At 54.7% G+C, this 57,276-nt stretch carries 55 protein-coding genes and 1 pseudogene (1 of these 56 only partly in view); 23 read left to right on the top strand and 33 right to left on the bottom strand.

From position 1 onward, the window contains the following. The 12 genes in view from FHS72_RS15735 to FHS72_RS15680 are tightly spaced (at most 55 nt apart) and all read left to right on the top strand, a layout consistent with a single transcriptional unit that may run on beyond the window. On the top strand, positions 1–847 hold the final stretch of the coding sequence (locus FHS72_RS15735) for a VirB4 family type IV secretion/conjugal transfer ATPase (RefSeq protein ID WP_183530591.1). Its footprint begins 1,529 nt before the window's first position; the window shows 847 of its 2,376 coding nt (coding positions 1,530–2,376); its start codon lies beyond the left edge, outside the window; its stop codon occupies positions 845–847. Then, positions 844–1,011: a hypothetical protein gene (locus FHS72_RS15730; protein WP_183530590.1), complete on the top strand. Its 168-nt coding sequence runs from the start codon at positions 844–846 to the stop codon at positions 1,009–1,011. Before FHS72_RS15735 ends, FHS72_RS15730 begins: the two co-directional genes overlap by 4 nt. 55 nt (positions 1,012–1,066) lie before the next feature. Continuing rightward, on the top strand, positions 1,067–2,155 hold the full coding sequence (locus tag FHS72_RS15725; RefSeq protein WP_425511122.1) for a lytic transglycosylase domain-containing protein: 1,089 nt from the start codon (positions 1,067–1,069) through the stop codon (positions 2,153–2,155). A 50-nt stretch (positions 2,156–2,205) separates the two neighbouring features. Beyond that, positions 2,206–2,970: a type IV secretion system protein gene (locus FHS72_RS15720; RefSeq protein WP_183530647.1), complete on the top strand. Its 765-nt coding sequence runs from the start codon at positions 2,206–2,208 to the stop codon at positions 2,968–2,970. A gap of 10 nt (positions 2,971–2,980) precedes the next feature. After that, on the top strand, positions 2,981–3,634 hold the full coding sequence (locus tag FHS72_RS15715) for a VirB8 family type IV secretion system protein (protein ID WP_090270707.1): 654 nt from the start codon (positions 2,981–2,983) through the stop codon (positions 3,632–3,634). A 28-nt stretch (positions 3,635–3,662) separates the two neighbouring features. Then, a complete protein-coding gene (locus tag FHS72_RS15710) occupies positions 3,663–4,331 on the top strand; it encodes a TrbG/VirB9 family P-type conjugative transfer protein (RefSeq protein WP_183530645.1) in 669 nt (222 codons plus the stop codon). Further along, entirely contained in the window at positions 4,328–5,722 is a 1,395-nt protein-coding gene (locus FHS72_RS15705; protein WP_183530588.1) for a TraB/TrbI/VirB10 family type IV secretion system protein, read from the top strand. The genes FHS72_RS15710 and FHS72_RS15705 overlap by 4 nt, the downstream gene beginning before the upstream one ends. A 4-nt stretch (positions 5,723–5,726) precedes the next feature. After that, a complete protein-coding gene (locus FHS72_RS15700) occupies positions 5,727–6,713 on the top strand; it encodes an ATPase, T2SS/T4P/T4SS family (RefSeq protein ID WP_183530587.1) in 987 nt (328 codons plus the stop codon). Beyond that, positions 6,710–6,913, top strand: coding sequence for a hypothetical protein (locus FHS72_RS15695; RefSeq protein WP_183530586.1), 204 nt, complete (start codon positions 6,710–6,712; stop codon positions 6,911–6,913). The genes FHS72_RS15700 and FHS72_RS15695 overlap by 4 nt, the downstream gene beginning before the upstream one ends. Next, positions 6,910–7,323 (top strand): hypothetical protein, encoded by a 414-nt coding sequence (locus FHS72_RS15690; RefSeq protein ID WP_343042705.1) that lies wholly within the window; start codon positions 6,910–6,912, stop codon positions 7,321–7,323. Before FHS72_RS15695 ends, FHS72_RS15690 begins: the two co-directional genes overlap by 4 nt. 12 nt (positions 7,324–7,335) lie before the next feature. Further along, complete coding sequence (locus tag FHS72_RS15685) at positions 7,336–8,412, top strand: TrbL/VirB6 family protein (protein ID WP_183530584.1); 1,077 nt, start codon at positions 7,336–7,338, stop codon at positions 8,410–8,412. 2 nt (positions 8,413–8,414) lie between these two features. Continuing rightward, entirely contained in the window at positions 8,415–8,579 is a 165-nt protein-coding gene (locus FHS72_RS15680) for a hypothetical protein (protein ID WP_183530583.1), read from the top strand. A gap of 924 nt (positions 8,580–9,503) precedes the next feature. On the opposite strand, the gene FHS72_RS15675 is transcribed toward FHS72_RS15680, so the two are convergent. The 5 genes from FHS72_RS15675 to FHS72_RS15655 all read right to left on the bottom strand — a co-directional run bounded on the left by FHS72_RS15675 (position 9,504) and on the right by FHS72_RS15655 (position 16,516). Continuing rightward, entirely contained in the window at positions 9,504–11,495 is a 1,992-nt protein-coding gene (locus FHS72_RS15675) for a type IV secretory system conjugative DNA transfer family protein (protein WP_183530582.1), read from the bottom strand. Positions 11,496–11,503: 8 nt separating this feature from the next. Next, positions 11,504–13,735 carry a relaxase/mobilization nuclease domain-containing protein gene (locus FHS72_RS15670; protein WP_183530581.1) on the bottom strand — a complete coding sequence of 744 codons (2,232 nt, stop codon included), beginning with the start codon at positions 13,733–13,735 and terminating at the stop codon, positions 11,504–11,506. Then, complete coding sequence (locus tag FHS72_RS15665; protein ID WP_183530580.1) at positions 13,722–14,303, bottom strand: helix-turn-helix domain-containing protein; 582 nt, start codon at positions 14,301–14,303, stop codon at positions 13,722–13,724. The genes FHS72_RS15670 and FHS72_RS15665 overlap by 14 nt, the downstream gene beginning before the upstream one ends. A 572-nt stretch (positions 14,304–14,875) precedes the next feature. Beyond that, positions 14,876–15,082 (bottom strand): hypothetical protein, encoded by a 207-nt coding sequence (locus FHS72_RS15660; RefSeq protein WP_089423413.1) that lies wholly within the window; start codon positions 15,080–15,082, stop codon positions 14,876–14,878. A gap of 504 nt (positions 15,083–15,586) precedes the next feature. Beyond that, positions 15,587–16,516, bottom strand: a complete 930-nt coding sequence (locus FHS72_RS15655) for a DUF2493 domain-containing protein (protein ID WP_183530579.1) — start codon at positions 16,514–16,516, stop codon at positions 15,587–15,589. A gap of 651 nt (positions 16,517–17,167) precedes the next feature. Here FHS72_RS15655 and FHS72_RS15650 point away from each other — a divergent pair. Further along, positions 17,168–18,070: an Abi family protein gene (locus tag FHS72_RS15650; protein ID WP_183530578.1), complete on the top strand. Its 903-nt coding sequence runs from the start codon at positions 17,168–17,170 to the stop codon at positions 18,068–18,070. A gap of 294 nt (positions 18,071–18,364) precedes the next feature. Here FHS72_RS15650 and FHS72_RS15645 read toward each other — a convergent pair whose 3' ends face one another. The 17 genes from FHS72_RS15645 to FHS72_RS15565 all read right to left on the bottom strand — a co-directional run bounded on the left by FHS72_RS15645 (position 18,365) and on the right by FHS72_RS15565 (position 36,606). Continuing rightward, entirely contained in the window at positions 18,365–19,093 is a 729-nt protein-coding gene (locus tag FHS72_RS15645; protein WP_183530577.1) for a DUF736 family protein, read from the bottom strand. A gap of 214 nt (positions 19,094–19,307) precedes the next feature. After that, complete coding sequence (locus tag FHS72_RS15640; RefSeq protein WP_183530576.1) at positions 19,308–19,520, bottom strand: hypothetical protein; 213 nt, start codon at positions 19,518–19,520, stop codon at positions 19,308–19,310. Positions 19,521–19,630: 110 nt separating this feature from the next. Then, positions 19,631–23,896, bottom strand: a complete 4,266-nt coding sequence (locus tag FHS72_RS15635) for a strawberry notch family protein (RefSeq protein ID WP_183530575.1) — start codon at positions 23,894–23,896, stop codon at positions 19,631–19,633. Positions 23,897–23,982: 86 nt separating this feature from the next. Further along, complete coding sequence (locus FHS72_RS15630) at positions 23,983–24,402, bottom strand: hypothetical protein (protein ID WP_183530574.1); 420 nt, start codon at positions 24,400–24,402, stop codon at positions 23,983–23,985. Further along, entirely contained in the window at positions 24,392–24,634 is a 243-nt protein-coding gene (locus FHS72_RS15625) for a type II toxin-antitoxin system Phd/YefM family antitoxin (RefSeq protein ID WP_183530573.1), read from the bottom strand. The genes FHS72_RS15630 and FHS72_RS15625 overlap by 11 nt, the downstream gene beginning before the upstream one ends. A 79-nt stretch (positions 24,635–24,713) precedes the next feature. Then, on the bottom strand, positions 24,714–25,007 hold the full coding sequence (locus FHS72_RS15620; protein WP_183530572.1) for a type II toxin-antitoxin system RelB/DinJ family antitoxin: 294 nt from the start codon (positions 25,005–25,007) through the stop codon (positions 24,714–24,716). A 68-nt stretch (positions 25,008–25,075) separates the two neighbouring features. After that, on the bottom strand, positions 25,076–25,732 hold the full coding sequence (locus tag FHS72_RS15615) for a DUF6927 domain-containing protein (RefSeq protein ID WP_183530571.1): 657 nt from the start codon (positions 25,730–25,732) through the stop codon (positions 25,076–25,078). After that, entirely contained in the window at positions 25,732–26,325 is a 594-nt protein-coding gene (locus FHS72_RS15610; protein WP_183530570.1) for a regulator, read from the bottom strand. The genes FHS72_RS15615 and FHS72_RS15610 overlap by 1 nt, the downstream gene beginning before the upstream one ends. 107 nt (positions 26,326–26,432) lie before the next feature. Continuing rightward, positions 26,433–28,412 (bottom strand): ParB/RepB/Spo0J family partition protein, encoded by a 1,980-nt coding sequence (locus tag FHS72_RS15605; RefSeq protein WP_183530569.1) that lies wholly within the window; start codon positions 28,410–28,412, stop codon positions 26,433–26,435. Positions 28,413–28,560: 148 nt separating this feature from the next. Continuing rightward, entirely contained in the window at positions 28,561–28,950 is a 390-nt protein-coding gene (locus FHS72_RS15600; protein ID WP_183530568.1) for a DUF3768 domain-containing protein, read from the bottom strand. Between the two features lie 90 nt (positions 28,951–29,040). Then, positions 29,041–29,973 (bottom strand): ArdC family protein, encoded by a 933-nt coding sequence (locus tag FHS72_RS15595; RefSeq protein ID WP_183530567.1) that lies wholly within the window; start codon positions 29,971–29,973, stop codon positions 29,041–29,043. A 43-nt stretch (positions 29,974–30,016) separates the two neighbouring features. Beyond that, entirely contained in the window at positions 30,017–30,487 is a 471-nt protein-coding gene (locus FHS72_RS15590; RefSeq protein WP_183530566.1) for a hypothetical protein, read from the bottom strand. A 761-nt stretch (positions 30,488–31,248) separates the two neighbouring features. Continuing rightward, positions 31,249–31,401, bottom strand: a complete 153-nt coding sequence (locus FHS72_RS15585) for a hypothetical protein (RefSeq protein WP_183530565.1) — start codon at positions 31,399–31,401, stop codon at positions 31,249–31,251. Between the two features lie 37 nt (positions 31,402–31,438). Next, positions 31,439–32,494, bottom strand: a complete 1,056-nt coding sequence (gene repC / locus FHS72_RS15580; protein ID WP_138925260.1) for a plasmid replication protein RepC — start codon at positions 32,492–32,494, stop codon at positions 31,439–31,441. A 238-nt stretch (positions 32,495–32,732) separates the two neighbouring features. Further along, entirely contained in the window at positions 32,733–33,701 is a 969-nt protein-coding gene (gene repB, locus FHS72_RS15575; RefSeq protein ID WP_246414803.1) for a plasmid partitioning protein RepB, read from the bottom strand. After that, on the bottom strand, positions 33,701–34,900 hold the full coding sequence (repA, locus tag FHS72_RS15570; RefSeq protein WP_183530563.1) for a plasmid partitioning protein RepA: 1,200 nt from the start codon (positions 34,898–34,900) through the stop codon (positions 33,701–33,703). Before repA ends, repB begins: the two co-directional genes overlap by 1 nt. Positions 34,901–35,496: 596 nt before the next feature. Next, positions 35,497–36,606: a tyrosine-type recombinase/integrase gene (locus tag FHS72_RS15565; protein ID WP_183530562.1), complete on the bottom strand. Its 1,110-nt coding sequence runs from the start codon at positions 36,604–36,606 to the stop codon at positions 35,497–35,499. A gap of 113 nt (positions 36,607–36,719) precedes the next feature. On the opposite strand from FHS72_RS15565, the gene FHS72_RS15560 reads away from it, so the two are divergent. Both FHS72_RS15560 and scpB read left to right on the top strand, forming a co-directional pair. Next, positions 36,720–37,658 (top strand): DUF1403 family protein, encoded by a 939-nt coding sequence (locus tag FHS72_RS15560; RefSeq protein ID WP_183530561.1) that lies wholly within the window; start codon positions 36,720–36,722, stop codon positions 37,656–37,658. 2 nt (positions 37,659–37,660) lie between these two features. Continuing rightward, the gene (scpB, locus tag FHS72_RS15555) at positions 37,661–38,248 is read left to right on the top strand and encodes an SMC-Scp complex subunit ScpB (protein WP_183530560.1); all 588 of its coding nucleotides are present in this window, start codon (positions 37,661–37,663) and stop codon (positions 38,246–38,248) included. A gap of 7 nt (positions 38,249–38,255) precedes the next feature. On the opposite strand, the gene FHS72_RS15550 is transcribed toward scpB, so the two are convergent. After that, on the bottom strand, positions 38,256–39,875 hold the full coding sequence (locus FHS72_RS15550) for a hypothetical protein (RefSeq protein ID WP_183530559.1): 1,620 nt from the start codon (positions 39,873–39,875) through the stop codon (positions 38,256–38,258). A gap of 274 nt (positions 39,876–40,149) precedes the next feature. On the opposite strand from FHS72_RS15550, the gene FHS72_RS15545 reads away from it, so the two are divergent. The 5 genes from FHS72_RS15545 to FHS72_RS18625 all read left to right on the top strand — a co-directional run bounded on the left by FHS72_RS15545 (position 40,150) and on the right by FHS72_RS18625 (position 44,512). Then, entirely contained in the window at positions 40,150–41,436 is a 1,287-nt protein-coding gene (locus FHS72_RS15545) for a Fic family protein (RefSeq protein WP_183530558.1), read from the top strand. A gap of 130 nt (positions 41,437–41,566) precedes the next feature. Then, positions 41,567–42,112, top strand: a complete 546-nt coding sequence (locus FHS72_RS15540) for a recombinase family protein (RefSeq protein ID WP_183530557.1) — start codon at positions 41,567–41,569, stop codon at positions 42,110–42,112. Between the two features lie 76 nt (positions 42,113–42,188). Continuing rightward, positions 42,189–42,929, top strand: coding sequence for an HNH endonuclease (locus tag FHS72_RS15535; RefSeq protein WP_183530556.1), 741 nt, complete (start codon positions 42,189–42,191; stop codon positions 42,927–42,929). Next, positions 42,926–43,435, top strand: a complete 510-nt coding sequence (locus tag FHS72_RS15530) for a hypothetical protein (RefSeq protein WP_183530555.1) — start codon at positions 42,926–42,928, stop codon at positions 43,433–43,435. The genes FHS72_RS15535 and FHS72_RS15530 overlap by 4 nt, the downstream gene beginning before the upstream one ends. Positions 43,436–43,546: 111 nt before the next feature. Continuing rightward, positions 43,547–44,512, top strand: coding sequence for a type VI secretion system-associated protein TagO (locus FHS72_RS18625; protein WP_183530554.1), 966 nt, complete (start codon positions 43,547–43,549; stop codon positions 44,510–44,512). Here the strand turns inward: FHS72_RS18625 and FHS72_RS15520 are convergent. The 5 genes from FHS72_RS15520 to FHS72_RS15500 all read right to left on the bottom strand — a co-directional run bounded on the left by FHS72_RS15520 (position 44,509) and on the right by FHS72_RS15500 (position 48,007). Continuing rightward, positions 44,509–45,180 carry a hypothetical protein gene (locus tag FHS72_RS15520; RefSeq protein WP_183530553.1) on the bottom strand — a complete coding sequence of 224 codons (672 nt, stop codon included), beginning with the start codon at positions 45,178–45,180 and terminating at the stop codon, positions 44,509–44,511. The genes FHS72_RS18625 and FHS72_RS15520 overlap by 4 nt on opposite strands. Positions 45,181–45,330: 150 nt before the next feature. Beyond that, positions 45,331–46,158 carry a hypothetical protein gene (locus FHS72_RS15515; RefSeq protein WP_183530552.1) on the bottom strand — a complete coding sequence of 276 codons (828 nt, stop codon included), beginning with the start codon at positions 46,156–46,158 and terminating at the stop codon, positions 45,331–45,333. Then, positions 46,134–46,877 (bottom strand): hypothetical protein, encoded by a 744-nt coding sequence (locus FHS72_RS15510; protein ID WP_183530551.1) that lies wholly within the window; start codon positions 46,875–46,877, stop codon positions 46,134–46,136. The genes FHS72_RS15515 and FHS72_RS15510 overlap by 25 nt, the downstream gene beginning before the upstream one ends. A gap of 229 nt (positions 46,878–47,106) precedes the next feature. Continuing rightward, entirely contained in the window at positions 47,107–47,634 is a 528-nt protein-coding gene (locus tag FHS72_RS15505) for an ImmA/IrrE family metallo-endopeptidase (protein WP_183530550.1), read from the bottom strand. A 37-nt stretch (positions 47,635–47,671) separates the two neighbouring features. After that, entirely contained in the window at positions 47,672–48,007 is a 336-nt protein-coding gene (locus FHS72_RS15500) for a helix-turn-helix domain-containing protein (RefSeq protein WP_183530549.1), read from the bottom strand. Between the two features lie 758 nt (positions 48,008–48,765). Between FHS72_RS15500 and FHS72_RS15495 the strand changes: the two genes are divergently transcribed. The 3 genes and pseudogenes from FHS72_RS15495 to FHS72_RS15485 all read left to right on the top strand — a co-directional run. Then, positions 48,766–49,245 carry a toll/interleukin-1 receptor domain-containing protein gene (locus FHS72_RS15495; RefSeq protein ID WP_343042704.1) on the top strand — a complete coding sequence of 160 codons (480 nt, stop codon included), beginning with the start codon at positions 48,766–48,768 and terminating at the stop codon, positions 49,243–49,245. 188 nt (positions 49,246–49,433) lie between these two features. Continuing rightward, the gene (locus tag FHS72_RS15490) at positions 49,434–52,724 is read left to right on the top strand and encodes a DEAD/DEAH box helicase (protein WP_183530547.1); all 3,291 of its coding nucleotides are present in this window, start codon (positions 49,434–49,436) and stop codon (positions 52,722–52,724) included. A gap of 435 nt (positions 52,725–53,159) precedes the next feature. Continuing rightward, positions 53,160–53,327 (top strand): annotated as a pseudogene (locus FHS72_RS15485) (transposase); the annotation flags it as partial. An 8-nt stretch (positions 53,328–53,335) separates the two neighbouring features. On the opposite strand, the gene FHS72_RS15480 reads toward FHS72_RS15485, so the two are convergent. From FHS72_RS15480 to FHS72_RS18670, 5 genes are all read right to left on the bottom strand, one after another. Further along, positions 53,336–54,268 carry a pirin family protein gene (locus FHS72_RS15480; RefSeq protein WP_183530545.1) on the bottom strand — a complete coding sequence of 311 codons (933 nt, stop codon included), beginning with the start codon at positions 54,266–54,268 and terminating at the stop codon, positions 53,336–53,338. Between the two features lie 35 nt (positions 54,269–54,303). Further along, a complete protein-coding gene (locus FHS72_RS15475) occupies positions 54,304–54,888 on the bottom strand; it encodes an NADPH-dependent FMN reductase (protein ID WP_183530544.1) in 585 nt (194 codons plus the stop codon). Positions 54,889–55,309: 421 nt separating this feature from the next. Next, entirely contained in the window at positions 55,310–55,891 is a 582-nt protein-coding gene (locus FHS72_RS15470) for a Fic/DOC family protein (RefSeq protein WP_183530543.1), read from the bottom strand. After that, entirely contained in the window at positions 55,888–56,106 is a 219-nt protein-coding gene (locus FHS72_RS15465; RefSeq protein WP_183530542.1) for a hypothetical protein, read from the bottom strand. Before FHS72_RS15465 ends, FHS72_RS15470 begins: the two co-directional genes overlap by 4 nt. A 249-nt stretch (positions 56,107–56,355) precedes the next feature. Beyond that, entirely contained in the window at positions 56,356–57,075 is a 720-nt protein-coding gene (locus FHS72_RS18670; protein ID WP_246414811.1) for a hypothetical protein, read from the bottom strand. Between the last annotated feature and the right edge of the window lie 201 nt (positions 57,076–57,276).

Below are 57,276 nucleotides of genomic sequence, written 5' to 3'. Positions count from 1 at the left end.
AGAAGTTGACGATCGCGGCACGGCTTGGCTCTCGGACTGGCTGGCCACCCTGCTCTATCGCTCGGACAAACCCCTCACGCCGAACCAAACCAATCGCATTCAGGAGGTTGTGCGTCAGAACGCGAACGCCACCGACCCTGCCCTACGCAATTGGAAAGACTTTGCCTCGCTCTTTGTCTCCACCGATGATGGCGGCGATCTGCAACAACGACTGCTCGAGTGGACCAGCGATGGTCGCTATGGCTGGATATTTGGCCAATCCTTGAAAGACACGTTTTCTCTGGAAGGCGATGTGGTCGGGTTTGATCTTACTGGCATTCTAGATTCAGAGTCCGAGAAAGAACGCATGGCCGTGCTCAGCTATCTGTTTCGCCGCGTTGAGCGCGAAATCGAAGACCGCCGCCCCACAATCATCGTCATTGATGAGGCCTGGAAGGCCCTCGATAACGCGTATTTCGCAGAGCGGCTTTCGAACTGGCTGGTGACGGCGCGCAAGCAAAACACCGTAGCTGTGATGATGACGCAATATGCCAGCCAGCTGGAACGCACGCGCACCGGCAAGACCATCGTCGAAGCGGTCCCTACCCAAATCCTGCTCCCTAACATCCGCGCCCATGCGTCTGACTACGCCATGCTGAACCTTTTCGAGAAAGAACTCGACGTGTTGCTGAACACGGGCAGCAATTCGCGGCTGGCGCTTATTTGCGACGACCAAGGATCGATAGTGGTTGATGCCGATCTCAGCGCACTTGGCCACAACCTCACCATCCTCGGTGGCATGGAAAAAGGCGAGGCGCTTGTCGGGGCCGATTACCGCGACCGATCTGATTTCTGGAGATTATCATGACACGACCACTGATCCTTCTCGCCATTTTCGGCGTCCTCGCTTCCTGCGCACAATACCAAGAGCCACATGCCAATTGCTTCACGTTCCTTGCAGCAGTTGCACCGGTTGATCCCAATTGCACCTTCACGCCTCTTGGCCCTTTGGAGGGTGACATTGCTGTCTAAGCTCGCTCATATCCTCTGCGTGTCTTTGCTGCCCGGTCTCGCCTTCGCTCAAGGCGTGCCAACGGTCGATAACGGGCTGACCGTACGCGACATCGTGGAAACCGGTGATCGTGACGTCGATCTTGCGACCCAAGCCGACAAGCTAAACGTGCGCGAACTCATTGCCGAGATCGAGCGCGAGCAATTGGAAACGCTGGCGCGCATTCTCGACGCCCAATCAAGCTTTGGCGGCCAAGGCCTGCCCGCGATGGTGTCCGGTTTGGACTCTGGCAGTGGTGATCCTTCCCGGTCGGTAGAGGCCGTCTATGGCTCAGGCGCGATTGATCCCAATCCCGCGGGGACGCAGATGTTTGGCGATGCGGCCCAGAATATCGAACAACTCATTATCCGCGTCGCTCAAGAGACCAGCGGCTTTGCGGGTGTCGGGCGCGCCGGACTTTCTTCCGTCCAATGGCGCGCCCTTCTGCAGGCCCTAATCTGGCAGGAAAGTCGTTTTACCATCGGTGCGCGTTCTCCCGTTGGCGCGTTTGGTCTCACCCAAATTATGCCGGGCACCGCGAGCGACCTCGGCATCAATCCTGCCTACTATGACAGCCCCTATCTGCAAGTGCATGGCGGCGCGCGGTATTTGGCCACGCAACTCAACACCTTTGACGGCAATATCATCAACGCGCTTGCCGCCTACAATGCTGGTCCTGGAAGGGTCTTTGAGTACAGCGGCGTGCCCCCGTTTCGAGAAACACAGCACTACGTCACTGTCATCCCCGAACGCTACAATCTCTATCTCAGCAGGATTGGCGGTATCGAAGCCTTGGGCACTATCGATCCAGCGCTACTGGCCAATGCCAATCTCTCGATCACCGGGCATGGCGCTGCTTTCTACGGAAACAATTCCCCTGCTGCGATCAGACAGGCGGCCCTGCGTGTCCATGACATTGTCGAGCGTATTTCCGAGACGGAGGATGTGCAGGAAAGCATGGCGCTTAACACCTACGCCCGCGCGGAACTTGTGCGGCTGGTCGCAGCCCGCGTTCGATTGCAGGCAGCAAGAACGCGCGTCTTGAGTGCAGAAGAACTGGCCCAAGCCTCCGCCCGCAAGGCCGAGGGCAACTTTATGAATTTTACAATCGAGGAGTTGGACTGATGCATCAATCCAAATGGTTCTTAAAGACTGCTTTAGTTGGTACGCTTGCTATGGGGTTCCACGCGGCGTCGCCTACCTCGGTCTTCGCGCAAGGTGTTCCTGTGGTCGACACCCAGAATATTGCTCAAAATATCCAGCAGCTTCGGCAGATGATCGAAGATGAGATCCTGCAAAACGAACAACTGACCCAGTTGCGCGAACAGCTCGCCACACTCACCGACCAACTCGCGGAGTTGCAACGCACCTATGAAGCCCTGACCCGCCTTGCTGAACTTCCGGAAATTATCCGGACGCAGATGGAAGAAGAGTTGAACGGCCTTTTGGATCAGGAATTCGGAGACATCCTCGCGACCATCGAGGCGATCAAGACGGGGGATTTCTCCGGCCTCTCCGGCTCCGGCGCGGGCGAGATCGAAACTCAGATGGACCGTGTTCTGGCCGATCTCGGCTTTGATGACGATACGCTCTCGGAAATGGCCGCGAGCGGCAATCCAGGTGCCAATCGCATCGCGACCCAAGCCACGACTGGCGCGCTTGTCTCAGCCGCAGCGCAAAACAGCTATGGCGATGCGGGACAATCTCTCGAACGCGTGGACCGGCTCGTTGGCCTTATCGATGACATGGATGAGTTGAAGGAAAGCGTCGATCTCAACACGCGCGTGACGGCGGAACTTGCGATTGCACTAGTCGCCATGTGGCAGCTTGAAGCCATTCAAACCGTAGGTGACGGCACCGGTGGCGTGATCGATGCCGCGACCATCGCCGAAGAGCAGCGGTTCATGGATTTCACCTTGCCTGACCTCAATGCAGATTGAGGTGTGATGCGTGGCGAGTGAACAAGAAATCATTGAAGAAGAGCTGGTGTACGGCGCGCTGCGCCGCGAACGGCTCTGGCAGCGGCTTGGCTTGATTGGCCTCATCTTTGGTATTCTGGGGTGTCTGAGTGCTGCGGCTGTCTCGATCCTCGATATTGATCCGCCGCCCGTCGTTGTCCCTTACGATCCATCGACTGGCTTTGCACTGCCAGAAGCCTCAGTCGGAGCAACGACCGTCACAGAGAACCAAGCCATCATTGAGGCGGAAGTGTTCCGCTACATCAGTGATCGCGAGGTCTACAACCAACTCGACAACGATGTCCGGGTCCGTAGTGTGCTGCGTCGCTCGGACGGCGCAGCGGAAGCTTCACTGCGCCAAATCTGGAACAGTGCCAATGCGGACTATCCGCCCACGCTTTATGGCACGAGCGGCCGGTTGGATGTCGAAGTTCTCAGCATCAACCGGATCGGCATCAATCGCGCCACGGTCCGTCTGCGCAAGCGCCTCAACTCCATCAATGGCGTCCAGACCGGCCTGTTCACCGCCACGCTGCTCTTTGAGTTCCGCCCCGAGGCCAGCCGCTCCATCGATCAGGTTTGGTCCAACCCCTTTGGCTTCACCGTGTTGGAATATTCCATCCGCTCCGACAGATTGGAGAATTAGTTTGCTTACAAAGTTGCTCAGTATTCTCATGCTTGCCGTGGTGCCGAGTTTGGCCATTGCTGAAGCCATTCCGCGTGGCGGACCCAATGACAGTCGCGTTCGATTGGCCACATATCAAGAGGCACAGATCTATCGCCTCAACGTGTCCCTCACCCATGTGACCACTGTAGAATTTGGAGAAGGTGAAAGCATCCGCTCGATCATTGCAGGCGACACAGAAGGCTTTGAGATCGATGGTGTGCCTGGCGGTCAAGCTTTCGCGATCAAGCCCGTCGCACGCGGCGTTCATACCAATGTGACCGTCTATACCAATCGGCGCAGCTATTACTTCAACGTCCAAGAGGTCCAAAGCCCCACCTTCTATGTGGTTCAGTTTCGCTATCCTGATGATGATGCGAGGCCTACTCGCGCCATTGCTAGCCAAGCCCCCAACTATAATTATGGGGCCAGCACGCAATCCGAGTTCACCCCGACGCGCGTTTGGGATGATGGGACGTTTACGTATTTCGCGTTTGCCCGAAATGCGCCTGTGCCAGCCATCTTCCGATCCTCCAGTGGCCGCGAGCGGACGGTAAACACACAAGCCATCGAGGACGGGGTGATCCGCGTCTCAGGCGTAAACTCGCAGTGGGTGCTGCGGCTCGGTGATGATGTGGTTTGTATTCAGGCGACACCGCCCGCGGGGGCGCCATCATGAGCGGGACAAAGGACGCAGAGCTCGAAAAGCGCCTCGCCGCACTAGAAAAGGGCGGAAATCGCGGGGGTTCACCTAGGCCACGACGATCACCCCTTCTGGCCCTCATCGTCGTCGCACTCGTTGGTGCAGGTGGCGCCGTTCTCTTTATGGTCTCCGGACCAGATGAAGAAACGGCTTTGCCAACAGCCACGCCTGATGTGTTTCAAAACGAGGGTGATGGCTTTGGAGCGATCGAAGCCATACCTCCGCCCCCTGCCCCGGAAACCCAAATTGTCGAAGCCCCGACGGCGTCTTCTGAGCCCAACGCGGAGCTTCTTGCGCAACTGGCTGCCCTCCAGGCCCAGATTGAGGAATTGCGCAATGCGCCGGGACCGGTGGTAGAAGAAGACACGGCAGCTGCAGATGCCATTGATGGGCTAACAGCTCAGATCGCTGCCTTGCAAACTGCGTCCCAAGCAGCCCAACAGCTGTTTCAGGACGAATTGGCGGCACGAGACCGCGAGCTGGAACAAATCCGTATGGACTTGGAGTTGGCCCAACTTGAGGCCAATCGGCCAGTGCCTGCGCCGGGTCCTATCGGACCGTCCGAGGAAGACCTCCTTGCGCGGGAGGCAGAACGGTCGCGCCGTGAAGAGGAAGCACGCCGCATGGCTGATCTTGAGCGTCGCGCAGCAGAAGAACGCGCGTTTCAGGATCGCCGCGTTACCTCCCCTACAATTGCATTTGGCGGAACATCAGGCGCGAATGAGACACCGCTTACCGAGCGCACATTTGGCGAAGTGACTGACTTTGTTCTTAACGGCGCGTTACCGACCTCCGTTACGCAAGCACAGGTGATTGCCAACCCTTCAAACACCATCATTCAAGGCACGATGATTCAGGCTGTCATGGAAACCGCACTCGACAGCTCCCTGCCCGGCCAGGTCCGCGCGGTCGTCTCAGAGGATGTCTTCAGCTTTGACGGATCGCGCCTTCTTATCCCACGCGGGTCGCGGCTGATCGGGCGCTATCGCTCGGGGCTAGATATTGCACAGCAGCGCGTCACCATCGCTTGGGATCGAATAATTCTTCCAGACAATCAAACCATTCAGATCAGTTCCTTTGGTGGAGATGAATTGGGACGCTCCGGCGTCACTGGTTTTGTCGACACCCGCTTTGCGGAACGCTTTGGCTCAGCAGCTCTGATTTCGCTCATCTCGGCGGCCCCGAGTGCGGCGGCAGCCTCTGTAGATGACGAAGCCACAGCAGGTGTTCTTGAGGATGTTGGCGATGATCTGGCCGATGCTACTGACAGCGTGATCAGCGACTATCTCTCCATCGGTCCCGTTATCTACGTCGACCAAGGTGCCCGCGTCACCGTCATGGTCGACCGCGATCTAGAGATATTTTGATCCTATGTCGCTGAGCTATCTTCAAACCTCACTTGATAAGCTAGACGCCGCGTCCCGCGACGATGTCATCGAGATTTGTATCAATCCGGACGGCACCTGCTGGGGTGAATTCCAAGGCGATCACTTCATGCGTTTGCTGGATCAGCGGCTATCGGAGACTGCCATTAAAGATCTGGGCAATCAGATTGCCTCCAGCGCAAACACCACCTTGAGCAAGGACAGGCCAATTGTGTCGGTCTCGATTGCCTACAAAGACCGCCCGATCCGCGCGCAGGTTATCACGCCGCCTGCTGTCATGTCGGCCATGTCGATCAGCTTGCGGTTCTTCTCAAGCCTTTCTCTCGATAAAATTGAGCTGTCGTTTCTGTTTGGCAAGGAGCGCAAACTCGAAGAACTGCGGCAGGAGAAAACCCAACAATTGCGCGCAGTCGTGGCATCCGGCGTGATCGACGATGCGCTGGCCTTTTGCGTTGAGAATAGGCTCAACATGATCGTCTCGGGTGGTACGTCGACAGGCAAAACCGTGGCAGCCCGCAAAATTCTCTCCCATGTCAGCGCGCAAGAGCGGATCATTACGATCGAGGAGGCCGCCGAGCTTCTGCCCGCTCAACCAAACGTGGTGACGCTTATCGCCAATCGCGATGCAGCGTTCCAAACCGCAGACGTGCTTCTCACGGCGACGCTCCGCATGCGGCCGGATCGGATTATTCTCGGCGAGGTGCGCGGCAAAGAGGCCATGACCTTCCTGGAGGCCATCAACACGGGTCACGGCGGATCAATGACCACGCTACATGCCGAAACCCCGCAACTGGCGGTGCAGAGATTAGCGATCGCGGCCCTCAAAACAGAAATCCCGATGACCTATGCGGACATGGTTCGATACATCGAAAATTCCATCGACGTAATTATCCAAACCGGGCGTCACAATGGCGCGCGCGGCATCACAGAATTCTACCTCCCCGGCCAAGAACAGATTGGAGCATTGGCATGACAACCTATGAATACGAGATCCTGTCGTTCCCGATGGATCGTAAAAACAGCCTGATCGAAATGCAGGCAGCATTGAATGCGAAGGGCCAGATCGGGTGGGAGGTCGTCTCAATCAGTTCGTCCGAATTTGCCAATATCGGGCACACGGCTTTCCTGAAACGTGAGTCTTCCGAATGCGCAGATGTTGGAGGCCAAGGGTGAAGCATCGTATTGTCCGTCTAACTTGGCTCACGATTGTTCTGGGCCTGATTGCGCCACCCTTGCTGGCGGAACGCAATCTGATCCCCAGTCTCGAGGGCATTCCGGATGTCTGCTCTGAGCGCCCAAACGAGCCCGATTGGATGGAAAACATGGCGCTGCGAGACGCCTACCAACGCGTCTTGGTCCAGGACATCTATCGAGCACAGAACATGGGGCGGGTCGTAGACACAGGTTCCTGCGACTGCGCCACACGCTTCCCAACTTGGGACGAAGCCGAAGTCACCTTCCGAGAGAACCATGCGGATGCGGACCGTTCAGACATGCTGCAAGCCTCGGACATCTACAACCGCCGCGCAAATGAACTTCGATCTCAGGCCAAAGCGATCTGCGAAGCCGCAGGCAATTGGTAGGGACATCCTGAAATGAGCGTTGTCACCTACTTCGTTGAAACCTCCCAAGGCTATCTCGACACCGCCGCCGAGACACAGTTCGGATCTGTTGCCGCAACGGTGGGGACGCTTCTCGTCCTTGGAACTACGGTTGTCGTAATCTTCGTCTTCCTGAACATGATCTACCAATACAAAGCGATGGACGGGCGAACGGCGTTCTGGCTTGCGGTGAAGATCGGGTTGATTGGAATATTTGCGACCAATTGGGTGCAGTTTAATGCACTGTCATCAGCCATACTAGCTGGCATCGATAGCATCGCTGGCGCGCTTGTTGCTTCGGTTGGTGGCGGCGTGCCCGGCCCCTCCGGCACCTTCGCAGAAGAGTTTGACCGGCTGATCGCAGAGCTTGGGGAATATCTGAATGCAGCAGGGTCAGAGTTAAACTGGATGGCGGGGGCCATGCTCGATATCGTTGGCGTGTTGATGCTGTCGCTATTGGGCGGGCTGGCTGCGTTTATCTTAGTCGCGTCGCGTCTGATGATCGCCCTGCTCATTGGAATCGCGCCTGTGATGATTTTCCTGACACTGTTTGATGTAACAAAAGACTACTTTGCGCGGTGGCTATCGGCGCTGATCTCTTTCGCGATATATCCGATTGTGGTGGCTGGTGTGTTTGCCACAATCACTGGCGTGTCTTCTGCACTTATTGGCGAACTGGGCGATCCTGAGGGTGCCACCAATATCGGTGCGCTGATTCCGTTCTTTATGATGGTGTTGATGGCCAACGGGTTCATCGTCGCGACGCCGTTTATTGTGAGGGCAATTTCCGGCAACATCATGATGCCAGCCTTATCTGGCGGCATGGCCGGAAGCTATGGGTTTGCACGTGCCGCCATGGGTAATCAGCAAGCCTACAATCGCTATCTTGTAGGGGGCGCCAGCGGGGCCGAATACGCCGCACTCAGAGCGCGTCAGATGTTTGGGGTGCAACAAATGCCTCAACGGCCGGGAATGGCCAATGTGACACCCACAGGGGGCAATCCATCGACGGGGACTGGATCGCAAATGCTGGCTCAGCTTGCGAGGCTTGGCAGATTGGGGAGAAGATGAGCATGTCCGACCCAGACGCGGAAATTGTAATTAAGGAGCAGGCCGACCTATGGGCCATGTCGCATGGGTTTTCTGATGCGGACGATATGAAACAGTGGGGCGAGCAAATGGAACGTGAGCGCCTAGCAAAAATTGATTTAAAAGAGGTGACCGAGAATGAACAATAGTAGAGTAGCAGATCGCCTTGGTGGCTTTTTCATCGGGCTTCCAACGGTGGCATTACCTATATGGATTGTGGGTTGGTCGCAGTGGCTGGGCGTAGTTACAACGACCCTGTTTTTGGTTGTAGCCGTGACTTACGTTTGCGGCGTTACGCCTAAATGGTTTCAACATGGCACTGTGAGGTAAGCGCAGCTTAGACAACACTTTCCGATGACGCGTTTAACTCAATGTGTTGCTTATATGGGGTTCTTTTTAACACGTTGACCTTCTCATGTCATATGAACAGATAATCTTTGACTGATTGGCAAGCAGCTGCCGCACCTTACAACAAATCGCGTAATATGGGCTGCTCTGGTAGGGGCAGGACTAAACGTTAGTGAAACCAGCCGTTCGTGCATGATGCAGCGAAAGAGGAAAATGAGCCCAAAGCGCCTGATGTTGCGCGATTCACCAGCGACGGCTTCAGCAATGAATATTAGCTGTTGCCAATCGATAAATTCAAGGAGTTGTACGGGTTGCGGGCATCAGTTTGTGCATTCGAGGTGTCACGCCTTTCCAATTTCCCGCCATCGCGGTTCTAAGGAAACCAACTTGCACAGCCCGGTTCACGATTTGGTAGTCAGTTCAACCACGCCAGATAGATTGCCATGACAATCCACACCACGACAATCTGTGCCACCATGGCAATAATCAGAAACTTTGTCCGGTTGTAGTCCTTTTTTACATCGATCTTTTTCATTGGTGAATACTCCAGTTTGCAGGACCGTGCTGTCTTTTACATATGTGGGAGCTGAACCGAATACAAGCGACAAGAATGCAATGCTGCCATGCCCGATTCGTCCCGCTTTGTTGTCCTTCAAATCTGGTGCGGCGAACGACTGGTTCAGTGATCTACGCGCGTTCAATGGTTGCGTTACGCCTTACCCATCTCAGCCAGAAGCCCCTTCCCCCTGCTTCAACCAGCTTTCCAGCCCGTCCAAATCATCCACCACTGTATCGAGTCGATCTCTATCGCCTCCGTCGCGTTCCTCAATTTGCATCTCAAACTGGTCGGCAAAGCTCATTTCCATTTGCCGCTCCTCCTCTTCAACAACGGCTTGAACAGCTTTTGAGCTTTTCTTGGTGGGCGGCACAGATATACCTGAGCTGATCTCTTTTGAACCAATTAGTCGCTCATCATGCGCATTAGGCTCCGCACTCGTTCCAGCTTGGCTTGGGCCCCGCCTTGACCCGCAAGAATCTGGCCCGTGCGCCTTACCGCCACCTCGGCCCATCACTGGAAACGGCAATTCCCCCCTCTGCGCTCCATGGATCGCCGCAAACAGCCGATCATCAAAATACTGGATCCGTTTCGCCCGCACTGGCATCTGCGCATCAACGACCATGATAATTTCATCGAGCGGTAATCGGCGCGCTTCATCCTCAGGCAATAGAGATGTTTCTTCCGTCCGTGTGGACTGACTGCGCCCTTCGAACGGATTCTTGCCAATGGACCGTGACCGCGTGATGACCGTCTTCGTGGTCTTGCCCACGGCCTTGCTCAACTCCTCAATGGTCTTTTCGTCTGAGGGGGTGAGGTAGAGCTTTACGCCTGCGTTGCCCTGCAACGCGCGGCGGGTGTTTTCACCATAGATTTCATCAAGGGCGGGGATCGTTTGTGTGACGACCGCCAAGTGGCCGCGATAGGTGCGCAGGGTTTCAATGCTCTCGACCACAATGGGCATTTTGCCAAGGCGGTTAAACTCATCGAGCATGATCATCACAGGCCAAGGCTCATCTTTGCCCGGTTCCTTCTCTTGCATCGCCGAGAGAAGGTCAGAGAAAAACAACCGGATCAGTGGCGCAAGCGGCTTCACCATCAGGGGCTGGACCACCAGATAGACCGTAAAGGGCTTCTTGCGGATCGTGCGGAAGTCAAAATCCGAGACCTGCGTCGCTTCGTCAATCGCGGGGTTCTGCCATTGATCCAGCCCTGAGGTCATCAGAAGCGAGACATAGGAGGTCAGCGTGTCGTTGTTGGTGGACGCCAGTCGCGTAAAGATCAACTTCGCGGCTTTGTTGTCGATCTCGTGGCTCCGCGCCACATATTCTTTCTGCTTGTTGCCCCCCGAGGCCGCGATCCGGTAGATCTCGCCCAAGCTCGGTTTCTTGCGCTGGAAGGCCAACAAGCCTGCGGCCACGAACAGATCAATACCTCCCTTCAAAAGCCCTTGAACGCGATCATTGTCGCTTTGCAGGAACAAGGTCGCCAGCAGCTGCAATTCCATCTGCTGACGCGCGGGGTCTTCTAGCTCATAGATGCGCAAAAGCGGATTGTAGCGATGCGTCCGCTTGCCTTCCCAGTCCGTGGGCGCAAAGCGGTAGACCTTGTCACCTTGGGCGGCACGATGACGGGCTGTGGCCTCAAAACACTCGCCCTTTACATCCAACGTGACGGCAGACCCCTGCCATGTCAGCAAATTCGGGATCACAAAGCCGCTGGTTTTACCGCGACCGGTTGGTGCCACGATCAGCGCATGGGGAAAGACCTTCGAGGTGATGTAGCGGGCCCGCGACTTTGGACTGCCCAGTTTGCCCAGAATAAACCCGGTGCCGGGCTTGCCAAAGAACCCGTTGGCTTTCATCTCACCGCGCTTTTGCCAATGGGTCTGCCCGAAGCGCGTCAGGGCCGAGCCGGACAGAGCTAGGCTCAACATCAGCCCAGCGACGGCAGCACCGCCGATGATCAGATTGATCAGCTGGAAATCATCAGGCCGTCTATCTCTGATCCAGAAGTAATTCTGCGCGATATAGCCAAATTCGATATCGGCGCTGAACCCAAGTGCCTTGAAGGTCAGCACGGCCGAAGCGATGGTGTAACCCATCGCCCCTGCCACCAAGGTGACCAGAACCACCCCGATAGCAATCCAAGCCTTGCCCATGGATCCACTCAATGGATCTGGCCCCGCTCTGTCTCGCCGTCCACGTCCGCCGCGCGGTGTCTCTCGACTTCAACGTCTGCCAACTCATCGACAACCTGTCGTAACGCATCCGAGTTTGCCGTTGCCGCATCCGATTGCAAATAGACCTTTGCGGCATAGAGCCGGTCGAGGCGATCTTCGATGATGTTTTCCAAAGCATCGCTGTCGCCATCGTTCAGGCGATCCAGCTGCGCCGTGTCCAAAACCTGCGCCACCCGCGCGCGGAAGGCCTCGCGTTCGGTTTCGGTCTCAAAGGGCGACGACAACTCCCCTGCCCGTTCATGGGCGAGAACACGGGACAGTTCAGGCGTTTCAATCGTAGTTGTCACGCGCTCCGCAAGGTATATCTCCCGTTCGGTGTCACGCGCTTCATAAACCCGCTCGTATGTGTCACCGAGACCCTCCGCCAGCTGCTCGGGCATATCGGGATATCGCGTCTGTAGATCGCGCGCGACGGAAACGGAGATTGGCGTCCTGCTGTGCGCGCCCAGACGCGCCGCTTCAACCTCAATGATAACCCGCTCTGCTGCGGCCTGATCTACGATCACCGCCCTGCCCTCCTCATCCGTGCGGATCACATCGGTGGGGCGCGCAATCAATTCTGGGTGGTCGCGCAGATACTTCCGCTGTTCGTCCTCCAAACGCTGTACGGCACGGCTTTCGATCACGGCGTCATCTCGGTTATCAATCCTAGTCTCGATGCGAACGGCATTGGCAGCAGTTTCGACCTGGGCATCCGTGACATGCGCCTGCACCTCGCGGGCTTCTTCAATGACCCCGTCACGGCGCAGCACACCTTCCCGCTCCAGCATCGTCCCCAGCTGCACATGCACATCATTGAGAATATCCCGTGCCTGTTCCAAATCCGCGCGGCGCTCAAGGTTCAGATCCTTCGCTTCGGCCACTTTGGACAGATCATCCGCAATCCATTGATGCTCAAGGGCCGCGTTCTGCGCCCCTGTCTCCATCCGTGCCACAAGCTCGGATGTGCTGATCCCCGTGCCGCGCAATGCTGCATCAAGGCGGGCGCGAACCCGTGGCTCAGACAGACGCTCGAGCTGGCTTTGCTGAATATTGGCCTCAGAATAGACCCCACCTTCTGACGGGCCCTCCGAGAGGGAATTGGAGCGCAGCCCGAGCGGCTGCATATGCTGCACCCGCGTTTGAATTGCGTTGAGAGACTTTTCCAGCGCGGGCCGCTCCGCATCCGGTTTTGCCGCGATCAGGTCTGTGATGTTAGTGACCTTTTCCGCGTAGCGGCTGCGCAGATCCTCGAACGTTTGGTCTTCGGCCATGTAAATGCCTCCTGCGGTTTCAACGTGACCCCCCTTCGCCAGAACCTCACCCGCACGGAACAGCACGTCGGCAATATCTTCACGGTTCTCAGAGGATGCCTCAGCAGCCAGCGAGTGGAACATGATTTTGGTGTTTGCGATCTCGGCAAGCGTGCGGGTCAGGTCTTTACCCACCCGTTCGCGTTCTTTTGGGGCCCTGCCCTCTTCCTTGGCGGCATAAACCTCGCGGGCGCGGGGAGGGTAATGCACCTCGCCACGATCTATCCGCCGCGTGGCTTCCAGCCGCACGCCATACTTTTCCGCTTCCTCGACCATTGCCAACCGGAAGTCGTCATAATTGAACCGATGATTGCGGGCCAAATAGAAGAACTTGCCCTCTTGCGAGCGGCGGTTCAACACCAGATGCGCATGCGGGTGGTCGCGGTCCTCATGCACCGCAATGATGTAATCAAAGTGCCCCTCATCGGTTTGGAAAAACCGCTCGGCCACGTCCGTGGCGATGTCGCGCACATCCTCTCCGCGTGTGCCAATCGGAAAGGACATCAGCAGATGTGTCGTCTGCCCAAGCTTGGGTTTGAACCCGCCATCCCACCGCTTGGCAAAGCGCTCTGTCAGGTCTTTGATCTCGCCGGGCTCAAGCTTGGATTTCCCATCCAGAAACCCGCTGCTATCGACGATGTGGGTGGACTTCGTCGTGAGGTAGTCGAGCTGGTTGGACAGCTGTGATTTGTTCTGCGTCCCCCCGCCCCGGATCGCCTTGAACACAGCTGCCCGATGTCCCGCCGCTGCCCGCACGATCTGCTTTTGCTTGGACACATACAGACCCTGCATCGAGCCACGGATGCGGCTCCATCCATCCTCAAATATCTCTCCGGTGACGGCACCAACCGCATCATTCAGCCGCATGGGCGAACTCCCTCAAGGCAGCCGTTGCTTTCAGCTGCATCGCATCGCGACGGCGACGCACAAGCAGGTCAATCTCGTCTGCAGAATCCAGAATGAACCGCGCCAACCCACGCATCTGTGCAAGACGCATTTCCGAGAACTCGGGGCCAGTTCCCTGCCCCGCCCGATTGGCCTTTTGCATTTGCTTGGCAATATGGGCGACACCGTTTCCAACGTCATTCAAAGAGGCACGATAGCGCGCCATCTCTGCCGCCAACGATGTGTCCGCCACAAAGGTGCCACCTGCCGCTTGCATCAATCGGCGCAGCCCTTCCGAGCGGGTCTCGATCCCCGCTGAAGCCAGCACCCCATCGAACGCTGCCATCTCCTCTGGGGTCACTTTCACACTCACCGCCAAGACCGGCACGGCCGTATCGCGCTGGCGCTCTGCGTCACTCTTCAAGGTGTATTGCACCGCCCGGAGTGTCACTCCGAACCGCTGTGCAAGCACGGACGTGGAGACGCCGTCAGCGGCTTCGCGCACAATCTCCATGCGCTCTGCATCCGTGAGACGTTTCGAGCGAGACATGCGAAGAAAGACCCCCTATTTCCTGCCACCTTCATACAAGGCTGCACCCAACATACGAAACTATACTAATCTGTCAATAATATACTTACGGTGAATTGGAGCGCTGGCAGCCTTGTATTCCGTTTCACGGCTCAAGCACCGCAGGTGCGAGGCCGCGCCCAAGAGGGCGCCAACCAACACCAGCCGCAGGCTCCAACATCGGCCGATCTCAAAAGGCCCGCGCCTGAGATCTGTCTGAACATGTAATGTTCGGACGGAAGCGATGGGGCGGGACACACCTCAACCGACAGGGCCGACAGACAGGGTCAAGGGAGGCCAGAATTGGCCTGCCAATTCTCTGCCGTAAAAACCTGAAGGCCGCGCCGATAGGTTTTTACGGATGGCCCCCTTGAGGCTGGCTGGCGGCTCTGTCACCACGCAGGTTCAACCCCTACAAGAACCATCAGGACTGCTTTGCAGTCCTGTCATCGGCAACCGTGACCGCTGCCGAAGGCAGGGGTCTCAACGGACCTCACAGCGATCTCTGGGACAGAGATAGGACCGCCTGACGGCGGCCCATCCTCGGGGAGGATTTACTCTTGGGGTTCCTTTGAGCTTGGTGGGAACATCACCAGCTCTTGGACACCGACGGGGAAGTCGAGCTTGAGGCTGAAGAACTCCGAGCCATCCCCGTTGCGGGTATTGCGGAACATGGCCCCGACGCGTTGGAAGCGGGTGCGCTCCTGGCCTTCGCCATCGGTGTATTTGACGGGAACTGTTGCGACGTAGTGGTTGGTCATTTGGGTCTCTCCTTTTTGCGATGTGGATTTTTTGGCACGGGGGCTGAGGACCGGTCGCAAGCGCAAATGCGGAGGGTCCGCGCCAAGGGCGTGGAAGCCGTATTTGTGCTTGCCGGAGCGCAGCGCAGGGAACGGCCGGGCCGACCCCGTGCGATCCACATCAATGAGCAAAAAGAAGAGACCCAAATGTCTGCCCCCACATCGCAGTCGCCACGGCTCTCGTTGATCTCGATAGAGGTGAAGGTCGGGTTCGCTCTGAGGCGACGTGTTGGGATTTGGTCTGCTGCCCAAGTCGGACAAGTGCGGTTTCGAGAATGAATTCGCGTCTTCGTATCGACGGTCCAAGAGCTGGTGATATTGCCGCCGCCGAACCCCACCCTAACCCGCCGAGATGAGTTGCCATCTGGCGGCCCGAAAAAGGAACAGCTGTCGGGCTGAATTCTGTCATGTTGCACCCGCCCCTGAGAACGAAGAAAGGGCCACCCGAAGGTGACCCTCTCTGACTTATGCCTCGCCCGATGTCTTCGCTGGATCCGCGACCCGCATCACCGTCAGTCCTTTCGCTTCGGCTTTCTGGCCGAGGTTCAGCGCGACCCCGTTGCCGCCGAAAAGGACAACTCCTGTCGCGGCGAACTTATCGTCCAGCATCTCATCGTTGCACTTGAACGGTGCCGCACGTCCGTGTGCAGACCAACGTGGATCAAAGCGCGCTTGATTGATGCCCCGCGCTCGCGCCCACCGCGCCGCGATCATCTCCGCTCCATGCTTGCCACCTTTGTGGCAGAGGAAGATATCCTGATTGCGGTTTTGCTTGATGCGATCCCGAACCTTATCGAGCGTCCGGAAGATGACCTCGATATCTGTCCAGTCGGTTGACCCCGACACAATGAGCGGCACACCTTCGACTTTTGACTTTGCGGCGGTCTCACGATCATGCTGCTCCAGCAGCTGCTTGGCCTCGAAGACGGCGCCCGTCTCTTGGGCCCGAACGCTGGCCCGCGATCCCGATGCCGGGATGAAGGCGTTCCCGGTCTCAGTCTCATAACATTCCGCTGCCGCCTCCCCCATCGTCTCGATGGCGTCCACGATCTCGCGTAACTGCACGAAGCGCGCTTGTGCCACTTCCAGTGCTGTCTCTGCGATCTCTGATCCATCGTGGCATTTTGCCAGTGCGCCGATCTTATCTGCTGTGCGATCAACTTCCTTACCGAGGGCAACCTTGCGCCGCTGCAGGATTGTTGCCAGCCCGTGGGCGAGAGGCTCGATCTCTCCCTCAAGTCCAGTGTTGCGGAGCTGCCCGAGAAGGGTCTCAAATGCTTCGCGGATGATGCTGTCTTTCAGGATATCGTCCTGCGGGATTGGCAGGTGTGCATCTTTCTCCGTCAGGCCGAAGAGTTCGATTGTCTCGTATGTTGTCGCTTGATCGTAGGCCATGTGTTCATCTCCAGATGTTTGAGTTTGAGGGCCACCACATGAGTGTGGGGGCATGGCCGATTTCTGGTTCGCCGAATCTGTTCGGGTCAGGGACGGCGCAGCCGCCAGCTTGCTGGGCGTAAAAGTTTTCCAAGCGCCGTGCTCACAACAAGCGCAACCTCACGCGCGCGATTGACCTCGCAACCCGCATGACCCTCGCCGAAAAGTTTTGCGATCCTTGAGGCGGGCTGATTTGGGGGCCATCCGGAGGATATGCTTCCATACTCATGTGTGTGTGTCTTGACGCCAGGTTTGCCCGACGCGAGCAGGCAAGCGGCGGGAGCGGGACACGCAGGCGGATGGAGCGGCGGGATCGTTTTGCTTTGGCAAAACAGACCAGAGTGGAAACCGCAGGCGTGGCCGGATCACGACGCGCTCGCGAGACGGGCAAACCGGGACGCCAAGTACGCCGCCGCGGTAAGGCCGCATGGCCGCATGCGCGACGGACCGCAGGGCCGTTCTCACCTGCGACACGCGAAGCCAAGCAGGGGAGGCCGTTAGGCTATGTTCACGACCCTCAAAATGGTTGCGCATTCATGCTCAGGTGAAGAGCGACGCAGAAACTCAGCTCAAGGTTGGCCTGCTGCTGAAAATGTCTGTATGAGGAATTACATGAAAAACTGGAAATCCATTGATGATCAGCTTGGTCTCCTCAAATCGAGGGGAATGGCTATCAGCGAGCCTATTCGAGCAAAAAAGGCGCTTGAGCGATTTGGCTACTACCGACTGAGTGGATATTGGTATCCATTCAAACAAGCTAATGACGACGGAACCATCTCGGACCAATTTATACCTGACACGCATATGTCAGATGCCGTCGACCTATATGTTTTTGATAAAAAGCTGCGCCTTCTTGCGCTGGACGCTTTGGAACGGATCGAACTGGCTTTGCAAGTCGATGTTGCATACAGGTTTGGTCGTCGTGATGCCTGCGCGCATCTTAAGCCTCACCTGCTTCAGCAAAAGTTTGTAATGAACGGGCGCTATAAAAGGTGGGAAGAGCGCTATCGAAGCTTTGAAACACGTTCTGGCAAGGCCGCTTTCGTAAAACACAACAAACAAGCCTACGGTGAACTGCCGATCTGGGTCGCCGTGCAAATTCTTGATTTTGGAGCGTTGTCACATCTTTTTGAGATGCTGCCGATGGATATTCAAACCAAAATCGCTGGCAAGTACGGAATTTTGAACGGTAAGTTCATGATACAGTGGATGAGGTCGTTTTCTCAGGTGCGCAATGCATCCGCACATCATGAGCGACTTTGGAACAGCCACATCAAAGATCACGCCAGCGTTCCACCGCAACTTTTAGAAATTGCACAGACAGACCAGTATCAGGTTTTCCGATACTTTTGCCTGATGCGATTTTTCCTGAAACAGCTTTGCCCACAGTCAAAATGGCACATCCGCCTACGCGACCATTTGCATAGCTTCCCCCAACCGAAGAACGGCGCAGTCACACTCAAAGATATGGGTGTGATCGATGGTTGGGAAGACTGGGATCTTTGGAGGGGATGAGGACTGACGCATATCCAAGGGCGAACCCAAGTGCAGAGGCGCCAGTCATATCTGTGATTAGATGTAGGACTAGAAAGTTAAAATAACAATAAGAAATGGCATCTTCGAATCAAATTAGATCGGATCGAACGGCACCTCCGCTTAAATTATAACTTAATAACAGTGCTTTACAGATATCTCTGCAAGATTGCAGCTAGAGCGCGTTCTTGCCGTCTCTAAACCGGACAGGCACAGAAAAAGGGGAACCGCGTCACCGCGGCTCCCCTGCTCTGTCAGTCGATGGTGTTGTTGCGATCAAGCAACCAGTGACAACCCACCGCTTGCATCTGGCTGTTCATCCCCGCTCTGCACAAACGGAATGATCGAGAACGTCTGCCCGCCACGCTGCTCTTCGTTCTGCACGGCATTGACCCGCAGATCACCGTCGGGCGTGTTGATCAGCAGTGACAGATAATCGTTGCCGGTCCGGGTGCTTTTCGCCATCCAGGCGGAGCCAACACGGATCGCTTTGCCCTTCGGCGAGCTGACCTCGATCCGGTAGTCGGGATGGGTTTCTTCGGTCTTGTAGTCGTTCTCGATCAGCATGAAATCCAGATCGAACATCATGTTGGCGATGTAACCCGCAAATGCGTTGTCAGCATCCATCGCCGTCAGCTCGCCCGAGATTGAGCCGGATTTCATCGTGCCGTTTGAGACCAACGGGATGATCTCGAAGTCTTCGCTCTTGGCTTTGCGGGCTTCCTGCGTTTGCACCGCATTAACGCGGAACGGGCCAAGTCCAACATCGATCTGCATCGAAATGTAGGGATTACCACTGGTATTTCCGGTTTCGTTCCAAGCCGTGCCGATACGCACCTTGCGACCGGATTTATTGACGGCGGTAACGTCGAAGTCCGGGCTGCGCTCGGACATCTTCGGGCGCGTCTCCAGCTGGATTGCGATGTCGAACTTGGTGTTGTGGATTGTGCCGGTGAAGACAGCTGCTGCGGTGTCGACGTTTTTGGTAAGGGTTCCTGCGAACATGGGTCTTATCCTTCTTTGGGTTATCGGGACCTGACATCTTGCCAGACCATCCGAGATTGCTTTGTTGACCCCTCATGGGATCACAGAACAGAAAGCCTGCTTTCAACTTTCTCCCTCGGTCTCCAAATCCGCTGTCCCACATTGTGAAGAGCCAGCGTCGCCAAACGCGCTCCCCCGTCCTTCCTAAAATTTCGACTGGCGCATCCAGCCTCGATCACTGGTTATTGTTTGCACCCGCAACGTAAAACTCCGCCTCATCCCCGTTCAAGCGGGTTCCCGACTGGTACGTCAGACCAATTGTGCTGCCACCATGGCGATATGTGATCAGGTATTGGCCGAGGGCGTCTTTGTGCACGATGTAGCCCGTGTTCGCCCAGTGGACGGTCTGACCCGCATCCACTGCGGCTTTGATAGCTTCAACGTTCATGTCGGTCTCCGGTATGTTTTTTGTTCGGGCAAGAAGCCAAAGCACCGCGCGTTGGCGCGGGCTTTGGCATTGAGGGTTTGAATGAAATTCGTGTGCCACTGCTGCACTGATCAGGCCGCGTTTCGTGTGCTGTCGCCGTTATCACCAGTGATGCGGGACAGAATGGCAGTGGTATCCACACCCTCACCGTGCGGCACGAACACCCGCAGCTGGAAGGCGATGATTTCTGTAAAGCATCCAAGGGCCTTGAGACCATCGATTGTACCCTTATCCGCCCCATTGATCTCCAAGCGCACGTCACCCGCAACGCGGCGGCGCGTCAGCGTCAGGCCGCGCCCCAGATCGACGGGTGCTGTCGTGCCAAGCGCCGCCGTCAGCATCTCACCCGGTGTTTCGGGCGTTCCTGTCATGAACCGCGCCCGAAGGGCTGCGGCCCCCTCTTCGCTGAGGGTGCGGCCTATCATACTGGCACGGCCTTCGGGCGTGACCCGATAGATGCGCTCGTTGCTTGTCGGGATGGTCTTCCAGATCGGCAGCAACAGACCTGTGAGCAGGTAGAGTTTTGTTGTGGAGGTTTTGGGCAAGCTGCCGGCCTCTTCATCCCAAAGCCGGATGAACTCTGGTTGGTCAATCGCCTCCCAAGCCGAGGCTTCGAACTTTGCCTCCTCTAGGTAGGATTTGCCAGTGGGCCGGACAACCTTACGCATCAGGGTGACGATGTCTTCGTCATACATCTGCATCGGGCGCTTTGAGATCAGCCCAACCCGCCCCGACCCGCGATTGACCATAGGGATTTTGTCGACGTTGTTGCCAAGAGCCGTCATTGCGGACGCAATGTGAATGGGGTCTGTCACCTCCAGCCCGATGATCCGCGTCACTGCCCCGGATTGCGGGCAGGTCCATAAATCCTCCGCCGAGACCTGTCTGATCGTCTCGCCTCGCAGCGTTTCCACCCCGAGATCAAGCGTACCTGCATCCCTTGCACGCTCGGTCTGATCCGCGATCCGCTGCATAAACTCTGCAAAGAGCGCGTTCTGCATATGGATCGGTAGTGCCAGCACCCGATTCAGGAACCGCTGGATGGGCGGCAGCTCTTCCAGCAGCACGCCGTCTTTGTCGATCAGCCGCAATGCCGTCCAATCGGTAAAGGTCTCATAGCCCATCGCCTCCGCACGCCCCGCGGCAAGATCGGCGTAATATCCCCGCAGCGCGGAGCGCGCGATGGGGCTTTCGAGATTGTCCTCCTCGCGAAACATGCCTTGCGAGCCTGTCTCGCGTTGGCCTTTGGTGAGCGCGCCAAGCTGATCGAGGCGCTTGCTGATAGTCGAGGTGAAGCGTTTCTCGCCGTGCACGTCCGAGGTGCAGACCCGGAAGAACGGCGCGCTGACCTGGGCGGAACGATGCGTCCGCCCAAGTCCTTGAATGGCTGCATCCGCGCGCCAGCCGGGCTCCAGCAAGTAATGGCGACGCCGCTTCTGGTTTTTCGCTGTTTGCGCCGCGTGATAGGATCGCCCCGTGCCACCCGCATCTGAGAAGATCAGGATGTTTTTCTCCCCATCCATAAACGCCTGCGTCTCGGATGAATTGCTGCGAGGGCTACGCTTTTCGATGAAAAGTGCGCCGTCGCTCGATTTGAGCGGGCGAATTGACCGCCCCGTCACCTCTGCGACTGTCTCGTCTCCGAATGCCCAAAGGATTTGGTCCAGTGCCGCGGGGATCGGGGCCAGCGCCATCAGGTCCGTCATCGCCTCGTCCCGCAGGGCAAGCGCTTCGCGAGAGACGACCAAGGCCCCGGTTTCATCCCGCAGCGGCTCTGCCACGACATTGCCGTCAACTTCGACAAGCTTCTGGGTGTGGATCGGAAAGGCCTGTTCGAGATAGCCGAGCACGTAGTCGCGCGGTGTCAACGCGCCTTCGACCAGCTCGTCATCGGGGTCCATCACCTCCAAGCGTCGTTTCAACAGGCTCTCACCGGTCGAGACCACTTGGACGACGCAGGCAAAGCCATCGGATAGGTCCTGCTGAATGGCACTGACAATCGACGGGGCTTTCATCCCCATCAGCAGATGATTGAAGAAGCGCTGCTTTGTGCTCTCGAACCGCGACTTGGCGGATGCTTTTGCAGCAGATGCATTTGTCTCGCCCGAAGCATCATTGACGCCTGTCGCGGTCAGTGCGGCCTCTAAGTTATGATGGATCGTGCGGAACGCGCCCGCATAGGCGTCGTAGATCTCTGTTTGGGCAGCCGTCAGTGCATGTTCCAGCACATCGTATTCGACCCCGTCAAAACTCAGCGCCCGCGCCGTGTAGAACCCGAGTGTTTTGAGATCGCGGGCCACAACTTCCATGGCCGCCACCCCACCAGCCTCCATCGCTGAGACAAAGCTCTCGCGGCTTGGAAACGGATACTCAAACCCTTGGCCCCAAAGCCCGAGCCGGGACGCATAGGCGAGATTGTGAACCGATGTGGCTCCCGTCGCCGAGACATAGAAGACCCGCGCACGCGGCGCGGCAAGTTGCAGGCGCAGACCCGCAAGACCCTGCTGGGACGCTTTTGCCCCCCTGCCCTGCTCCGATCCAGCCGCATTCTGCATCGCGTGGGCCTCATCGAAAGAGAGCACGCCATCGAAGTCGTCTCCCATCCAGTCGAGAAGCTGGTTCAGACGCGTGGTGCCGCATTTGCCGGCGGACCGCAGTGTTGCATAGGTCACGAACAAGATGCCGTCACCCATGGTGATATGCTGATCGGGCTTCCATTTCGAGAGCGGCTGTATATCTGCGGGTGAGCCACCAAGGTCGGTCCAGTCGCGCACGGCGTCCTCAATCAGGGTGGCGGATTTCGACACCCATACAGCTTTGCGCCGTCCCGAGAGCCAATTGGCCAGAATGAGGCCTGCGCACTCGCGTCCCTTGCCGCAGCCGGTGCCGTCTCCGAGAAAGTATCCCAAGCGGTAGGCACGGGCCGCCGCATCCTCATCACTGCGCAGCATCTTGGTCTGATCCTCATCGATGGTGAACTTGCCGGGCAAATCCCGCCCGTGGGCATCGTTGGCCATGATGATGGTTTCAAGTTGGGCCTCTGAGAGATGACCCTCTGCGATCAGGCGGTTTGGCAGGCGCAGCCCCTCGGCGGCCTGCAAGGACGGCACGGGGGGTGCGACCGACGCCATAGCAATGCTTTCCACCAGCGGCGTCGGGTGTTCCTGCGCACCTGCAATGTCGATCCGCTGCGGACGATAGCGGGCGTAAATGTCAGAGATGGGAGTGTTTTCGCGCGGGGTCTCGAGCGGGGTAAACGACAGCGGTATTGCTGCGTGTTTTGGAGTTTTGGCACCAGATGGATTTGATACTTCAGGCTTGCGCGCTTTGTGAGGCGCGGATCCCATCAGGGGGAGCCCGACGTGCAAGGAACGTGCCGCCGTTACTGGCGCTTCAATCGACCGTGTTGCGGCGATCTGGTCGACGATACTGACCGCCGCGTCGAGATCATCGATCGAGGTGCGGATCATCTCACCGCCCTCATCAACCTTATCAAAGACCATCAATTGCGTATCCACGCTGGTGCCGAGCTTGCGATAGACATGGCCGGGGATGGTCAAGCCCAACCGCGGGGTAAGAAGGCTCATCGCGCGGACCCAATGTGCTGGGTCGCGCTCGGGGGTGAAGCCCATCGGCATGATCGCGACTAGACGTCCGCCGGAGGCCAGTCGTTTCGCGGCGCCGATGAGATGTTTGGCCGCAATGTGCTTGTCACGGGAGCGATCGACCGAGGATGCAAACGGCGGGTTCATCACGATCACGCTGGGGGCGGTTGTTGCTGTCAGCAGATCATCAATGTGCTCGGCGTCATGTCCCGTCGGCTGCGCGTCGAACACCACATCGAGCAGCCGCTGGCGAAATGGATCGACTTCGTTGAGCATGAGCTTGGCCCCTGCCCGCTTCATAAGCCCCGCCAATGAGCCGGTTCCCGCAGAGGGTTCCAGCACAGTCTCACCGTTTCGGATGGCCGCCGCGCGCACGGCGAGGGCCGCGTAAGGCAGCGGGGTCGAGAACTGTTGCAGGCGTATCTGTTGCTCGGACCGACGGGTTTCGGTCAAAAGCCGCGTTGCGAGGTTTTTTGCGTCACCAATTGGGTCTGACACGCTCGCATCCAAGAGAAGTGTTTGAGCCGCAGCAGCCTGCATCATGTCGTAGGCCATGCGCCAGTTCCATGCACCGCTGGCATCGCTGCCCCCAAAGGTGTCGCGCATGATCTTTGACAGCGAAGAGCTGCGCAGAGGACCGCGCGCGATCTCGGCGGCGATCAACGACAGGGCTGATTTGAGCTGCGCATTGGATGGGGTTAGATTGGGGTGCTTCGGGTTGGGATGGGCCATGATTTCTGTCCTTTGTGATCCGGGTTGAGGTTCACAGGACAAAAAGCCCCCTTTTCCTTTTGGAAAACGGGAGAAGACAAGATGAGCTAGGTTCGCTTGGACAGCTTCAGTTTTCCAGCCGCGCGAAGCTGTTGTACGCCGCGCAAAATCGCGTCGGTGAAGGCTGGACTGAAAGTCCCTCGAGGCGAGCGATCCTCAATCGTGTAGGAAGCCTCGAGGACATCGGCGTTCAACTCATCCAGAATGACCCATAGAGACAGATGGCTATCAAGCCGCGCCCGACGAGCTTCTGTCTCCGGTATTTCCAATGCTGTTCGGCCTTGTTCCGGCATCTTGCTGGTGATCGGAGCAATGAACATGACGTGGTGGCCAGCTTCGTTGGCCACGACAATGACCACGCAGCTTGGTCGCTTCTTACGACCCTCTGTCTCACCACCATCCGCCTGCCACTTCCAGAGATAATGATAATCAAAAACCTGCCCTGCAGCAGGGAAGTCAGCGGTCACGGAAGTGATTCTCGATGCCCGTGTCCAACAGTTTACCCAAATCTTCGGGCATATCCGTCACATCCAGCGCAACCTGTGTGCTGCGTCCCGTCGTAAGGGCTTCAAACCGCTCCATCGACATGACAACGAAACGTGGTTTACGGTGTTTCGTGATGGCGACTGGAGAGACAGCGGCCGCCTCGAAGAGGTCGCCAGTATTACGCGTTAGATCGCCTGCTGCGAACTGTTTCATCTCAATGCTCCGATGACTTTCAGGATTATTAAGAATATACAGAATTTCTGTATTTTTGCAAGTAGCCTTCCATTCAAGATCAGGCACGGCGCTTCTTATCAATCAGCGCCTGAGCGTCTTGCATTACCTGAGCCTGCGGTGTTGTCGGCTTTGGGTCGTCCAATGCTTCCTGCACTTTGGTGCGGAACCATGCGTCATAGGCATCTGGATCCGCGGTCAGTCCCGCTGGCAACCCGCCCTCTGCGGCCACGCGCGTCAAGAGGATGCGAACGGCATCCGAGAGCGTCAGGCCGACGCCCGAGAGTGCATCCGAGGCCTGCGCTTTAAGCTGATCGTCAACACGGACATGGATCATTGATGTTTGAGCGGGCATATGAGTCTCCTTTGGTTATTGTTGTATCTCAAATGAGATACGCAATCAAGGCGGTAGAGAGTTTCACTCTAGGCCCCCTGCCCCGCAAAAAACTCTGCCAACACCGCACTGCCCTCAGCTATTTCGCGACTGATGAGGGTCGATCCCGCCAGTGACGCCTTTGATAGCCGCACAAGGCTGCCGGTTTCCTCAATACGGTAGCAGCGCCGTTTTTGATGCCCGCGCCTGTAATGGGTCGCTGTAACGAACTGACAGGTGCTGCCATCGCTGAGGGTCACAGGGGCAACCAACTTGATCTTATCACCCTCTGCGTAATCAGGGATCGCGGCCCAGTCCCGACACCGCTGCCGCCAGGCGTGGGCATAGCTGTCGGAGTCTTTCAACTCGGACAAGAGATTGAGGATGCTTAGTGGCGCGCGAGACTCACAGGGACCAGCGCTTTCCTCCATATCCTTGTAGCCCCAGCACCCGTCGTCGTACCGCGTCAGAAACACGGCACCAAAGGTGAATGACCCGTCCTTGTCGATCACATAGGTCCGATCTTCCAAGGGTGCCGAATCAAGGCTCTCGACTTTTGCGGCCGCATACCACGTCGAGCCAACTTTGCTGGCTTTGACCAGTGTCGTGCGGCGCGCATCTGTCTCGAAGGTGCAAAGACGGGTGATCTCTGCCTTCTTATCGGCGTAGTTTTGAACCCGCCGGTCAGTGTAGAAAAGCCAGCCCATTACGCTGCCCTCCGGTCCTCGAGCTCCATAAGAGCATCAAGCGGCACGCGGTAAGGCTGCATGGCATCGAAGTCCTCGCAGTTGCCGCAGTTCTGAACGATTGCGAAGGTGTCGCAGGCGTCCTTCAGAACTACTCGGAATGTTCCGCCAAGACCCGAGGGCACCTCATAGGTGCCACCAATCAGGAAGTCTGAGGCGCGACGGACGAAGACACGGATAGAATGCCCATCGGTTGCCAGTCGGATGGCCCCCTGCCCGCGATCGATCAGTGTCTGCACATCGTCAAGTATGTCTGTGTAAAACTGCCCGGTCAGATCGCGGAACGCCATTTGACGCTGTGCCATCCAATCGCTGTCCCGAAACGGATTGATGCCGTTCGCAAAGGCAAAGGAAGGATCGGACTGCTCTGTGGTGACAATACGGGTGGTAGAGCCATCGATACCGTTGGAACGCAGATGCACGCCGTTCCCAACGATGAGGATCAGGGCGGGCTTATCGACTGGCCCGTTCCAATTGGGCAGGAAGGTTGAACACGAGCGCGCATGCGCGATTTGCGCCGCGACAGCGGACGCAGAGAACTTGAGAATAGCCATGGGGATGTCTTTCATAAACGGCGGCCTGAGCCGCTTGTTTCTGGGAGTTGTTGGGGAGTGGGATGACCCGCGTCTGGTTGTTCCCAAGCGCGGGTCACCTCGATAGATCAGGCGGCTTTTGCTTGAACCGTCTCTGCTTGCGCGGTCTCTTCCGCATCGACACCCAAGCTGACACCATCGGTCGTTTGCATCATCGGCGGACACCACGCCGCAACCGCCCTCTGCTGCGCCTCAGTGAGAGTCGCAAAGGGCTCGGCGAAGAGTTTGTCACAAAAGGCGACGATCTCTTTTTTGCTCATGGAGGCCAGTGTGACCGCCTCCTGCGCAAGGCCGAGCTCTTCGCCAAGGATTTTGAGCAGCCACGCCTTCTTGAACCGATTGAACAGCGCCGCGTTTGGCGTCCAATGCGCGCGAACGTCGGGCATGACCTCGATCTCGAAGTCGTGCATCAAGCTGTCGCTCTGAACACTGCGGGCAAAACACGATTGCGTCGTGCTGGCCGTGGCATAGGCGACCAGTTTGGCCTTCTCGCCCGCACCAAGTGCACGGAACGATGCAAACTGATCTGCTGGAGACTTAGCCTCACCCGTCCAAGACAGATCGAGCGCGTCATACGCCTCGGCCACCTGTTCTAGCGATGTGCCATCAATCTCATCCATCTTGGCGTGGCTGCGGTATTCCTTGCGGGCCTCGACCTTGACGGCGTGGGTTGCGCTCATGCCGCCAAGCACGTCCGTGACCAGTTTGAACAAGGTCAGATCGAGCGTGGCTTCGGGATGCAGTGTCATCGCCGCCCCGAGGGCCATTGCCCGCTCCGTCTTAAGGTCTTGGGTCAGTGAGGCGGGATAGACGATTGCGTCCGTGCCCTGCCCTTCTGCGTCACCAGACGTGCCGCCGGCACTGGTCGTCTGAGATGTCGCCTCAGGCTTGTCCTCTGGCCGCGCCAGGCCGACATGCAGCGTAATCTTGCCGTTTGACCAGGATGCGATGACGCCGCCCTGCGCAAGGTCATCTGCACTGTAAGCCTCCTGCAGTTCCCGCGCCTCTTCCTCGAGCGCATCGACGCGATCGTAGAGGGCGTTGTAGGCATCCGTCTCGAGGTTTTCGTCCTTCATCTCGCGTTGCAGTGTCTCCAGCTCATCGGTGATCGCATCCACGCGCTTTAGACCAGCGGCATCAGGCTCGACCGGACCGGGATAAACGCGACCATATTCTGCCATCGTTGCATAATCGTAGCGCACCAACGCCTCAGCCCACGCAAACCCCATTTGGACCCGTGCCTCTTCGGCGGCGGCGGTCAGTTTCTCGACCATTATCGTTTCGACCAGTGCGATGTCTTCTAGCACCGAATGCTCCTCGAGGAGATCCGCAGCGATGGGACCACCCCGCGCCTCATAGTCCTCTCGCACGAAGGCTCCAATATCGTCGCTGACCTGCACACCACGGGTTTTGAGCGCCTGACGTACTGTATAGGCCTGCACATAGCTGTCATCGCTTGTTAGAGCCTCATAGACCTCAAGCTGCACGGCCTGGCTTGGATGGTCCGCAAAGGCCTTCATGGTATCAAGCGTGATAGACTTGGCGCGGGCCGCCGCGCGGATATCTGGATGGATCAAGCCATAGCGCAGGCGACCCTTCACGGCCGCGATCGTTGTCCCGAACGTTTTGGCGATGGTGTCTGGCGATTGGCCATCAACCTCCATCATGCGCGCAAACGCCTCGAACTCGTCGATAGCGTTCATCGGGGCCTGCGTGATGTTCTCGGCCAGCGACAGGGCCGTGGTCACATCACAGTCATCCGGCACCAAGCGGCATTCGATCTTGGTTTTGTTGGTAAAGCCCTTCGCGGTCTTGTCAGCAACCAATTCATTCAAAGCTGCGCGACGCCGACCGCCGGCCAAAACGCCGAACTTGCCATCGATCTTTTGAACCAGCAGCGGTTGGATGATGCCTAGAACGCCAATGCTGGCGGTGAGGTCAGCGATAGCCTCTGTCTCGTAAGTTTCTGGCGAATTGCTGCGCACATTGGCTGGATGCGAGGTGAGATCACCAATGGCGACCGTGATGGATTTGAGAGCATGTGTCATGTGATATCCTTTTGAGATGTTGTGCTGCCCCGAACACTCGGAACGGCCTGACCAATCCCCGGGTTTGAGGATCACATAACAAAAGGCCTGCTTTCCCTTTGAAGAGAGGAAGCAGGCCTCGAATGTTCAGAACGTGGGGGGCCCTGCCCTACCAGTCGGATGCCATCATGATGGTGAGCACGCGCATTGTGGTTGCAGGATTGTCAGGGGCCTCAGCGCCATACCGGAAATCGCTATCCGCCTCATAAAGATCGATCTTCCAAAAGACCTTTTGCCCTCGGATATCCACGGCCCCGAAGTCGTGGCATCCGTCTGGATCATTCTCGGGTTCAAAGACGTCGAACTCCCCTGTCGCTTTGACCGCCTCAGCCATGAAGCCATCCTCGGCCTCTGCAAGAGACCGTGTGACATGCATACGGCCTGCAATGGGCTGATCCGGTGCAATGCCGAGGCAGGCGAGCTTGCGGAAGGCATCATTCTGCATCGCGATTGCTGCGATGTCGGGGCTTTCGGTTTGAGGGAGTGCGGAAGTGGTCATGGGTCTGTCCTTTCGAAAAAGTTGAAAACACAAAACCAAAAGCTTGCTTTCACTTTTTGAGAGCCACCGCCTACGACAGCACCAGACCTCTCAAGCTGCCTGATTGGTGGCCCCTGCCCTGCCCGCTTCCGACCTCGCGATCAGATAATCACAGGCTTTCTGCGCATCGGCCGCATGTTTGAAGATTGCCGTCTTGTCAGAGCGCAGCACGCGCAACCAGTGGTACAAATACGACGCGTTCAGCTCTAGCGTATGCGCGGTAAACCCAAGCTCCTGCCCCAGAAAGCAGGACGTCAGTTCTGCGACGATCTCTTCGCGGGAATAGGCTGTGTTACCAAACCGGCTGAGACCGTAGTCTCGGTTCAAGCGATGGGGCGCCTTGGTGGCATGGGCAAGCTCATGCGCCCAGACCCCGTAAAAGTTCAGGGGGTCCTTGAAGCGCTCGATGCTTGGCATAAACACCTTGTCGACGGGCGGATTATAGCGTGCCTCGGTTCCACCAAAGACCGTCTTAATATCGATGGCATCAAAGAACGCCTGCATATGCGGGATTGGCGCAGATGGCACATGATCGGGGACCGGACAAGCATCCGGGCGGAATGCCTCCGGCAAGCCCTCGATTTGATCTGCATTAAACACGCGATATGACTTCTGGAAACGAAAAACGCGGGCTTCTTCGGTATCACCACCATTGGTGTCTTGCTCATCATCGGACTGCGTTCGACTCTGGCCATAATAAACAACAACAGACGAGCGTTCGCCCTTTCGGATCTTTGCTCCAAGAGTATTCGCCTGCGGCACGGTCATCCAGAACGGAGAGATATATCCTGCCATCACCGTGCGCATGGTGAGCAGGAAATTGTTCACGCCCTGATAGGGCTCGCTGTTGTGGCGCATCGGACGCGCGCTGCCACCGGCGGTCCACGGTTTGCGCCAAGGGAGAACCCCGCGTTCGATGATGCGGATGAGTTCATTGGTGATGGCTTCTGATGCGTCGAATTTGGACGTGCGGGAACGGGCCATGGCTGGCCTCCTTTCGATGTTGAATTTGATTGGGGGAGTTAGGTTAGGTCGCGTGATTGATGCGCGGGTCGTTGACGATACGAGCGCCAAGGCGTTCGACAAGATCGAGATAGGTCAGAAGCGGTATCCGGCTGGAGGACGTCCAAGGTTCTGGATCAACCGTGCCATCCATTGTGACCTTCGGCAGGTTTGCGAAGGCGATGATGTCGCGAACGATGCGGCAGTCGATAAGAGGCGTTCCAAGCCGGACGGCCAAGCTGGCGAGCGGGAAGCGTTCGACGGGGGCATAGATCGAGACTGTTGTCAGCCCGAGGTGAAGAATGGTCCCTCCCCCACCGCAGCTGACATATGCGTTGGGGTTGTTGATCGCAGTCCGAAGGTAGCCAAGGTCACGTAGGATCGTTTGGCGTTCCAGCCGACAAGCCTCATCAAGGTCACCAGTTCTTCTAAGCTCTCGATGCCGCCACCACGACTGAGCTTCAGTGCGCAGCACGCGCAATACTTCTGTTTGCATGGGAGGTTCCTTGTCAGGACAGACAGGCCGGAAACCGACCCGGACCCGTCAGGAACACCCACAAGGGTTCCTTCAGACAGTCCCAAAACAAGAAGGAAACTTTTACTTTTCGGCAGCACCAGATCCGAACCGAATTGACCTTACCCAAAACAGCTGCGGGGCATTTACGATGAGATCTTTGACGTGGCCATTGAAGTATCGAGCATCGTGAGCTGGTAGAAATCAGTTCAGATTGAATGACGCTATCTTAATGAAGGTCAGCGAGGTGATTTTGGACCTCCCCTAGGGCTATTCACCGTCTATCTCATTGATAAATATATATTTATCGCTATTTGAGCAATCTATTCAGGACATTTTGGACGGCAATAAGCGAGTAGATACCAACGATCACCATTCAAGAGCATGAATAGAGAAGGGCATACAATTTTAGCAACAAAACTCCTTATCCATCTTACGGTTACCCGACCTAGACAATCGACAGCGGTAGCACCAACTGGAAGCCTTGCATTTTCTCTTTGCAATATACGTCCGGGATACACCTGCCTTTTTAAAGCATGGCTGCGCGCGACCAGTATCATGGTTTTTGTTGCTGTGTACGAAGATGACCAAGATTGTACGTACTGTCTCCGCTCATTGAAGGAAGTGTTTAAGTTTCTAGCTAACGACATCAGCGAAACATGGGAGCTCCAATAATGTTGGAATGATGCTCGCACGCGAAGTGATGTTTCGTCGAAGTGCGGTCAGAGCGTTCACCCATGATCTCAGACTGAGTTATGGAAATACGCATTCTCGTTGTGCTGAAAATATTCATGGCTGCCCTCAAACTTTTCACCGCCACGCGATTTGGTCCATTCGCCAATGGTGCGTATGACTTTCAACGAATGGCCGGAACCAAAGGGTAAGTAAATCGTCATTTTCGTTGTTCTTTCAAAGTGTCCACCGCGGTGGACGTTATGCATTTACAGTATCTGCTTTTGATAACCTATCGAGCAAGACAGTTGGGTTGAACTGCTGAACTCTTTTGCCAAGTGTTATGCTATGAAAATAGGCTCCGAAGTCTCTGATCTGGCTCCCTAGCTGAAGTATGATGAAGATGGCACATGATGCCTTCTCTGAGCCTACGGCCGTCTTTGCTTTGTCGAAAGTGTTTGAGTGAATGCCCATCATCGGTGCAAGGGTGCGTGCATGGTTTTCGATGTCTAGCCAGCAATGGAGCCTGTTCGTTGAGAACGATATTGCCTGATCACATATCGAGATAAGTTTCTGAATTGTTGGTGGCTCGTTGGCTTGATTGTCTTCTAAATCTTTTTGTTCTTTTATAGACCTAGAATGGTGCCGGACAATTTGTCCGTCATTGGCGGGCAGTTTGATCGTTTCTGGAGCGTCCACCGCGGTGGACAAATCGATATATTCGGCGTCAACGTCGGTCAATAGATTGCGATATTCTGCAATCGTTAGCTTTCTCCGGAGTCTTTTACGAACTTCGGAAAGCAAGCTGTTTCTGGGATCGCATTCTTCCAAGCGGGCCAGTTTTGTCAGTATCTGTTTACGGAGGAAAATACGATCTCGACGGTTGTTTTCCATTTCCTGAGCGACGGATAACAGCTCGCTGGCGCGTTCCAATAACGGAGTAAGAGAAAGACCATAACTGATGGAATGACCATCTGATGATCTGACACGGTAGCGTTTCCGGTTTGGACTGTCGTGGCGCTTCATAAAGCCGAGTTCGACAAAGCGGTCGATATGTCTGCGGAGTGTCCTTTCATCGATACCTCCGACGCGCCGGCAAATCTCGTTGTTGGAGGCGAACACGGTATCACCGTGACCTGGCCTGAGGAAACTCAGCATAGCTTGAAGTGTTTGGACGTGGCCGGGGCGTAGTTCAAACATGCTACGCGAGTCTCTGAGGGCCCTGAAGATTGCCCAGATATCAGTCTCATGAGGTGTTTGCGAACCTGACGCTGGAACAGCGGGGGTGCTTTTGATTGAGAGTTTTGTGAATGCCATGATTTATGAACGACGACCGTTTGGCCCACAACTTCCCCTTCTTGTCTCGCGTTTTGAAGCACGACAAGGCAATAAAAAGACGTCCACCGAATCGGTGACTCTTGACCGTTGTATTGGAGGTTGCTACATCAAAGGTGCAAAACTACTGATGAGGGCTCTCCGAGGGAAACTTTGGGGGGCTCTTTTCTTTCTGGTCTTCGTATTTCTCCTCTGCTCGTGTTTCTAATTTTGACTGGGATCAGGATCCCGAGTCTCTCTCACTCTGCCACTGGTCGAAAAGCTGCAGAAGCGTTGCCTCTGCACGATCTTCTAGCCACTGGCCGAATTCCGGGTTGTCCTTGCGGGCGATTTTGATAGCAATCGCTTTGCCATCAACTGCAAGCGTCGCTAGAGGACTGCCGTTCTCATCTTTTACGACGGTCGTCAGGCCCTTAGGGGCTAGCCTCACAGCGGGTTTTATCTTTTTGGCGCAGGCAGCGTACACCGCTTGAAACTTCTCTGAGCTTGGTGTCTCGATGGGCAGTTCGCCAAGCGTTTCCTTTGCGATATCAATAAGTTGTACTCGCTTGGCAAGAGCGGCCAACTCCCCCCACTGTCGCCTGCCAACACCATGAGCAGGTCCGATCATTCGTACAAGCTCTTCAGGTAATTGCTCAATGACTACGCGATGGTTCGATACGCCTTGTCGCGTCAGCCCCAACGCGTCCTGGATAATGCTGGGTTTGTATCCGGCCTCGTGCATCTCTTTGATAAAAAGAGATTTTTCGATAAAGGAAGGGTCGAGCCGAAGGTTGTTCTCTTGGCCTTGTGCGATCAATGAGGCATCGTCGTCCAGCGTACGGACAATTGCCTTCACTGATCCGCCTATTTTTCGAATTGCCGCAAGTCTACGTCGACCATAAACTATGCGGTAGCGATCATGCTGGTCCGAGGGACGGACCATGATTGGTACCTGCTGACCATGCTTTCGTATGCTCTCGGCGAGTTCGTCAATGCTGCTGTCTTCCAAAATCAATCGGTCGCGCAGTCCGTCCATATCGATCTGATCAGGCTCTATGTCGCGAATAGAATTGGCTGTGATCTCGCGGAGGGAGTCACGAAGCCCACCGACAGAACCGGGTAGCTTTGTAGATCTCGCCGGGGCAGGGGAGAGGGATGCGACTTTGTTGTCATCTGCTGGGGGTTGGTTGAAAATGTTGCGTGCCATTAGCGGCGCCCCCATGCCAGCTGAATTGTCTGCTCAAGCTCATCGGCAACGCTGTCTATACTGGATAGCGCACGATCAATTGTCTTGCGAATGAACTGACCGGGGTCCACTTCATAGACAGTTTGTTGGGTCATTCCTGCATCTGATACTGCAGTCGACTTTAACATTGGTTCTGTCATGACTTGCCCAGCAAGAATTGACCTCAAATATCCGGCCATTTGGGTTTGGGGTCCGTCCGAGGGCTCATACCGCGTGATAAGGAACTTGACGAAATCCCAAGTGACTTTTCGTCCAATAGCTTCTTCGACGGCCTTGATTGTCTCTGACGCGAGTTTGAGGAACTGACTCATAGATGCAATGTCAAGCATACCTGGGACAACAGTGACGAGCAGGCCAGTCGATGCGGCTAAGGCTGTCAAAGTGAGAAATCCCAATTGCGGAGGGCAATCGATTAATACGATGTCGTAGTCTGCTTCGACTTCCTCTAGGGCTGCAGAAAGGCGTTCTGCAAAAATTGGTTGTACTCGCCGAGCGAGTGCGTTCGCTGTTTCGGTTTCGTACTCAGAAAGCATTAGACCCGCTGGAACCATGTCTAGCTTGTGGAAATAAGTCCTCTGAATGACTTGGCTGAGGGGGATCTGATCTTCATAACGCAAAGCGTCGTATATCGTGCCGCCTTCAGCAAATTCGAGCTCTGGCCGAAAGCCAAAAAACGTTGTTAGACTAGCTTGTGGATCCAGATCTAGTACGAGCACGCGGTAGCCGCGTAAGGCATAGCGCTGTGCAAGATGGATTGTAGCGGTTGTCTTGGACGATCCACCTTTGAAATTTACGACTGATATTACCTGTAGGCGGTCGCCTTTGCGGCGGCCGGGTAGGTAAGAATCGGCATTTTTGCCAGTTCGAGCCAAGATATTTCGCAGGTCATCGACCTCTTCGGCCGTATAGAACCTGTGACCACGACCATCAGTGAAGACTTCCGGAAAGCTACCGTCTTTATGGCGATTACGCAGATTGGATGTGCTGACGCGAAGCAAACCAGCAACTTCGGTTGAGCTGAAGCGCCTGAGGAATTTCCGCTCTTCGGGCTCGAAAGCTATCTTCATCTGCCGGTCAAGAGACTCAGCAAGATTGTCTGCAAAGGCTCCGATATCAGAAGAACCTATACCTTGTGCATAACCTGTGTTTTGTTCATTCATCTACTGCCGCCTGTCATGGCCTTTATTAAGGCTCTTCGCTCTTCTGACGACCCAAGGTGCGTCTGACGCGCTTTGTCGTCAAAATGGGAATGCCATGAATGAGTGAGTCCGGCAAGAAAAATCTATATGTAGTGCAATAGTTATCCACAGCACCAATCAGGTCCGCGCATGAGGATGGCTACAATATACTGATAAATATGTATATTTCTATTTTTCGCTCGAGTTTCTCGTGGAAAACGCAACTCTTCAGATTGGCGACGGTTGGGACTAGTGATTTTTTTCTTCAGCTATGATTCTTCGATTTTCTTGTATGACGAATGTCAAATTGTTGTCGGAAATATCCCTTAACGGGTGTCAACGGTACTTGACGATGAGACCAATTCTAACTTTCGTGCACTTCAAGTGCGAGAAGGTTAGAATTTTCTCGCTGGATCGTAAAAAAACGTCCAGGAAGTTGGACTGACCAAATGATACACGAGAGCACACCTATTGCGCAAAAGGAGGCTCCTAATGCACAAATGGTGTAGCCTCCAATAGTCGAATGGTGGGTTCCCAAATTCGAACCAAATCTTTCAGTCTGAGCGGCTAGTTCCTAGCTAAAGCCCTGCCGCCTTGGTCAGGTTCACGCGGAACCGATCCCGTCGACGTTGATATCGGCGGGTCATCTCTGCGGAAGCGTGGCCCAGTTGTTTTTGGACGTAGCGTTCGTCGACTTCGGCGGAGCTGGCGAGGCCCGCCCGCAGGGAATGCCCAGAGAACAGGGCGAGGCGTTCCTTTTCTGGCAGCTCGCTTCGGAGTCCAGCGTCCAACACGGTTTGCTTGATCAGGCGCGCAACGTGTTTATCGCTTAGCCGTGTCTTAAGCGCATTCTTTCCATCCCGTGTAGCGCGGACAAACACTGGGCCGAAATCGATCTTGGCGAAGTGTAGCCATTGTTCGAGTGCGTGCACCGGGCAAGTCTGGCTAGACGATCCGCGGCCGATCTCGACCTCACGCCAGCCGGTCTTGGCGTTCAGCGTGAGCAGGGCACCATCCTCGAGGATCTCGATCCAGCCACCACTGTCGGGTGTGTCGTCCTTACCAACATCTAGGCTAACGATTTCAGAACGACGGAGACCTCCTGCGTATCCAATAAGCAGAATGGCCCGATCACGTAGGTCTCTCAGCCCAAATCCAAGGGTCTCAATCATATCAAGGATGTCCTCGGCAAGGATGGCCTCTTTCTGTACCGGAGGACGGGCGTGCTTGCGTTTGATCCCGGCCAGCACCGTGGCGATGTGACGGTTCTTACGATCGAGGTTGAAGCCACGCTGTGTGTAGTTCCAACTGAGACCTGAGAGCCGACGATCTATAGTTGAAACCGAAAGGGCAGGGGCTTTGCCAGTAGGCGCAGCCAGATCTGCAAGATAAAGCCCGATCATTTCGGGCGAGGGGGGCAGGGGGTCTATGCCCTTCATCCGGCACCAGCGAGAGAAGTGTGCCCAATCCTTCGTGTAGGCTTTTAGCGTGTTCTCAGATGCAGCGTGCTTCGCATAGTCGCGGGCAGTCTCAACCAGCCGATCGAGTGTGCCAGAACCAGCCACAAAGGTGGGGAGGCTTAGAGCCTCATCGGAAGAAGGATAACTTTCGTTGTCCTCGTTGGGGCAGGGCGCGTTTGCTGGACTTGAGGGCGATTTCTCGTTGCTTTTTGACATGTCGCAGAGCATATCTTTTCACGTCCGATAAGGCAAACTTATTGGACATAACCAATAGCAGCATAGTGCGGCGCTTAGGTCGGTATTTTCTGGATATAAGCGCCGCGCTGATTTAAGGTTCTGATATGAAACCCACCACAAAACCAGTCTCAGACGATACACAGAGCATACAGCTACTGCCGCATTGGGTCACCTCTTCACGAAGCGAAGCCATTGAAACTGTTGCATTTGCGTCCGGTGCAGCATTGGCAATGCTAGATGTGGTATTGCGCAATCCGCGAACCACATTGCCCGGTGCGTTGCTGCGGGATCGGTTGGCTTTGGATGCTGCTGCTGCCTGCTTGGTCCTCGAAGGTCGTAATGAAAGCCCGTCCGATATCCGTGATGCGGTCTGTCTCGCGCGGGCAGGCGATGCGCTTGGACCAGCGGGAGAGATGTTTGTGGCGTGGCGCAATGTAGCGCGGATCAATCTGTCCGTCGGTGGGTGGAAAGCCAGGGTGGGGAAGGTGCTGCCGGCTTCTGTCGCTGAGGTGGTATCTGAGTTTGGCGCGGTGGCGGGGACTCCGGTTAGACAGGCAAGCGAGATACTGGCGCGCGTGCTGCGGCAGTTTCCGCGCGAAGAAGCGGCAGCACTGATGCTGGCGGATGTGGCGCTGGCCCGCGCGATTGGCTGGGATCGGCCGGCGCCGTTGCTGGCGGCCCATTTGGTGCGCAAGGATATCCGCACGATCGCGGACGGGGTAGGTGATCCGGTGCTTTGTGTGCATCGGGCGATGGTTGCCGCCTGCGATGGAGCCATCCGCTGTGCGGCGGATTTGGAGCGCCGTGTTACCGAGATGCAAGCCGTTGCGTCAAAATTGCGAGCCAAAGGGTCGGACGAAGCGCTGGCTTTGTTTCTGACCCATGATGCGGTGTCGCCGTCGGGAATGTTAAACCCGATGGTCAAAGGCACGTCTGTTGCAATGACCGACCGCGCGGCACGGCGGTTGTGTGATCGGCTCGTGGAACTGGGCGTTGTACGTGAACTTACCGGGCGCCCGACGTTCCGGCTCTACGGGGTGTAAGCATGGCCAAAGAAACCCCTGCACTCGACACTGAACTGGAAGACCTGCCGCCTGAGCTGCGCTGGCGCAAATGGATGGGCCGGATTGAAGCGGTGATCTTTGCGTCTACCTCGCCAGTGCCACGTGAAGATTTGGCGCGAGTTGTCGGGCAAGGGGCCTCGGTTGATTTGTTGATCGAGGATATCCAGTCGGATTTGGTTGGTCGTCCTTATGAGTTGGTCGCCGTTGCTGACGGTTGGATGATAAGGACGCGCCCCCAGTTTGCCGATGCGATCCGGGCGGCGGCGGATGTTGGTGATCAACTTCTAGACCTCAACGAGTTCGAGGTCGCTGTGCTGGCAGCGATTGCCTATCATCAACCGCTAACCCGTGACGGGCTGAAAGACATCTTTGGCAAAGACATCAGTCGGGATTTGATCGGCCGGCTGCGAACACAAGAGTTGATCGCAATAGGTCCGCGCAGCCCAAGGGCAGGGGCACCATATACTTATGTGACAACGCCACAGTTCCTTGTGGTGTTTGGTATGACAAGCCTCCGCGATCTGCCGGATCGGGAGCAGCTGGAGGATGCGGGGATGGCGAGCGGTTGAGCGGCGATCATTCAGCACCATCGGCGGCGAGCGCTGAGACTGGATACAATTGCGCGTGGGTGAGTGCCGCGGCACGCAGAACCCGCAGGAGCAATTCTTCAAGCTCCAACTGATTTTCGACTTCCAGGGCGTGATGAACTGCCCCGCGGACACGTGTGGCGAGAATGAGATCGGCGGCCTTCTCGGATTCTCCTCCGAGTTCTCGTATAGCGTTGATCTCAGCCAACAGACTGCCAAGGGGCTGACCGCGCTCAAGCAAGGTTTTCTGTTTCTTTAAGATCCGACCAACTTCAGTCCCGTCCCAGAGGTCGCGGAACATTTTCGAGAGTTGTGTACCCTGTCCTCCCATGGCGCGGACGACCTGCTCCACTGCAACTGCCATTCCCTGTAGATCGCTGTGCATACCAGAGATCCTGGCATGGCCATATTCGAAAGCGTGCTTTTCGAACGACCGCAATCTATGGAAAATCGCGTCCTGAAAATTTTCTCTAAGGAACTTCCCAAATGCTTGAAGTTGGTGTTCAGATAAGTCCGGAGCACGAAGTGTGCGAACCAATCTGTCAATCTGCTCAGCGTCCCAGTCCGGCCAAATGACTTCAAGCGTGCGGCTCCCACCTTGCCCTTGGAAACCGACGGCTTCATTGATCGCGTCAAAGCCCATTTCGAACTGGATTTGAAGCAAACGCACTGCTTCCGCGAGGAAGATCTTATAGGCGTCAGCCACAAGGGGTCGTCCCTCCCTATGCCACTCATGCCAACGCCCGGCCAAGAACCTACAGCAGCCAATTAGCCCATCTGCGCTGACGTCAAGGCGCGTACAGGCTTCTCGAGCGACAGTGCGGCGGACTTCGTCTCGGTCGGCAATCTGTTCCTCATTGAGCACAATTCGTCCGCCACCCAATCCTTGAAGCATGCGAAAAGTTCGATCTCTTTCCTCTTCCCGCGACCATTCAATCGCATCGAGGACTGCCTTGTACTTATCGAAGTCGCGTAGAGCCCGGGTCGGGGCGAAGGCTTCGGAAGTCCGCCCTCCAGGCCAACGTTCGTTCCTGATGTCGTCCCGAACCTTTGTTGCGGTTTCCTCGTCTGCCATGTTCACCCGGATATGGATCCCAATTTCGGCGATTTCTGCGGCGGCCAGGAGTTGCCAACTGGAATAGAAGTCCTGGATATTGTCGCTGTCGTGAAGGTCAGGATGAGTTTCACTTGAGACCCGAACGCGCCGTTTACGATGGGGGACGAAGGACTGTTGATCCGAAGCTTGCAGAAATTCGAACCACTCCGGTTTGGGGGAATCGAATGGGTGGCCTTGGTCGCTTGGGCTTTTGAACCCAGCGTTGTGGAGGGCGTTCCATAGGTCTGACGCTGCATCCATTCTTGGCCCATCCGGCTCAACTGGATCATGCAGCTCATTTGCCCAGTTATGGGTTTCCAACCAAATTCGTCTAGCAACGGTGTCAGGCCAGAAGAGGCGGATGCGTGGACGCAACAGTCCCAGTTCCTCCAGGCTTTCTAGCAACGCTGGTCCAACGTGCTCCCCCCGAAATGCTCTTAAGGTTGCCAAATCCGACCGGAAATCGCGCGTACGCCTGTATCTTCCAACGGTGATCTTTACTTTGTAGTCCATGGGTTCGTTCCAGTTAGTGTCTTAGGCATTGTCGCGCACATCTACGTTCTTTACGCCGTTGTGGCCCTCGTTTCATGTTACCTGCAACGATAACGTCTTTCCACGTTCTTTCGTAGTGTTTTCAAAGTGATAATCGTTTCAAACTGACCTACTAGACTCAGATAGCACTTAGTTCTATAAATCGTTGCAAAATCCGTGAAACGAAAACTTCAAATGATAAATACCCTATGTTTATCAATGTAATAATCGGTTCACGTACTAAGGATATCGTTTCATGGCCCTTACTGATCAAGACATTCTCAACTTCACAGCAGCGAACCCAGGTGCTGGACGGGACGCCATTCGTAAGGGTGTGGCACGAGATGTAAGTGAAACGACCGTTTGGCGGGCCTTGAAGCGCTTGGTGGATGAAGGCCGCCTTGAGGTCTCAGGAAAGGGTCGGGCGACAGGTTACCAAATAGCGGGAGCGTCGGTTGTGCGCGCGTATTTGTCGACCCCCTATAACCGGCGCCCTCCAGTGACCTACCGTCCAGAGTTCCTAGATGCCTATGTTCCGGGAAAGACGTGGTATTTGCCTGAAGCTGACCGCGTTCGTTTGCTTGAGGCCGGGCGACCTCAAGGGGGAGAAATTCCAGCAGGCACGTATGCTCGCCGCATTCTGGAACAACTCCTTGTAGACCTCAGCTGGGCGTCCTCCAGGATGGAAGGCAACACCTATGACATTTTGCAAACTGAAAGGCTGATCCGGTTTGGCGAAGAGGTCGAGGGAAAGGATCGCAAAGAAGCTCTAATGATCCTGAACCACAAAGAGGCTATTCAGTATGTCGTCGACAATCTCGACGAAGTCGGGCTTCGCCGCCCCGATCTATTTTCGCTTCATGCCCTCCTGTCGGACGGTTTGCTTGCAGATCCGGCCATGTCTGGGCGGTTGCGTGCGATGCCTGTCGGGATTTCACATTCAAGCTATCGGCCACTCGACGACGCGGTCACGATCGCCGAGGAATTTGACATCCTTCTGCACAAGGCGGCTCAGATCACTGACCCGTTCGAGCAATCCTTTTTCTTGCTCGTTCACATTCCGTATTTGCAGGCTTTCGCCGACGTCAACAAACGGACCTCTCGCGTGGCGTCCAACATTCCGTTGCTGAAATCGGACCTTGCGCCGATGTCCTTTACTGCGATGGATGACAGCGACTACATCGATGGCTTGATCGGGATTTACGAGTTGAACAACGTGTCGCTGCTCCGCGAAGTCTACATGGATGCTTATCTCGCTTCGGCTGAAAAGTACCGTATCCTGCGCGCTGATGTGGAGAGCCCTGAGAAAGCGGCGCTGGCCTATCGGGAGTTCGTTCGTACGGCCGTTCGCCGTTGTGTTCTAGAATTCAAGGAATTTCGCCAAAACGAGGTGCTTGCAATGGCCGCTGCGGCCGCTGTGCCCGAAGAGGATCGAGATGGCGTTGTCGCCTACATCAGAGATCAGCTCTCAGGACTTCACGAGGGGAACGTTATTCGTTACCGCCTCAAGCCAAGCGACTTGGTCGACGTGAACCTTGGGTAAGTAGCATTAACAATCGTCAGTTTCGAAACTCATGATATTTGCAACGGCTCGACGCGGTCATAAAAACAAGGCTCATAGATTGGTGCATAAATCAGGTGCGCAATTATGCTCCCTGTTGTAGGGTCTCCACATGCATATCGGTTACGCCAGAGTGTCCAGCCAAGGACAATCCCTTGATCGCCAGATCGGTGCCTTGAACACTGCCAAAGCGGACAAGATCTTTCGTGAAGTTGCGTCGGGCCGAACAGTCAAAGGCCGACCTCAGTTGGAACGTGCCATCGATGCTCTAGGGGTAGGGGACATCCTCGTGATCGCTGAATGGGACAGGGCGACACGATCAATGATGGATGGAATCAATATCATCCAACGCGTCGCGGATCGATCAGCGACCGTTAAAGTCTTGGACAAGCCCTGGCTCGACCTAACGACTCCCATGGGCAAGGGCATCTTGGCCTTTCTCTCTGCTTTGGCTGAGGACGAGCGAGAAAGGATCACCCGACGCGCTAATGAAGGCCGCCAAATCGCTATCGCCAACGGTACTAAGTTTGGACGTAAGCCAAAACTCACAGACCATCAGCGCCAACTTGCCCGTGATCGTATGGCGAATGGAGAAACCTGCCGCGCGATTGCTAAGGACCTTGGTGTCGCTCACACCACAATTTCGAGGCTGAGGTGACAATCTCAGTTACTATTGAAGAAAGTGTTTCGAATTTGATTGCGAAATGGCTTCGAAGTCGTCTGAAGGAAAAATCGTGTCAGCTATGAAGCGGAAAATAATTACGAATCCTGAAGGTGGAGTAGCGACGATCTGCGGTGAGCTGGTCGAGGCATACAAGACCGAGATCGATGAGCATGATCAATCGAACTGCCAACACGCAAAAACCGAATTTCGGGTGAGGATCACCGCGAGCGGCGGGCCAATGTGCAAATTGCAGTGCTTGGATTGTGGTGCGTCAATTGGAAACGCCGTTTCAAAGCAGCCTGACCTACCAAAGTGGGACATGGATCAGCATGTAGCTTACTTGGAGGGTCGGAAAACGGCTCGTGCGCACATCCAATTGAAATTTATCAAGCTACAAACTCTTGCTGACACTGAGCTTTTCGCAAAGACAAAAGACTGGAAGGCCGAATATGAAGCTTACCGCAGAACTGCATTGTGGCAGGCGAAGAGATCTAAAGTAGTGCGCCGTGCCAACGGTCTGTGCGAAGGGTGTCTTGAGGCCCCGGCGACAGTTGTTCACCACACTACATATGCAAATATAGGTGATGAACTTCTGTTTCAACTCGTAGCACTCTGTCATGGGTGCCATTCCAAAGCCCACCCGGAGCATAATGAACCGGAGTTTTACGATAACGACTACTTGCCATGCTTCCAGTGTCGTTGGAACAGTGATGGCATTCAATGTGGACGGTTCGAAGTTCCAACATACGTTGCGCTGGAGGCGGATGGCGAATGTGGTCCGGCATTTGGCGCATTTGAGGGGCTGAAATGACAGTGCGACCTAAACCCGCGATACGTGACCTTACCGCCTTATCTGTACCGGAACTTCTGGCGTTTCACGCCGGGATTGGTGAGGAACTTCGAGAACGAGGTGTTGTTCGAAGCGCAAACAATCCCACCGGAGACTTGGCGGAATATCTGTTTTGTCAGGCTTTTGGGTGGACGCAGGCACCAAACTCAGAGCGTGGGTTTGATGCAACGGGCAGTGATGGAACACGATACCAAATCAAAGGCCGAAGAATTCATCGACGCAACAAGTCACGCCAACTTTCAGCCATGAGAGATTTATCATCTGGCCATTTTGATGTCTTGGCAGCGGTCTTGTTTGATGATGAATTCCAAATTGTACGGGCAGCACTTGTTCCGCTCCGCTTGGTCGAGGGACGTGCAACCTATATAGCCCATGCGAACAGTAGCAAGTTCATGTTACGTGATGATGTTTGGGACGAACCTGATGTCGAAGATGTCACCAAGCAGATCCGCGCCGCGATGCCATAAGAATAGCAATTCTCAACTCCATTATTCCCATCTGCCAACACCGAACCTTATGTAGAGAAACCAATGTACCATTCCTCATTTTTGCTAATTCTTTTAGTCCTGCCTCATTCAGTGTTTGCTCAGTCAGCGATAGAACGAAACGTCTGGCAGGATGCGCGATCATTTGCGCCGATCAGTCGGACGGCGGCGGCGATCACGGGCGAGATTGCACTGTCTGGCGATGAAGCGTTTGCGACCGAAGGCAGCACCATGAGCATGAGCTTCGGGAATGGTGTATCGGTGGATCTGACGTCCGAGGGTGCGTCATGGCGGACGTGGGATGTTGGCGGACAGGGCAAGCAGACGGCGGAGGTGTTTCGCCTTTCTGATGACCCGGGTTCATTGCAGAACGGGAACACACTCTGCGGTAGTGACGATCCGGCCCAAAGTCTTTTCGCGGTCTTCTATGAGCAAAGCTTGTTTGGCGGTGATCCATCCCTGACAATGGCTGTATTCCAGTCGAGCGAGCCGCCATTCGACATCAATAGCTCAGGTCTATGTGGAACGTATTCCTACGAGGTCGGTGCGGCAATCAATGAGACTGCCGTTCCAGAGGAACCGGTCACATCGAACGACGAAGGTGCCGGATCTGGCGCGTGGCGGGTTCGGACAGAAACCAACCCAATCGACGACACCCTAACAGTTACACTGTCGCTTGCGGCTGAGACTGGTACGTCTCGCTCCGGAGATCCCGTTACCTTCATCGCCCGGTGCAAGTCGAACACGACAGAGGCTTATGTCATCTGGGGCGACTTCCTTGGCGACGATTCCGGCGATGTATATTCGGAATGGAAGCGCGTCACCGTCCGGATCGGCGCGGGGCAGGCGAGGGAGGAGCGGTGGGGTGTCTCCACAGACCGCAACGCCACCTTTGCCCCTAGTTGGGCCGGGAACCTTCTGAAGGAGCTTTTGGACGAGGACCGGCTTGTTCTTCAGACAATCCCTTACGGCGAAAATCCAAACACGGCTATATTTGATGTATCGGGATTGCGCGGAGTGTTGGGGGAATTGGCCGAGACTTGCAACTGGACCTTCTAAGCAGGTCTCGCCCCAAGCAGCGTCGTCACCTGTTCGATCGTATCGACCCACTGCGCTGAACCGGGCCGTCGCCATTCAATGACCTGTCGGATGCGATCGCGATCCTCGGCTAGGTTCCGGGCGAATATAGGTTCGTGGTGCGCGATGCGATTTCGGAGCTTCCGGATTTTTTCGATGTGGTCGTGCATCTGCACCCGCGTTTGTGCGAGCGTGCGCGTCTTGTCATAGCCAGGAAACGCCGGTGCCAAATGTGTGTCCCAAATCCGGGCTTGTTGGCCTTTGACGAACAGGTTTTGCCAGAAGGCAAACTTGAGCTCGGCAACCACCTTGCCTGCTGTCGGTAGGCGTGCCGCGCAAGACTGAAGGTCATTCCGTGGTTGATAACCGCGCCCACTGCGCAGCACTGGCAAGGTGTAGGCAAAGCCACGGTTCAGGTGCCAATTCGGACCAAAAACCGCTTCTACAGCCTCAACAGCGCCGTTTCGGATCGAAAGCTCGCAGAATTGCAGCATGACGTAGAACGCGGCGGAGATGTCGGTGTTCCAGCAATAGAGCTCCATTGCCTTGTGACGATCGCCACCGGCCTCGCGCAGGTATGTCCCGAAACGGGGCGGCGAAAGCACTGCCTCTAGGTCGAGGATCTGCTGGGCTGTGAAGTTGTTAGGCATAGTCCGCTCTGGCAACCAAATATTGACAGTCGCAGCATATGAGCATAGTTAGATATCACAAGGCTTTGAGGTTCGCGGGTGCTTGCACCTTCCCTCATCGTCAAAAGAGATAGAAAGCCCGTTGCCGCAAGGTGGCGGGTTTTTCTTTTGTCAGGTGTCGTCCGTCTTCGTGACCGTGATCCCAAGCGCAAACGTCAGTTGGAAACCACAACCGTTGCACGGCCACGAATTCCCCTGAGCTACTTCCTTTTCCCAAAGTTGTGTCACGTTGCTGCATTCCGCTCTGGGACATGGGATATTCACGTATCGAGGCTCGAAGCGCACTTTCTCATTCTCGATCTCGGTCATTGTGTAGCTAGCCGTGCAAGACCAGCACTCGACGACGTGCTCAGCCCTGTCTTTGGGCAAACGGCGTCGAATGACGGAACCACATTCTGCGCAGTCGATCTCGCCCCTGACAGCGAGGGTAGAATTCCAGACTTTGGAATTCAGTGCTGTATCCAGAGCGTCGATGATCTTGGAACAACGCTGCCCAAGCCTAGCATAATCGTGCGTTTTGCCCTGCTCGATCTGGGCAAGGGTCGGTGTATGAAGGTATGAGCCGAGGGCATCATAGTGCTTTTTTAGCGTCCGCAGGTTCAAGACGTGATCTGTGCCGAGGAGCTGCATGGTTTCTGGCGTCTCACCAAGGGATGGTTCCTCGCCAAAGGATAGCGTTGCGTCAGCATCGGCCTGGGGATCGACTTCAAGCATCCGCTCCATGAGCTTCTTGGGCTGCCACGTCTTCATGGTCTCCGGGCCCAATTCCTCAGCGTAGCCCTTGGAGCGATCGTAGGTAATGCTCTCCAAGGTCATGCGCAGTTTCAGAGCGGCAAGCAGCACGTCGTCGTCGGTGCCGCTCGATAGGAGCGCCTTGGCTGTCTGGCAGTGGGTGCGGGCGGTGCTGCGGTAATTCATTGGCTTGCAGATTTTAGCCATTCGAACGCACCGGGTACATTGTGCCAGATTTCATGCGCGATGCCTGCGTAATTTTTGGCTTCCTCTATTGAGCCATGTGCCATCATTGCCATTGGCGACAACTTGGATGGCTTTTTCTTGGTCAACTCTTTGACGACATGTGGATTGTAGTGCAGCGCAGCGTCTAGACGCTTTTTTGCATAGTTGAGTTCACCAGCCTGAAACCCATAAAGGGCAGCCCACATCCGCAGTGGGACCATAGGATCTTCGCCATATGTCTTCGCGATCGAATATCCGTCAGACCATTTGCCACTTATGGCCAGCCATTCCAGCAGAAGAAAGCGGAAGCCGATATTGTCGTTTGGACAGATACGTAGGGCATGTTGAGCAACTTGAATTGCCTCCTCTTTTGCGCCCGGTCGCTCATCGGCCCAAAGTGTTACCGACAGGCCTTGCAGAGCGCGCATATAAGGCCGTGTTTCTATGTTAGTGTAGAACGGATAAACATCGTTTGGTGCTATTGAAATTTCATCTCTGAACTGAATTTCACCCAAGCGAACCGCTTCTTTCGCAAAAGCGATTTTCTCTCCGATCAGGTCAGTGGTTTGGCAAAGGATGTTGTAACTGTCGATGGCGTTGGGTTCGAGGCGCACTACGTTTCGGGCAAGTCGGGTTGCCGTGTCGTGGTTGCCTGCTGAAAGCGCGTCCCAGGCTTGATCTTCCATTTCTTGCCAATTCATTTATCACCTTCCAATCTGCGACTACCTCTTACCTTCTCGTACTCTTGGCCTCTGCCTTTGCTGCCAATTTTTTGGGTAACGAAAGCAACTGGAGTAAGGTTTGCATTTTTCCCAGTTTCCTGCCAGCCAACCTTCAACGCACTTGTGCACTTAGGATACGACGCTTCGCTGGAACAGCTTTCATTAGACAAGGTTGCTTCACTAAAGGGCACGCTTGCCTAGAAGGGCGTCAATTTCGGCGATTGAACTGTCGGTCGATGCCCGTCATCCGAAGCCTCCAAGTGGCGAGTTGGCTGCTGATACCGAATGCCTCCGCAATTTGGTCATCATCAAGTCCTCGCTTTCGCAAGTTCACGAGACCATCGCGTGGCGCCAGCATAGCGCCAGACAACCAATTTGCTTCATCTTCGAGCTCTTTAGGATAGTCGCTGAGGAGGAGGAGCCCATTTTCGAATTCGTCAACACGGCTTGGTTTATGTTTCAGCTCAAGATGTGCCCATTCATGCATAATAGTGTTTGCTTGCCTTGGCGCAGGGCGAGTGTTGTTGACAACAATGACAGTGCAGTCGCCTTCCTTGATGGTAACGGCATCCCAGCTATCGGGGTCAGAGACGGTCAATTGGGTAAGGTGTGAAAGATCAAATTCCGGCACATCTTCGGGCGTCCAGACAAGACAGCCCTTAGACTGAACAAGTGCTATGGGATCAATAGCATTGTCATTGCTTATGCCTAACCGATGTCTTGTATCGAGCGACAATCGCTCTGCATGCGCCTTGAACCCCCTGCGCATCTAATCAAAGTTCTTCTCGAGCGATGATGGCATTTTGAACAGCTACTATCATGGCACCAAGCGCAGTTGCTGTCTCAACCGTTGTAGTATTCTTCTTGCGCATATGGACGGTGGGAGGTGGCCTAACAGAACGATCTGCTTCGATTCCTAAGAATAGCGCAGGGTCTTCTCCTAGCCACGAACATATTTTTGCAAAGGTATCGAGGTCGGGTACGTGCCCATTTTCTATTCGTGATAATGTAGCTGAACTAACGCCAATTTCTGCTGCAGCGGCTCTAACGCCGCTAGGGCCACGATGCTCAACAATGCGAGCGCCGAGCTTTTGAATCTGAAGACTCATTCTTTCTCCCAAGACGTACGTTGACTCTGTGGTTATTTCGCCTTAACTGTCTTACTTGTGAGACACATTGCGCTCCGATTGTGATACGTCTCTCATGTAAGACACTGAATCATGTGCATACCTGCGCGTCAAGCCCGACGTCGGGTTTCGGTGATTTTAAGCAAGGAAATATGGTTAAAGCAGATGAGCAGAGATAAGAAGGAACATGAAAATGGCTACTAGACGTAACACAGAGGTAACTGGGAAACGCGCGGCATCAGCAGCGTCAAAAGTTTTGCGGAGCCCAACGGCAAGTAAAGCTGCCAAAAGCGCAGCCGGTTCTGCACTGACGCAAGTGCGGAGCAAGTCTGGGGCCAATGAAGTCACAAGCAAAAAGGCTGCTAGTGCTGCTTCCAGAACGCTTCGGAGCCCCAGCGCTTCAAAAGCTGCAAAATCCGCTGCAGGATCTGCATTGACTCAGCGACCAAGCCGCACGCGTTAAGCACTCATAGGGGATTTCAAATAGTCCACTCCAACGAAGAGAGAAGATTTAAATGGCAAGATGTACCGCACCAAGGAATGGCCACCGCACAGCGAGCGGTCGAGAAAACTGTCCAGCATGTCGTAGCGACTCTCGTGGTTACAGGTCGTACACGCCCTCATATTCATCTCGATCTTTTTATGGATCAGGGACGAGCGGTGGCGGAAGTAGAAGCACCGGGGGCAGCTCTGGTTCGGGCAACAGCAAGCCGAGTTGGTCGCCATCAAGTTCGTCCGTGGTGTACACGACTGACGAGGTGCGGGCACTCACGCCAATTCGCCGCAGTGTTGAGGCGCGACCGCCTCCGCCTGATCCTCGTGATGTATTTCTTTGCCACGCTTGGGACGATCGAGGAGGTGCCGCCAAGGAGCTGCACGATTTACTCGAATCGCTGAATGTATCAGTCTGGTTTAGCGAGAAGGATGTCCTTCTTGGTTCGACGTTGCTGCGGGAAATCGACAAGGGGCTAGCGAAATCGCGTGTCGGGGTCGTCTTGGTTACGCCTGCATTATTGGAACGCCTTCAAGGGGAAGGTATCGCCGACAAAGAGCTCTCGGTTCTTCTAGCGACTGACCTGCTTGTTCCAATCGTACACAACACAACATATGAAGCGCTTCGCGACGTCAGCCCTATGCTTGCCTCTCGAAGTGGTCTGAGCACTGTAGAAGGTCAGATGGCAAACGTCGCCACCAAGCTTGCGGAGCTAATTGACCTCTAGCATTGCGGTTAAAAACGCCCGATTTCGATGACGGTTTCATATTCGTCGACGTTTGAAACTACGAAGCGGTCGTCGGTACAACTAGTGGCGGGCTACAGCAGTTTATCTGTCTTACGACAGCTTAACGACTGAATAGACTAAGACCCCGGTGTAGTTATACTTGAGTGTGTATTATTTGAGGCTCCTACATGAATTTATTTCCCCTTTGGCGCGGAACAATTCGAGTTCCCGCTCTTAGCACTAAGACTGAGAAAATCGGAACTTCGACACTTCGTCATACCTTGTTTGAGAGTTTTGAAACACCAGCAGAGATTTTTGATGCCGATATCGCTGGCTACAAAATCATTAAAACACCTTGTAGGCCCCCCTTTGATGAGATGCGTTTACGTCTGAAAGGTTCAAAGCGCTCACCGCAAGATTATCTGGTCTTAGCAATCACAGGACCCGATGATTGGCACAAGCTGCGTCACCTTTCGCTTTTCCAACTCGAAAATACGGAAACGCTTGAGCAATCAATTATGAATCCCGAGGCTGTCTGCAAAACTTGGGCAGGTGACTTCCGTTTTCAAGAGTATGACCGAGATGCTGAAATAGCCGGGTTGCGTAGACCACAGATAGGCTCCCTCCACGCGATTGCGGCACACTTTGCCGTAGGGGATGAGTTTGATCAGGCTACCGTCGTGTTGCCTACAGGAACAGGTAAGACCGAAACGATGCTTGCATCATTGGTGTATCGCCGGATTCCAAAGCTTCTTGTCATAGTGCCGTCCGATCCGTTGCGGACGCAGATAGCAAAGAAATTCGAACATCTCGGCATTCTGAGGGATATCGACTGCTTTCCAAATGAGGGTTTCAATCCAAGTGTATTGACGCTGAAACAAGGAGTTTCTGACCCGAGTAGAATGAGCAAGATGCTAGCTCATGCCAATGTTATCGTTACGCTCCCCAATACCCTTGCCTCTTGTAGTGACGCTGTTTTTCAACTTCTCTGTGATAGCTGCAGCGATCTCTATGTTGATGAAGCACACCATGTGCCCGCTTCAAGTTGGCAGCGAGTGAAAGATCGCTTTCTTGAGAAGCGAATAGTGCAATTTACCGCAACTCCTTTTCGCCAAGACAAAAAGCACATGGGCGGCAAGATTATCTTCAACTACCGTTTGAGCGACGCTCAAGCCGACGGATACTATAAGCCGATCCGTCTGGAGGCCGTTGAGGAATTCGGGGAAACGAAAACGCGGGATACTGCCATTGCTCGAAAAGCACTTGAGGTTCTGCGCTCTGATATTCAGCAGGGCCATGAACACTTCATGATGGCCCGCGTTACAAGCCGTGAGCGGGCTGATGAAGTCCTTAAGATCTACCAAACCTTAGCCCCAGAGTTCCATCCGGTAGCAATATATACTGATACCGGTCGTGGTCCCGTAAATCGGGCGGCGCTCGAGTCACTTATGAGCTTGGAGGCCGATACCACTCGCATAGTGGTTTGCGTAAACATGCTAGGAGAAGGTTTCGACCTTCCAAATCTGAAGGTTGCTGCAATTCATGAAAACCATAAGAGTCTAGCAGTGACTCTCCAATTCGTAGGACGCTTCACTCGAAAGGCGGATAAAGTTGGTGATGCCGCTGTGGTCGTGAATCTTGCAGATTCAAATGCCGAAAAGAGTTTGGAGGCACTTTATGCACAGGGAGCTGATTGGGATCGCGTGATCAGCCGCCTGAGTGAGGACAAGATTGACGGAGAACTCCGGCTCCAAGATGTAATCGAAGGGCTAAAGAAAAGTGGGACATTGCATGAAAAACTCTCGCTCTGGAATTTAAGCCCAAACCTTTCCACGCAGGTATACCAGACCAAATGCGAAAGCTGGGATCCTCGGGCGTATAGTGAAGTGCTGAAGGGTGCTGGGCAATATTGGCACGCCTTAAGTGAGGACGACAACGTCCTAGTTGTTGTTGGGTATCTTGAAAATCGCGTGAAGTGGGGTCGCTATGAAAGCCTCAATGAGAGCTCATACGAGCTTTTAATCGCATTTTGGGATCAAGAAAACGAAACGCTCTTCATGAACTCGAGTAGTTACGACGCTATGAAAGTAGGACAAGTCGCAAAGGAGATCTGTGGGAAAGAAACAGAACTCCTCACTGGCGACCCAATCTTCAGAGTTCTAAACAACGTTGAGCTTCCTCTTGCCAAAAATCTTGGATCGTCTCGCCTAGGCGCTATCAGCTTCACCTCTTATTTTGGGCCAAATGTAACGGAAGGCCTTGCGAGTATTGAGCAGCGTGAGTCTGCCCTCAATAATATTGCATGCCTTGGTTATGAGGATGGTGAGAAGGTGCTTTGGGGCGCTGCCGCGAAAAAAGGCAAGATCTGGCAGCAGAGTAGTGGATCTATAGACGACTGGATGAACTGGTGTTCGAAAACACTTAAAAAACTCGAAGATTCAAGTGACGACAAGACGAATATCACAAAAGGGTTCTTACGTCCGCAAGCTCTATCAGCCCCATATTCTGAACATCCAATTTCGATTCAATGGGGTGAGTACCTTCAAAGTTCATACTCCAACTATCTCTCAGTTCATTTTGGTTCAGTCGTAGTCCCCTTGTATCTCGTTGATGTACAAGTTGATGAACTTGAGAATGATGGAGCCATCATCTTCTCGATTTTTAGTGACGATCACAGTTCGCAGTTCCGATTCAAGATCGATGAGGCAGTAGAAAACGGATATTCTCACGAACAGATCTCAGGTGAAGTAGTTTCCTTCCAGATTAGCAAGGAACGGATGAGGAGTTTTGATGAACAAATGCTCGTTGATCCACTACTTGTTCGGTACGCTGATGGAACGTATTCTTACAATAAATTCCACATACCTTTCGACCTTCAAGCTGATGATTTTCCTAAGGATCGGCTCGAGTTCATTGATTGGAGCGGAATACAGCTCAATCGAGAATCGATGGGCAAACAAAACAAGCAAGACACCGTGCAGTATCGTACCTTTGAGAAGTTGGAAGGTGAATTTGATCTAATCTTTAATGACGACGGAGCAGGGGAAGCCGCTGATCTTGTTGGCTTCAAAGATGTGAGCAACGACGAAATCCAACTTACGCTCATTCATTGTAAGAACGCGAAGGGAGCCAAAACTTCCGGTCAAATCGAAAACCTCTACACAGTTTGTGGACAGGCTCAAAAGTCGATTACTGTGAAACATGAGGGCCTTGTGAAGCTTGCGAAGTCTCTACGTTCTCGTCATGAAAGGTGGGCAAAACAAGGAGCTTCAAGGCTTCTTAAAGGAGATTGGAAGACCCTTTCATACTTTGTTGAAAAATCCCGTAAGACCAGGGTGAGTTTTCAAGTCATCATAGTTCAACCTTCGGTCAATGAAAAAACCTATTCTGCTTCGATGGCGAAGCTTCTTGCAAACACTGAGCTCTTCTTGAAGCGAACTACTGAAGCAAATTTTCGGTTTGTTGGATCCGAAAAGTAGACCCTTTTTCGAAAGATTCCCAGTTGGGAGTAGCGTGCGCCTACAAACCGATAAAATTCGCATAATAGTCAGTATGTGAAAATTTGATCCTTACAGCGATGACTCACCGGGGAAGGGACCAGTTGTCACATTTGGCGTTATTTTTCGAAGCGGTCGTTCATTCATGGTGCGGCGAATAACCGGAAAGAGCCCACTTTACTGTTTTTCTGTAGCGCAGCCAATGGCAGCATTTTCAGGCAGCTTGTAAAACCGCCGTCACAGGTCTTCTGACAATGGCAGTTTTTGAATTGTTCGAAGATTGGTCAATTTCGATTAATTGGTTTCAACGAAGCCATAATGAACGCTCACCTGTCTGACGTCAGCGCTTACGGGTCCAAATAGCGGTATTTGATAATAGAGTGTTCTTGGCTCATCGTAACCACTGATGAGTGGAAGATGAGACAGACAACTGGAACACGCAAAAGCCCTGGCGAGAAGATCGTCAAAGATATCAAACGTGCCACGCGCAAGCATTATTCATCCGAAGAGAAGATCCGCATTGTGCTGGATGGCCTGCGCGGCGAGGACCGTATTGCTGGGTTGTGCCGTCGTGAGGGCATTTCAGTTCAGATCTAAGGCAGCGGGATGAACTCGTCATTGTCATCAGGTGGCAGTTGAAACCGGCCATGCGCCCAATCTCCTGCTGCCCAAGCGACTTTAGCTGCCTCAATTTTGTCTTGCGATGATGCCACGAAGTTCCACCAAATATGGCGTGGACCATTCAAGGTTTCACCCCCAAGCGCCATCAATCGCGCTCCGCCTAGTCCCGCCTTGACTGTAATTCGATCACCCGGCCGAAAGACCATCATTTGTCCGGCGTCAAAAACGTCGCCAGCGACCTCAATCGAACCCGCCATGACATAAATCCCCCGATCCTCGTGATAGTCGGGTAATGGCAATAACGCACCGGCTTTCAGCATGACATCGGCGTAGAACATCTCTGAAAACGTATGCGCAGGAGCACGTTCGCCCCAAGCGGCTCCGAGGATCAAACGAACCTGTTTCCCCTCGCCCTCAAGAAACGGCAGTGCGGCTTTACCATAGTGTTCAAAACTGGCCCCTGTTTCTTCTTGCTCTTCCGGCAAGGCGACCCAAGTCTGAACACCAAACAAGCTGCTTTCGCCCTTGCGGGTTGCCTCACTTGTCCGCTCGGAGTGGGTCACGCCATTGCCTGCGATCATCCAGTTTACCTCGCCAGGATGGATCATCTGATTGGTCCCAATGCTGTCGCGGTGCTGAAATTCGCCCTTGTATAGATATGTTACCGTTGCAAGCCCGATATGGGGATGCGGACGGACATCAATGCCTTGGTTGGTCAAAAACTCTGCGGGACCAACTTGATCGAAGAACACAAAAGGCCCCACCATTTTCCGCTTTGTCGACGGCAATGCGCGACGCACTTCGAAATCGCCAATGTCTCGCGCACGCGGGATTATGACGGTCTCAATTGCGTCCATGGCATTTACGTCGGGACTTTGCGGTTCAAGGGTGGGGTTCCAACTCATTACAAGTTTCCTTTTGCGTTAGGACATTGAGATCGCTACTTCTTTGCGGATTTGGTGGCATTTGCCCACCAAGCCATATCGTCCAAAAGATCAGTTGCTCCGGCTATCAAGTGATCTTCGATTGTCTCAATCTCACCATTTGCTCCGAGCGGATGCACGGCCATGAAATCACCGCCGGCAATGTGGACTGCACCATGCACTGGCACCATCGCAAGTTCGACCGCGATGTTGCGCAGATGCTCGACCGCACGCGCAGCACCAACGCCACCATATCCGATGGCACCCATCGGTTTGCGATTCCATTCGTTGTAGGCTTGATCCAACGCGTTCTTCAGGGCGCCAGTAATCGAATGGTTGTATTCTGCGGTTACAAAAATGTAGCCGTCAAATTCCGCAATCTTTGCCTGCCATGCAAGCGCTTTGGGGTCGCTAGACGGCATCCATTTATTCGATGCCATTTCATCAAACAGCGGCAGTTTGAAATCGCGCAGATCAACCATTTCGACCGTCATGTCGCTGCGAGCTTGCGCTTGCTTTAGCATCCACTGTGCGGGTTTGTCAGCAAACCGTGCACCACGCGTTGAGCCGATAATGATGGCAATTTTTGGTTTGTCGGACATAGATTCTCTCCTGAGGTTCATAAAACTGACTGTCTATTAGCTAGGCCGACCCGCTGAATGCGAACAGTCCATGTAAGAGCGCAGATCCTGTGCGAGAATAAACAGACGTTTCTGAGTGCAGCCGAAAATACATTCCCGACGTATTTTTATATCCGCTTGTTTCTGTAGAAGCCGTCAAGTGCACACCTGCATCGGACGACCGCTTCTCGGTCTTGGTGCATCTCGCTGCCTGCGCTGTGTTTGAAAGCGGCCGTTGGTCAAGCGAACGACAAGGTCGGCTTTGTCCGCATCTTGCCAGTTCGTGCGCGGTGCAGCGAACGTCCGAATTTGCGACCGAATGATAATTTCCTGTTATCGTAACTTCGAGCGGTTGTTCTTCGGGTAAGGGCGGGCAGTATCGATGGTTTCCTCAGTATCGCCGTCAGCTTGCAATCTTGATGATGGCATCCACAAGGGGGCCTTCGTCTCCTGCGAAACTTGCTATCATCGCGTTCATGAACTCGTCCTCATCAATGTTGTCCTCTATCATCTCAAGCCCAGCGACCTGCATGAGGATATCAAGCAAGGTGAGCTGACAGCGCCCGTTCCCTTCGCGAAACGGATGGACGGCATTGATGTCGGCGATGTAGTGGGCAGCCCGCTCAGCAAAATTCTGCGGACTGGTGGTATCAGCCAGATGGTTTTCGTCGGTCAGTTCACGAAAAATTCGGTGCATCTCGGCGTCGATGTACTCGGGATAGCAGAACCAATTTCCTCCCTTGGCGGTTCGGACCTGTCTTGGCTGTCCCGCCCATGTGTACACGTCTTGAAAGAAGTGATGATGGATCGCCCGATAGTGCGCATAGTCGAGCGCACCTTCAGGCAAAGGCTCTTCAGACCGGGTCAAGAACATGAGCTGCTCGAACTGGTCAAGCTCATCCTGATTGGTCAGGTCGGCCTTGTTCCTTAGAACGTTTGTGCCAGGGTAACAGAGGGGGTCCTCTGTGACGTCATACCGGCTCATTTACCTTTTTTGGCGGCAAAGGAACCAGTAATCGCCGAGCGAAGTGCGTCGCCCTTTAGTCCGCGATCAGAATAGGTCTTGAGTGTCTTGGCTGATCTGGAACTGGTCGTCACGCCCTCAACCTTGGCAAACTTCGTGGCCTTACCCTTGCCCAAAGGCTTGGTCGCAAAGCGCCCGGTGGTCGCAGATTTCTTGAGTGCTGTGCTCTTGTTCATGAGATCAATCTATCACGCTCAGAATTGAATGTGTATCAAGATTCCGCTCAGCATCATCACCGTCGTGGCGGAATGTGCTGGACCATCAGTAGCGCGTTCAGATCGTGCGTTGCGCGGGCATTGAGTTCAACAAAATCCACCCTCAGGGGCGGTAATGATAATGGCCACATTATCGTTACCGACAGACCGCGCGGCTGGCGTTCGATGAGTTTAGATCTTTTAATATTACATAATAAACCTTACAAACCGTCAGTAATTGACCTGTTCGAAGCCATAATTCCCTTCGTAGTCTTGCCAATCAACGAAGACTGATCGATGGTAAATACTCGGGCAATTGTACCCCCATCTTTCAAGGCCAGTATGTGCCTCGGGTAGAGCTGCTGGAGCAGACCGAGCCCATGAAAAATCGCCTTGGGTTCCGTAAGTGCCAAGGTAAATGGTAGCAGATCTGTTGCAGTCTCCGTCGCGGCCGGACTCGTTTTGTCGTGCATATCGGACATCATAAACGCGAATTGAGCGTACAAAGTTGAATTCGGGGCCGCTGATGTCGATGTCTGCGCGGTCTTGGACCAACTGGAGCGCAAATCCTTCCAGAAGCGGGTGAGGCTTTGGTCCGGCAAGATTCAAAACGGCCTTTTCAGAAGGCAGAGATTCGGTTGCTGGCGACAGAAGTGGGCGCGGGCGATCCTGACTAGTGAACATGATATCGTAGAAACGACTTCGATTATCTGACGGGGCATCTGGATCATAGGATGCGCCCATCGGGCACCGCCAAATCTGCAATGGCGGCTCAACGGGCCAAGGCGTGATCCGGCGGATGAATTCGGCGCGTGCACGGGCGCACGGAACTGATGCTGGCCAACCGCCAGATAGACACAGCAGTATTGCGCAGTCGATCTGATACGTTTGAGCCTGAACACGATTGGCAAGACCTACGGACGAACCAACAAGTGCAAGTACGACGACCATTGAGTATTTTCGAAATGTGCGAAGCATGTGAAGCATCCTATCGAGTAGGGTGTAAGCAGCATGACTCCATTAGTATATTATTACAACTCTAAATATATTATTGATAATGTTGCAACCAAGTTGAAATGTCCGTGGTTGCGCAAAGTAGAAATGTCTCACTTGGCGTGACGTGAGCATGGCTGGGCAGGGCGTAGACGTCAT

Origin of the sequence: Yoonia ponticola (assembly GCF_014199395.1) — a bacterium.
GTDB classification, from domain to species: Bacteria; Pseudomonadota; Alphaproteobacteria; order Rhodobacterales; family Rhodobacteraceae; genus Yoonia; species Yoonia ponticola.
This window is presented reverse-complemented; position numbering and strand designations above follow the sequence as displayed.

Bases quoted from the DNA above. Each gene is read 5' to 3' on its own strand.
- FHS72_RS15590 (WP_183530566.1), bottom strand. From the start codon at position 30,487: ATGCAAACAGAAGTATTGCGCGTGCTGCGCACTGAAGCTCAGTCGTGG.
- repC (WP_138925260.1), bottom strand. From the start codon at position 32,494: ATGGCATTCACAAAACTCTCAATCAAAAGCACCCCCGCTGTTCCAGCG.
- FHS72_RS15480 (WP_183530545.1), bottom strand. From the start codon at position 54,268: ATGAGTTGGAACCCCACCCTTGAACCGCAAAGTCCCGACGTAAATGCC.
- FHS72_RS15465 (WP_183530542.1), bottom strand. From the start codon at position 56,106: ATGAACAAGAGCACAGCACTCAAGAAATCTGCGACCACCGGGCGCTTT.
- FHS72_RS15470 (WP_183530543.1), bottom strand. From the start codon at position 55,891: ATGAGCCGGTATGACGTCACAGAGGACCCCCTCTGTTACCCTGGCACA.
- FHS72_RS15705 (WP_183530588.1), top strand. From the start codon at position 4,328: ATGAGCGGGACAAAGGACGCAGAGCTCGAAAAGCGCCTCGCCGCACTA.
- FHS72_RS15595 (WP_183530567.1), bottom strand. From the start codon at position 29,973: ATGGCCCGTTCCCGCACGTCCAAATTCGACGCATCAGAAGCCATCACC.
- FHS72_RS18670 (WP_246414811.1), bottom strand. From the start codon at position 57,075: ATGGTCGTCGTACTTGCACTTGTTGGTTCGTCCGTAGGTCTTGCCAAT.
- FHS72_RS15680 (WP_183530583.1), top strand. From the start codon at position 8,415: ATGTCCGACCCAGACGCGGAAATTGTAATTAAGGAGCAGGCCGACCTA.
- repA (WP_183530563.1), bottom strand. From the start codon at position 34,900: ATGAATGAACAAAACACAGGTTATGCACAAGGTATAGGTTCTTCTGAT.
- FHS72_RS15550 (WP_183530559.1), bottom strand. From the start codon at position 39,875: ATGGACTACAAAGTAAAGATCACCGTTGGAAGATACAGGCGTACGCGC.
- FHS72_RS15640 (WP_183530576.1), bottom strand. From the start codon at position 19,520: ATGAACGTTGAAGCTATCAAAGCCGCAGTGGATGCGGGTCAGACCGTC.
- FHS72_RS15475 (WP_183530544.1), bottom strand. From the start codon at position 54,888: ATGTCCGACAAACCAAAAATTGCCATCATTATCGGCTCAACGCGTGGT.
- FHS72_RS15675 (WP_183530582.1), bottom strand. From the start codon at position 11,495: ATGGGCAAGGCTTGGATTGCTATCGGGGTGGTTCTGGTCACCTTGGTG.
- FHS72_RS15490 (WP_183530547.1), top strand. From the start codon at position 49,434: ATGAATTTATTTCCCCTTTGGCGCGGAACAATTCGAGTTCCCGCTCTT.
- FHS72_RS15600 (WP_183530568.1), bottom strand. From the start codon at position 28,950: ATGACCACTTCCGCACTCCCTCAAACCGAAAGCCCCGACATCGCAGCA.
- FHS72_RS15540 (WP_183530557.1), top strand. From the start codon at position 41,567: ATGCATATCGGTTACGCCAGAGTGTCCAGCCAAGGACAATCCCTTGAT.
- FHS72_RS15710 (WP_183530645.1), top strand. From the start codon at position 3,663: ATGCTTGCCGTGGTGCCGAGTTTGGCCATTGCTGAAGCCATTCCGCGT.
- FHS72_RS15565 (WP_183530562.1), bottom strand. From the start codon at position 36,606: ATGCTCTGCGACATGTCAAAAAGCAACGAGAAATCGCCCTCAAGTCCA.
- FHS72_RS15520 (WP_183530553.1), bottom strand. From the start codon at position 45,180: ATGCCTAACAACTTCACAGCCCAGCAGATCCTCGACCTAGAGGCAGTG.
- FHS72_RS15685 (WP_183530584.1), top strand. From the start codon at position 7,336: ATGAGCGTTGTCACCTACTTCGTTGAAACCTCCCAAGGCTATCTCGAC.
- FHS72_RS15635 (WP_183530575.1), bottom strand. From the start codon at position 23,896: ATGGCCCATCCCAACCCGAAGCACCCCAATCTAACCCCATCCAATGCG.
- FHS72_RS15695 (WP_183530586.1), top strand. From the start codon at position 6,710: ATGACAACCTATGAATACGAGATCCTGTCGTTCCCGATGGATCGTAAA.
- FHS72_RS15500 (WP_183530549.1), bottom strand. From the start codon at position 48,007: ATGAGTCTTCAGATTCAAAAGCTCGGCGCTCGCATTGTTGAGCATCGT.
- FHS72_RS15645 (WP_183530577.1), bottom strand. From the start codon at position 19,093: ATGTTCGCAGGAACCCTTACCAAAAACGTCGACACCGCAGCAGCTGTC.
- FHS72_RS15610 (WP_183530570.1), bottom strand. From the start codon at position 26,325: ATGGCTATTCTCAAGTTCTCTGCGTCCGCTGTCGCGGCGCAAATCGCG.
- FHS72_RS15605 (WP_183530569.1), bottom strand. From the start codon at position 28,412: ATGACACATGCTCTCAAATCCATCACGGTCGCCATTGGTGATCTCACC.
- FHS72_RS15625 (WP_183530573.1), bottom strand. From the start codon at position 24,634: ATGAAACAGTTCGCAGCAGGCGATCTAACGCGTAATACTGGCGACCTC.
- FHS72_RS15730 (WP_183530590.1), top strand. From the start codon at position 844: ATGACACGACCACTGATCCTTCTCGCCATTTTCGGCGTCCTCGCTTCC.
- FHS72_RS15585 (WP_183530565.1), bottom strand. From the start codon at position 31,401: ATGACGATTTACTTACCCTTTGGTTCCGGCCATTCGTTGAAAGTCATA.
- FHS72_RS15545 (WP_183530558.1), top strand. From the start codon at position 40,150: ATGGCCCTTACTGATCAAGACATTCTCAACTTCACAGCAGCGAACCCA.
- scpB (WP_183530560.1), top strand. From the start codon at position 37,661: ATGGCCAAAGAAACCCCTGCACTCGACACTGAACTGGAAGACCTGCCG.
- FHS72_RS15665 (WP_183530580.1), bottom strand. From the start codon at position 14,303: ATGTCTCGCTCGAAACGTCTCACGGATGCAGAGCGCATGGAGATTGTG.
- FHS72_RS15655 (WP_183530579.1), bottom strand. From the start codon at position 16,516: ATGGCCTACGATCAAGCGACAACATACGAGACAATCGAACTCTTCGGC.
- FHS72_RS15560 (WP_183530561.1), top strand. From the start codon at position 36,720: ATGAAACCCACCACAAAACCAGTCTCAGACGATACACAGAGCATACAG.
- repB (WP_246414803.1), bottom strand. From the start codon at position 33,701: ATGGCACGCAACATTTTCAACCAACCCCCAGCAGATGACAACAAAGTC.
- FHS72_RS15660 (WP_089423413.1), bottom strand. From the start codon at position 15,082: ATGACCAACCACTACGTCGCAACAGTTCCCGTCAAATACACCGATGGC.
- FHS72_RS15720 (WP_183530647.1), top strand. From the start codon at position 2,206: ATGGGGTTCCACGCGGCGTCGCCTACCTCGGTCTTCGCGCAAGGTGTT.
- FHS72_RS15530 (WP_183530555.1), top strand. From the start codon at position 42,926: ATGACAGTGCGACCTAAACCCGCGATACGTGACCTTACCGCCTTATCT.
- FHS72_RS15515 (WP_183530552.1), bottom strand. From the start codon at position 46,158: ATGGCTAAAATCTGCAAGCCAATGAATTACCGCAGCACCGCCCGCACC.
- FHS72_RS15615 (WP_183530571.1), bottom strand. From the start codon at position 25,732: ATGGGCTGGCTTTTCTACACTGACCGGCGGGTTCAAAACTACGCCGAT.
- FHS72_RS15510 (WP_183530551.1), bottom strand. From the start codon at position 46,877: ATGAATTGGCAAGAAATGGAAGATCAAGCCTGGGACGCGCTTTCAGCA.
- FHS72_RS15670 (WP_183530581.1), bottom strand. From the start codon at position 13,735: ATGCGGCTGAATGATGCGGTTGGTGCCGTCACCGGAGAGATATTTGAG.
- FHS72_RS15620 (WP_183530572.1), bottom strand. From the start codon at position 25,007: ATGCCCGCTCAAACATCAATGATCCATGTCCGTGTTGACGATCAGCTT.
- FHS72_RS15700 (WP_183530587.1), top strand. From the start codon at position 5,727: ATGTCGCTGAGCTATCTTCAAACCTCACTTGATAAGCTAGACGCCGCG.
- FHS72_RS15650 (WP_183530578.1), top strand. From the start codon at position 17,168: ATGAAAAACTGGAAATCCATTGATGATCAGCTTGGTCTCCTCAAATCG.